At 43.1% G+C, this 57,671-nt stretch carries 53 protein-coding genes and 3 tRNA genes (2 of these 56 only partly in view); 33 read left to right on the top strand and 23 right to left on the bottom strand.

The window, feature by feature from the left end:
* Positions 1-287: the beginning of an aminotransferase class I/II-fold pyridoxal phosphate-dependent enzyme gene (locus DXK30_RS02780; protein WP_114700357.1), read on the bottom strand. It extends 1,366 nt beyond the left edge of the window; the window shows 287 of its 1,653 coding nt (coding positions 1-287); it begins with the start codon at positions 285-287; its stop codon lies off the left edge, out of view.
* Between the two features lie 444 nt (positions 288-731).
* Here DXK30_RS02780 and msrB point away from each other — a divergent pair, with 444 nt between their 5' ends.
* From msrB to DXK30_RS02760, 4 genes are all read left to right on the top strand, one after another.
* A complete protein-coding gene (msrB, locus tag DXK30_RS02775) occupies positions 732-1,157 on the top strand; it encodes a peptide-methionine (R)-S-oxide reductase MsrB (protein WP_057760931.1) in 426 nt (141 codons plus the stop codon).
* A gap of 137 nt (positions 1,158-1,294) precedes the next feature.
* Complete coding sequence (locus DXK30_RS02770; RefSeq protein ID WP_114700356.1) at positions 1,295-1,780, top strand: glutathione peroxidase; 486 nt, start codon at positions 1,295-1,297, stop codon at positions 1,778-1,780.
* 224 nt (positions 1,781-2,004) lie between these two features.
* A tRNA-Val gene (locus DXK30_RS02765) sits at positions 2,005-2,080 on the top strand.
* Positions 2,081-2,117: 37 nt separating this feature from the next.
* Positions 2,118-2,194: transfer RNA gene (locus DXK30_RS02760), tRNA-Asp, on the top strand.
* A 350-nt stretch (positions 2,195-2,544) separates the two neighbouring features.
* On the opposite strand, the gene DXK30_RS02755 is transcribed toward DXK30_RS02760, so the two are convergent.
* Positions 2,545-3,894: an MBL fold metallo-hydrolase gene (locus tag DXK30_RS02755; RefSeq protein WP_114700355.1), complete on the bottom strand. Its 1,350-nt coding sequence runs from the start codon at positions 3,892-3,894 to the stop codon at positions 2,545-2,547.
* A gap of 371 nt (positions 3,895-4,265) precedes the next feature.
* On the opposite strand from DXK30_RS02755, the gene DXK30_RS02750 reads away from it, so the two are divergent.
* The 4 genes from DXK30_RS02750 to DXK30_RS02735 all read left to right on the top strand — a co-directional run bounded on the left by DXK30_RS02750 (position 4,266) and on the right by DXK30_RS02735 (position 7,224).
* Positions 4,266-4,616, top strand: coding sequence for an ArsR/SmtB family transcription factor (locus DXK30_RS02750; protein ID WP_114700354.1), 351 nt, complete (start codon positions 4,266-4,268; stop codon positions 4,614-4,616).
* Positions 4,617-4,672: 56 nt separating this feature from the next.
* A complete protein-coding gene (gene arsC, locus DXK30_RS02745) occupies positions 4,673-5,080 on the top strand; it encodes an arsenate reductase (glutaredoxin) (protein ID WP_114700353.1) in 408 nt (135 codons plus the stop codon).
* Positions 5,067-5,840, top strand: a complete 774-nt coding sequence (arsH, locus tag DXK30_RS02740) for an arsenical resistance protein ArsH (RefSeq protein ID WP_114700352.1) — start codon at positions 5,067-5,069, stop codon at positions 5,838-5,840. The genes arsC and arsH overlap by 14 nt, the downstream gene beginning before the upstream one ends.
* Positions 5,841-5,907: 67 nt before the next feature.
* Positions 5,908-7,224, top strand: a complete 1,317-nt coding sequence (locus DXK30_RS02735) for an arsenic transporter (RefSeq protein ID WP_114700351.1) — start codon at positions 5,908-5,910, stop codon at positions 7,222-7,224.
* Positions 7,225-7,647: 423 nt separating this feature from the next.
* On the opposite strand, the gene DXK30_RS02730 is transcribed toward DXK30_RS02735, so the two are convergent.
* Both DXK30_RS02730 and DXK30_RS02725 read right to left on the bottom strand, forming a co-directional pair.
* Positions 7,648-7,723 (bottom strand) — tRNA-Asn (locus tag DXK30_RS02730).
* Between the two features lie 255 nt (positions 7,724-7,978).
* Positions 7,979-9,181: a pyridoxal phosphate-dependent aminotransferase gene (locus DXK30_RS02725; protein WP_057760918.1), complete on the bottom strand. Its 1,203-nt coding sequence runs from the start codon at positions 9,179-9,181 to the stop codon at positions 7,979-7,981.
* A 526-nt stretch (positions 9,182-9,707) separates the two neighbouring features.
* On the opposite strand from DXK30_RS02725, the gene DXK30_RS02720 reads away from it, so the two are divergent.
* From DXK30_RS02720 to DXK30_RS02705, 4 genes are all read left to right on the top strand, one after another.
* A complete protein-coding gene (locus tag DXK30_RS02720; protein ID WP_114700350.1) occupies positions 9,708-10,445 on the top strand; it encodes an SDR family NAD(P)-dependent oxidoreductase in 738 nt (245 codons plus the stop codon).
* Between the two features lie 78 nt (positions 10,446-10,523).
* Positions 10,524-12,260, top strand: a complete 1,737-nt coding sequence (locus DXK30_RS02715; protein ID WP_114700349.1) for an NAD(P)/FAD-dependent oxidoreductase — start codon at positions 10,524-10,526, stop codon at positions 12,258-12,260.
* An 84-nt stretch (positions 12,261-12,344) separates the two neighbouring features.
* Positions 12,345-13,370 (top strand): DUF1365 domain-containing protein, encoded by a 1,026-nt coding sequence (locus tag DXK30_RS02710; protein ID WP_114700348.1) that lies wholly within the window; start codon positions 12,345-12,347, stop codon positions 13,368-13,370.
* Between the two features lie 116 nt (positions 13,371-13,486).
* On the top strand, positions 13,487-14,938 hold the full coding sequence (locus DXK30_RS02705) for an SAM-dependent methyltransferase (protein ID WP_114700347.1): 1,452 nt from the start codon (positions 13,487-13,489) through the stop codon (positions 14,936-14,938).
* Positions 14,939-15,054: 116 nt separating this feature from the next.
* Here DXK30_RS02705 and DXK30_RS02700 read toward each other — a convergent pair whose 3' ends face one another.
* On the bottom strand, positions 15,055-16,227 hold the full coding sequence (locus DXK30_RS02700) for an MFS transporter (protein ID WP_114700346.1): 1,173 nt from the start codon (positions 16,225-16,227) through the stop codon (positions 15,055-15,057).
* Between the two features lie 108 nt (positions 16,228-16,335).
* On the opposite strand from DXK30_RS02700, the gene DXK30_RS02695 reads away from it, so the two are divergent.
* The 4 genes from DXK30_RS02695 (at position 16,336) to DXK30_RS02680 (ending at position 19,675) form a co-directional block, all read left to right on the top strand.
* Positions 16,336-17,238, top strand: coding sequence for a LysR family transcriptional regulator (locus tag DXK30_RS02695; protein ID WP_114700345.1), 903 nt, complete (start codon positions 16,336-16,338; stop codon positions 17,236-17,238).
* 39 nt (positions 17,239-17,277) lie between these two features.
* Positions 17,278-17,688: a DUF2177 family protein gene (locus DXK30_RS02690; RefSeq protein WP_114700344.1), complete on the top strand. Its 411-nt coding sequence runs from the start codon at positions 17,278-17,280 to the stop codon at positions 17,686-17,688.
* Between the two features lie 151 nt (positions 17,689-17,839).
* Positions 17,840-18,400 carry an acyl-CoA thioesterase gene (locus tag DXK30_RS02685; RefSeq protein WP_114700343.1) on the top strand — a complete coding sequence of 187 codons (561 nt, stop codon included), beginning with the start codon at positions 17,840-17,842 and terminating at the stop codon, positions 18,398-18,400.
* A gap of 186 nt (positions 18,401-18,586) precedes the next feature.
* Complete coding sequence (locus tag DXK30_RS02680; protein ID WP_114700675.1) at positions 18,587-19,675, top strand: cation diffusion facilitator family transporter; 1,089 nt, start codon at positions 18,587-18,589, stop codon at positions 19,673-19,675.
* Between the two features lie 159 nt (positions 19,676-19,834).
* On the opposite strand, the gene dps is transcribed toward DXK30_RS02680, so the two are convergent.
* Positions 19,835-20,317 carry a DNA starvation/stationary phase protection protein Dps gene (dps, locus tag DXK30_RS02675; protein WP_114700342.1) on the bottom strand — a complete coding sequence of 161 codons (483 nt, stop codon included), beginning with the start codon at positions 20,315-20,317 and terminating at the stop codon, positions 19,835-19,837.
* Between the two features lie 482 nt (positions 20,318-20,799).
* Between dps and uvrB the strand changes: the two genes are divergently transcribed.
* From uvrB to DXK30_RS02660, 3 genes are all read left to right on the top strand, one after another.
* Positions 20,800-22,911, top strand: a complete 2,112-nt coding sequence (gene uvrB, locus DXK30_RS02670) for an excinuclease ABC subunit UvrB (protein WP_101206411.1) — start codon at positions 20,800-20,802, stop codon at positions 22,909-22,911.
* A 295-nt stretch (positions 22,912-23,206) separates the two neighbouring features.
* Positions 23,207-24,259: a pyridoxal phosphate-dependent aminotransferase gene (locus DXK30_RS02665; RefSeq protein ID WP_227670649.1), complete on the top strand. Its 1,053-nt coding sequence runs from the start codon at positions 23,207-23,209 to the stop codon at positions 24,257-24,259.
* A 285-nt stretch (positions 24,260-24,544) separates the two neighbouring features.
* On the top strand, positions 24,545-24,922 hold the full coding sequence (locus DXK30_RS02660; RefSeq protein ID WP_114700340.1) for a hypothetical protein: 378 nt from the start codon (positions 24,545-24,547) through the stop codon (positions 24,920-24,922).
* A 90-nt stretch (positions 24,923-25,012) separates the two neighbouring features.
* On the opposite strand, the gene DXK30_RS02655 is transcribed toward DXK30_RS02660, so the two are convergent.
* Positions 25,013-25,402, bottom strand: a complete 390-nt coding sequence (locus tag DXK30_RS02655; protein WP_114700339.1) for a hypothetical protein — start codon at positions 25,400-25,402, stop codon at positions 25,013-25,015.
* Positions 25,403-25,586: 184 nt separating this feature from the next.
* Positions 25,587-26,102, bottom strand: a complete 516-nt coding sequence (locus DXK30_RS02650; protein WP_057760892.1) for a hypothetical protein — start codon at positions 26,100-26,102, stop codon at positions 25,587-25,589.
* Between the two features lie 317 nt (positions 26,103-26,419).
* Between DXK30_RS02650 and recJ the strand changes: the two genes are divergently transcribed.
* Positions 26,420-28,258 (top strand): single-stranded-DNA-specific exonuclease RecJ, encoded by a 1,839-nt coding sequence (recJ, locus tag DXK30_RS02645; protein ID WP_114700338.1) that lies wholly within the window; start codon positions 26,420-26,422, stop codon positions 28,256-28,258.
* Between the two features lie 82 nt (positions 28,259-28,340).
* On the opposite strand, the gene DXK30_RS02640 is transcribed toward recJ, so the two are convergent.
* The 6 genes from DXK30_RS02640 to DXK30_RS02615 all read right to left on the bottom strand — a co-directional run bounded on the left by DXK30_RS02640 (position 28,341) and on the right by DXK30_RS02615 (position 33,990).
* Positions 28,341-29,006, bottom strand: coding sequence for a trimeric intracellular cation channel family protein (locus DXK30_RS02640; RefSeq protein ID WP_201507869.1), 666 nt, complete (start codon positions 29,004-29,006; stop codon positions 28,341-28,343).
* A gap of 71 nt (positions 29,007-29,077) precedes the next feature.
* Positions 29,078-29,713, bottom strand: coding sequence for a trimeric intracellular cation channel family protein (locus tag DXK30_RS02635; protein WP_114700336.1), 636 nt, complete (start codon positions 29,711-29,713; stop codon positions 29,078-29,080).
* A 92-nt stretch (positions 29,714-29,805) separates the two neighbouring features.
* A complete protein-coding gene (locus DXK30_RS02630) occupies positions 29,806-30,969 on the bottom strand; it encodes a multidrug resistance efflux transporter family protein (protein WP_114700335.1) in 1,164 nt (387 codons plus the stop codon).
* A 61-nt stretch (positions 30,970-31,030) separates the two neighbouring features.
* Positions 31,031-31,762: a 7-carboxy-7-deazaguanine synthase QueE gene (gene queE / locus DXK30_RS02625; RefSeq protein WP_114700334.1), complete on the bottom strand. Its 732-nt coding sequence runs from the start codon at positions 31,760-31,762 to the stop codon at positions 31,031-31,033.
* A gap of 225 nt (positions 31,763-31,987) precedes the next feature.
* Positions 31,988-32,809: a 2,3,4,5-tetrahydropyridine-2,6-dicarboxylate N-succinyltransferase gene (dapD, locus tag DXK30_RS02620; RefSeq protein ID WP_057760881.1), complete on the bottom strand. Its 822-nt coding sequence runs from the start codon at positions 32,807-32,809 to the stop codon at positions 31,988-31,990.
* A gap of 224 nt (positions 32,810-33,033) precedes the next feature.
* The gene (locus DXK30_RS02615; RefSeq protein ID WP_114700333.1) at positions 33,034-33,990 is read right to left on the bottom strand and encodes an alpha/beta fold hydrolase; all 957 of its coding nucleotides are present in this window, start codon (positions 33,988-33,990) and stop codon (positions 33,034-33,036) included.
* A 369-nt stretch (positions 33,991-34,359) separates the two neighbouring features.
* Between DXK30_RS02615 and DXK30_RS02610 the strand changes: the two genes are divergently transcribed.
* From DXK30_RS02610 to DXK30_RS02585, 6 genes are all read left to right on the top strand, one after another.
* Entirely contained in the window at positions 34,360-35,541 is a 1,182-nt protein-coding gene (locus DXK30_RS02610) for an FAD-dependent oxidoreductase (protein WP_114700332.1), read from the top strand.
* A 250-nt stretch (positions 35,542-35,791) separates the two neighbouring features.
* Positions 35,792-36,784, top strand: a complete 993-nt coding sequence (arsS, locus tag DXK30_RS02605; protein ID WP_114700331.1) for an arsenosugar biosynthesis radical SAM (seleno)protein ArsS — start codon at positions 35,792-35,794, stop codon at positions 36,782-36,784.
* Between the two features lie 120 nt (positions 36,785-36,904).
* Positions 36,905-37,726 carry a DUF547 domain-containing protein gene (locus DXK30_RS02600; protein ID WP_114700330.1) on the top strand — a complete coding sequence of 274 codons (822 nt, stop codon included), beginning with the start codon at positions 36,905-36,907 and terminating at the stop codon, positions 37,724-37,726.
* A gap of 45 nt (positions 37,727-37,771) precedes the next feature.
* Positions 37,772-38,476: a TIGR04283 family arsenosugar biosynthesis glycosyltransferase gene (locus DXK30_RS02595; RefSeq protein ID WP_227670651.1), complete on the top strand. Its 705-nt coding sequence runs from the start codon at positions 37,772-37,774 to the stop codon at positions 38,474-38,476.
* 84 nt (positions 38,477-38,560) lie between these two features.
* Positions 38,561-39,223, top strand: coding sequence for a TIGR04282 family arsenosugar biosynthesis glycosyltransferase (locus DXK30_RS02590; protein ID WP_114700328.1), 663 nt, complete (start codon positions 38,561-38,563; stop codon positions 39,221-39,223).
* Positions 39,224-39,324: 101 nt separating this feature from the next.
* Entirely contained in the window at positions 39,325-40,368 is a 1,044-nt protein-coding gene (locus DXK30_RS02585) for a methyltransferase domain-containing protein (protein WP_114700327.1), read from the top strand.
* Between the two features lie 218 nt (positions 40,369-40,586).
* Here DXK30_RS02585 and mtnP read toward each other — a convergent pair whose 3' ends face one another.
* Complete coding sequence (mtnP, locus tag DXK30_RS02580) at positions 40,587-41,504, bottom strand: S-methyl-5'-thioadenosine phosphorylase (protein ID WP_114700326.1); 918 nt, start codon at positions 41,502-41,504, stop codon at positions 40,587-40,589.
* Positions 41,505-41,973: 469 nt separating this feature from the next.
* Between mtnP and DXK30_RS02575 the strand changes: the two genes are divergently transcribed.
* Genes DXK30_RS02575 through DXK30_RS02565 form a run of 3 tightly spaced genes read left to right on the top strand, consistent with a single transcriptional unit; the run spans position 41,974 to position 45,548 of the window.
* A complete protein-coding gene (locus tag DXK30_RS02575) occupies positions 41,974-42,993 on the top strand; it encodes a TAXI family TRAP transporter solute-binding subunit (RefSeq protein WP_114700325.1) in 1,020 nt (339 codons plus the stop codon).
* On the top strand, positions 42,971-43,534 hold the full coding sequence (locus DXK30_RS02570) for a DUF1850 domain-containing protein (RefSeq protein WP_114700324.1): 564 nt from the start codon (positions 42,971-42,973) through the stop codon (positions 43,532-43,534). The genes DXK30_RS02575 and DXK30_RS02570 overlap by 23 nt, the downstream gene beginning before the upstream one ends.
* A complete protein-coding gene (locus DXK30_RS02565; protein WP_390178017.1) occupies positions 43,506-45,548 on the top strand; it encodes a TRAP transporter permease in 2,043 nt (680 codons plus the stop codon). The genes DXK30_RS02570 and DXK30_RS02565 overlap by 29 nt, the downstream gene beginning before the upstream one ends.
* 153 nt (positions 45,549-45,701) lie before the next feature.
* Here the strand turns inward: DXK30_RS02565 and lipA are convergent, their stop codons facing one another.
* Together lipA and DXK30_RS02555 are read right to left on the bottom strand one after the other, a co-directional pair.
* On the bottom strand, positions 45,702-46,745 hold the full coding sequence (lipA, locus tag DXK30_RS02560) for a lipoyl synthase (RefSeq protein ID WP_114700323.1): 1,044 nt from the start codon (positions 46,743-46,745) through the stop codon (positions 45,702-45,704).
* A gap of 148 nt (positions 46,746-46,893) precedes the next feature.
* Positions 46,894-47,304 carry a carboxymuconolactone decarboxylase family protein gene (locus tag DXK30_RS02555; protein ID WP_114700322.1) on the bottom strand — a complete coding sequence of 137 codons (411 nt, stop codon included), beginning with the start codon at positions 47,302-47,304 and terminating at the stop codon, positions 46,894-46,896.
* Between the two features lie 420 nt (positions 47,305-47,724).
* On the opposite strand from DXK30_RS02555, the gene acnB reads away from it, so the two are divergent.
* The 3 genes from acnB (at position 47,725) to DXK30_RS02535 (ending at position 51,637) form a co-directional block, all read left to right on the top strand.
* A complete protein-coding gene (gene acnB, locus DXK30_RS02545) occupies positions 47,725-50,328 on the top strand; it encodes a bifunctional aconitate hydratase 2/2-methylisocitrate dehydratase (protein ID WP_114700320.1) in 2,604 nt (867 codons plus the stop codon).
* Positions 50,329-50,544: 216 nt separating this feature from the next.
* Positions 50,545-50,988: a DUF805 domain-containing protein gene (locus DXK30_RS02540; protein WP_227670653.1), complete on the top strand. Its 444-nt coding sequence runs from the start codon at positions 50,545-50,547 to the stop codon at positions 50,986-50,988.
* A gap of 205 nt (positions 50,989-51,193) precedes the next feature.
* On the top strand, positions 51,194-51,637 hold the full coding sequence (locus DXK30_RS02535) for a PACE efflux transporter (protein WP_201507870.1): 444 nt from the start codon (positions 51,194-51,196) through the stop codon (positions 51,635-51,637).
* Between the two features lie 69 nt (positions 51,638-51,706).
* Here DXK30_RS02535 and DXK30_RS02530 read toward each other — a convergent pair whose 3' ends face one another.
* Positions 51,707-52,504 carry an enoyl-CoA hydratase/isomerase family protein gene (locus tag DXK30_RS02530; RefSeq protein ID WP_114700319.1) on the bottom strand — a complete coding sequence of 266 codons (798 nt, stop codon included), beginning with the start codon at positions 52,502-52,504 and terminating at the stop codon, positions 51,707-51,709.
* A gap of 339 nt (positions 52,505-52,843) precedes the next feature.
* Here DXK30_RS02530 and DXK30_RS02525 point away from each other — a divergent pair, with 339 nt between their 5' ends.
* Entirely contained in the window at positions 52,844-53,656 is an 813-nt protein-coding gene (locus DXK30_RS02525) for an alpha/beta fold hydrolase (protein WP_114700318.1), read from the top strand.
* Between the two features lie 130 nt (positions 53,657-53,786).
* On the opposite strand, the gene DXK30_RS02520 is transcribed toward DXK30_RS02525, so the two are convergent.
* The 5 genes from DXK30_RS02520 to DXK30_RS02500 form a co-directional block, all read right to left on the bottom strand.
* Complete coding sequence (locus DXK30_RS02520) at positions 53,787-54,851, bottom strand: HpcH/HpaI aldolase/citrate lyase family protein (protein WP_227670654.1); 1,065 nt, start codon at positions 54,849-54,851, stop codon at positions 53,787-53,789.
* 65 nt (positions 54,852-54,916) lie between these two features.
* Entirely contained in the window at positions 54,917-56,098 is a 1,182-nt protein-coding gene (locus DXK30_RS02515; RefSeq protein ID WP_114700670.1) for a cysteine protease StiP domain-containing protein, read from the bottom strand.
* 52 nt (positions 56,099-56,150) lie between these two features.
* A complete protein-coding gene (locus DXK30_RS02510; protein WP_114700317.1) occupies positions 56,151-56,981 on the bottom strand; it encodes an HAD hydrolase family protein in 831 nt (276 codons plus the stop codon).
* Positions 56,978-57,652, bottom strand: a complete 675-nt coding sequence (locus tag DXK30_RS02505) for a hypothetical protein (RefSeq protein WP_114700316.1) — start codon at positions 57,650-57,652, stop codon at positions 56,978-56,980. Before DXK30_RS02505 ends, DXK30_RS02510 begins: the two co-directional genes overlap by 4 nt.
* Positions 57,639-57,671: the 3' portion of a phosphoribosyltransferase domain-containing protein gene (locus tag DXK30_RS02500; RefSeq protein WP_114700315.1), read on the bottom strand. The gene runs 1,278 nt beyond the window's last position; only the last 33 of its 1,311 coding nucleotides appear in the window; the start codon falls outside the window, past its right edge; it ends in the stop codon at positions 57,639-57,641. The genes DXK30_RS02505 and DXK30_RS02500 overlap by 14 nt, the downstream gene beginning before the upstream one ends.

Genomic DNA, 57,671 nt, shown 5'->3' with positions numbered 1-57,671 from the left:
TCACTGCGCTCTATAGATGATGTCGACTCGTCTGTATCAATAGCTTCGTTATTGAGGTCGCCGCGCAATAGGTAGCCTTCACTACAGCCCAAAATACGTGCAAGTGTAGGCAGCTTGGATGAGACAATGCCATTGGTACCGCGCTCCCAGTTTGAGATAGCGCCACGACTCACTTTTGCACCAGCGGCTGTCATGGCTTGTGCTAGCTGCTCAGCAGTAAATCCTTTGTCACGGCGCAACTGTACCAGTCGTTCCGCTTGCGTACTTTTGCTATTGTCGTCAGACATTGTCGTTTGAGCCTTTGTTAATTAGTAATTATTCAATGTAGAGATATATTAAACATTTTAATTGAACACTAATGCAAGATATTATTGCATTGATAGTTAATTTGCAAATGTTTTTACAATCAGCTCCATTAGTAATTGAAAGTATATCTTGCAATTAACATTTGGCTTATATTTATATAACTCTAAATCCCTTATATAGAGCATAAAATGTATAGGTATCAAAATTACATCTTTACCCACTATTATCTAAAATTAATTTGCTATATTTAACTCAGTTAATCTCTTCAATCATGCTGTCTATCTCACAATATAGAGAGTACTTTTCTTATATATGCCTTGAATAGTGTGCCGATAACCAACAGATAGAGCACGTCGTTCTCATAATCATATGACGATAAAATAGTTACCGAGATTAGATAATAAATACTCGAATAAGGATAAATTATGCAAGACAACCAACTAAGTAAAGAAGAAATCAGCCAGTTGACTGAAGCTGACTGGAAAGAGCGTTTAACCGCTGATGAGTATCATATTATGCGTGAGAAGGGCACTGAGCGTCCATTTACAGGTGTATATAACGATGCGACTGATGATGGCGTTTACCGTTGTAAAGGTTGCGGCGCAAGCTTATTTGACTCAAGTAATAAGTTTGATGCTAGCTGTGGCTGGCCAAGTTTTGACCAAGGTATCGATAACAGCGCGATTGAAGAGCACGTCGATAACTCGCTAGGCATGACTCGCACCGAAGTCACTTGTAGCAACTGCGGCGCACATTTAGGCCATGTATTCCCTGATGGTCCTACTGAGACAACAGGCATGCGCTATTGCATTAACTCAGTATCTATCGATTTAGATAAGTCTGAGAAGTAAGTAGTCTAAGTAGTATTAGAAACGTGAAAGGGAAGTGCACGGTGCTTCCTTTTCAATAGTTTTATTATGTGTATGATAGAAAAAGAAGTAGTGCATAAACACCCAAAACAATAAAAACCTCAATTTAAGGATAAATGATGAGCACAATTTATGATTTTACGGCTGAGCGCATGGATGGTAACTCGCAAGCATTTTCAGATTACCAAGATAAAGTATTATTAATCGTCAATACCGCAAGCAAATGTGGATTTACGCCGCAGTTCGAAGGTTTAGAATCACTATATCAACAGTATAAGGATCAAGGACTGGTTGTCGTCGGTTTTCCTTGTAACCAATTTGGTAGCCAAGATCCAGGTAGCAATGACGAGATTGGTGCGTTTTGCCAAAAGAACTATGGTGTCAGTTTTCCAATGATGGCAAAGACTGATGTCAATGGCGCAAATGCTCATCCTATCTATGAATGGCTAAAAGAACAAAAGGGTGGCGTGCTAACAGATGGTATCAAGTGGAATTTCACCAAGTTCCTAGTCGATAGTAAAGGCCAAGTTGTTGACCGTTATGCACCAACGACCAAGCCAGAAGCCATTAAAAACGACATCGAGCAAGCACTGGCTAACAAATAAGCACTAAACCTAAAAAACACTGGGTTTGTATGAAAATATAAAGCCAATAAAAACAAATGCTTGCTAGATATTCTAATAAAAATAGAAAAAATATCTAAAAAAGTCGTAAATACTGTTTGACACCCAACAGTAAATCTATATAATACACTCCCACAGCAGCAGAGCTTAGTGACAAACTTAAGAGCTCAGTTGATGTTGAATAAATTGCCTAGCAATTGTTCGAAGGGTGATTAGCTCAGTTGGTAGAGCGTCTGCCTTACACGCAGAATGTCGGCGGTTCGAATCCGTCATCACCCACCACTTCTTAGCAAGTGGCTAAACAAGCTAAGAGACCTAAGCAGCGGTAGTTCAGTTGGTTAGAATACCGGCCTGTCACGCCGGGGGTCGCGGGTTCGAGTCCCGTCCGCTGCGCCATATTTAAAACGAATTTAGACCTTTGGGTTTAAGCAAGTTTCGCCTCAAACATTAGATTGTTTGAGGTTTTTTTGTGTCTGTTTTTTATGTATCTATGTTTTATGAGTGATAAGTCAGATAAGGAAATATAGTAAGAGTTAGAACCTAGAGCTATGATTTATCTGTACTTAAGTCATATCACTTAGAAGTCAGCTAAAACGACGACCCTTCTTTTATATCAGTCTTATATTGAATAAAAGTAGGGTTGTCATCGTATTTATCTTTGATACAGCATTTTAAATGAGCTAAACGCATTATCTGGAATTTATAATGCGTTTAGCTCATTGTAGATTTTAGTTAAGGGTAAAGAGTTACTCATGCATTGCTTGCCACGCACCCATTGACCCTAAATAGATATCAATGTGCTCAAAACCTCGACTAGCGAGCCATCCTGCTGCTATCGTTGCCCGAGCACCACTGGCACATATCAATGTATAGTGGCGACTTTGGTCAAGCTCATGCCAACGCTCGTTCAGGTGTCCAACATAGATATGCTGTGAGCCTTCGATCGCATTGGTATTCCTCTCATCGATATCGCGTACATCGAGCAATGTCCAGTTCTGAGAATTATTAAGGCGACTCTCTACCTCGGTTGTATCGATCATAGGGGTTTGCTGCATCTGCTCACCTTTTGCAGCAGCAGGGACGACACCTACATAGCCACCTATAATATTATCAAAAGCAATACGTACCAGATGCTCCATCGCAGTCGCAAGTTGCTCTTCATTAGAGGCAATCAGTGCTAAGCTTTGTCCTTCCTCGATAAACCATCCAGCAAACGCAGGTAGCATATTGACAGGTAAGCTCATAGAACCGGGCAGGTGTCCTGACGCATACGCCATTGGTTCACGAATATCGATGAGATGATCAGCATCGCAGTCATGAAGCTGTTTAAGTGAAAGGTTACGCGGACGCATAACGACTGGAGGCGCTTCACCACCTTCCATATTAAGGCGCTCCATCAATCTGAAATAGGGTGGCTGATAATGGTTTTCGCTCGTCTTGAAGTCAATAAATGTCTCACGATCAGTAATCTGTAAGCGTGGATTGTTCATTCTTTCATGACCGACGGTAGAAAACTCTCGCTCCGCCATACCTGAACCACAGACTGACCCTGCACCATGAGCCGGATAAATAATCGCCTGATCACCGAGCGTTAAAATGTCTTGTAACGAGTCATAAAGTAAACCTGCAACTTCTCTACGACGATTGGGATAGAAGTCAGTACGACCGACATCACCTACAAAAAGCGCATCGCCAGTAAAAATGCCAACCGCCTTATCTGGGTACGCCGTGTCAAACAGCGCATAAGCAAGGTGATCATCGGTATGACCAGGCGTTTCTAAGACACGGATTTCTAATTGGCCAATTGAAAAGCAATCACCATTGCGTGCGGTCTCAGCGTAGACAACAGGTTGTTCTGGGTTGGGGCCATGTAAAACGGTTGCTCCTGTCATTACGGCCAAGATAGGTGCGCCAGAAACTAAATCCTCATTACGATGTGTCTCAAAAATATGAGTAATCTCAAGCCCTGCTGCGCGCGCTTTTTCTACATATATCGCACAGTCACGACGTGGGTCAATTACCGCTGCTTGACCGCCAGAGCCTACCAAGTAGGATAAGTGCGAAAGTCCAGGTGTCTTAATTTTCTCTAGTAGCATGATCATTTCCTTATTGTTGTTTTAATCATAGTTGTTTTAATCATAATAGTTATTTTGATCAGGTTTGTTGGCAGTACAGAGCGAGAGCTACCAGCCAAATATAGTTTTACTGTTGCATAAACTTGTATTCAATCTAGCATGAACTTATAAGTGTCATCAATATACAATAACATATATTAAACTTGTTATTTACATAAGGCTAAACGTAGAGGATTTTAGGTTGAAAAGGTGAAGTGATCATTATTTTCACTATTTGATTAATCGCTTTTACTCGTTGGTATATATAGTTTAATCACACAGATATATCTTTTTTAGAATAAAAATATCTGTAAAACATTGAATTATTTTAATATGTCTGTATTATTGGACATATGGAAATAACTAATGCTATCGCAAGCTTTGCTGCGCTCTCTCAAAATACTCGTTTAAAGGCTTTTAAGCTGCTCGTCAGCCATGAGCCTGAAGGCCTACCTGCGGGCGAAATAGCCCGTCAGCTCTCTGTTCCTCATAACACAATGTCAGCCCATCTATCGGTGCTGGCACGGGCAGGGTGGGTAGTCTCACAGCGTCATAGCCGACAAATTATCTATCGTGCTTCGCTATCTCATATGGATAACGTCATTCAGTTCCTGTTGCAAGATTGCTGTGCAGGACATCCAGAATTATGTGCGTCACTCATGGATAGCCTGAGCGGCTGCAGAGTAAATGAGCCTGCTGAGTAAAGTAATGATTAAACCAATTATCAATTCAATAAATACATAAAATAGGTGTAAACACTATGAAACCATTAATCTTTCATAATCCTAAATGCGGTACATCTCGTAACACGCTTGCCATTATTAAAGCATCAGGTGAAGAGCCAGAAGTGGTGGAATACCTGAAAAATACACCAACGCGCGACCGTTTAGTGGAGCTGTTGGCACAAATGCAGATTTCGCCTAGAGAACTATTAAGAAGCAAAGAAACTATCAATGATGAACTTGGTCTAGATAATCCTGAGTTGTCTGACGATCAAATTATCGATGCTATGATTGCGCATCCTATTTTAATCAACCGTCCTATCGTGGTGACTGATAAAGGCGCTGCTCTATGCCGTCCTTCTGAACGTGTGTTTGAGTTGTTAGCCAATCCAGTAAGTAGCTTCACAAAAGAAGACGGCGAGGTTGTTACTCATGACAAACACTGAGGTTGACCAAACATTAGCAGTTGATCCTACTGCTTCGCCAGAATCTGGCCTCGATGATCTACCCAATATCGATATAGATAATCTTCAGCCTATCGACATTGATTCTTTGGTTGCGCCAAATGACTCACGTCATCCACCGAAAATATTAGTGCTATACGGTTCTGTCCGTGCACGCTCGTTTTCTAGATTGGCCGCTGAAGAGTCTAGCCGATTGCTACGTTGGTATGGTTGTGAAGTAAAAATGTTTGATCCATCTGGGTTACCGTTGCCTGACGATGTAGATTCAGACCATCCTAAAGTACAAGAATTGCGGGAGCTGGCGCAGTGGTCAGAAGGCATGCTGTGGGTCAGTCCAGAGCGTCACGGCAGTATTACCAGTATCATGAAAGCGCAAATCGACTGGATACCGCTGTCCCTAGGTGGCGTACGTCCAACTCAAGGTAAAACCCTAGCACTGATGCAAGTCAGCGGCGGTAGTCAGAGCTTTAATACGGTTAATCAGATGCGTATTCTTGGGCGCTGGATGCGGATGATCACTATCCCCAATCAATCTTCGATACCCAAAGCGTTCTTAGAGTTCAACGACGACAATCGCATGGATATGTCTCCATTATATCTGCGCCTTGTTGATGTCTGTGAGGAGCTAGTGAAGTTTACTTGGCTCACACGTGGACTTTCAGACTATCTCACCGATCGCTATTCAGAACGCGTCGAGAGTGCTGAAGAACTATCGAGCCGCGTCAATCAAAAATCGATCTAACCTCCTAATCGATCTAATTTCCTATATTAAATCGGCTGAATAAAATCAGCTTAAGTAAGGTCGTACAATGCTTGCATTTGCTATTTTTGTGGTCACTTTAGTCTTAGTTATCTGGCAACCTAAAGGATTGGGTATCGGTTGGAGCGCCATGGGTGGTGCTTTAGTCGCGTTAGCGCTTGGCGTCGTGCAGTTATCAGATGTGGGTATTGTCTGGAATATTGTCTGGGATGCGACCTTTACTTTTGTAGCGCTGATTATCATCTCGCTTATCTTAGATCGGGCAGGGTTTTTTGGCTGGGCCGCATTACATGTGGCACGCCTTGGCAATGGACAAGGGCGCTTATTGTTTCCGATGATTGTCGTGCTCGGCGCCTTTATTTCTGCCTTTTTTGCCAATGATGGTGCAGCGCTACTACTGACTCCGATCGTCATCGCTATCTTGCTACGTCTGAAATTTTCGCCACCATCAGCTCTGGCATTTATTATAGCGACAGGTTTTATCGCTGATACGGCAAGCCTGCCATTGGTTACCTCAAATTTAGTCAATATTGTCAGTGCTAATTATTTCGATATTGGTTTCGGTCGTTATGCCGCGGTGATGGTACCAGTCAATATAGTGTCTGTATTAGCGACGCTACTGGTATTGTGGGTTGTCTACGCACGTCATATTCCAAAAACGTACTCGACTAGCGAGCTCAGCGCTCCAGAGTCTGCTATTACCGATCCATTGGTATTCCGAGCTGCTTTTCCACTATTAGGTTTGCTACTGTTCGCCTATTTTGCAACAGAGCCGTTGGGGCTGCCTATTTCACTGGTCACAGGTATCGCTGCTGTTGCACTAATGGCAATCGCTGGTCGCATATGGCAAGGCGGGCGTGGTGCGGTGGTCTCGGTGAGCGATGTAGTACGCAAGGCACCTTGGCAAATCGTACTATTTTCGATCGGCATGTATTTGGTGGTATATGGTTTGGGTAATGCGGGGCTTACGGCCTATGGTGCGCAAGTACTTAACTGGTTGGGACAACAAGGCGAAGTCATTGCTACGGTTGGAACAGGGTTCTTATCCGCCATAGTTGCTTCTGTTATGAATAATATGCCAGCGACCCTAGTCGGCGCACTTGCGATTGATCAAGCACAAGTGCCTGCAGCAACACGAGAGCTAATGATTTATGCCAATGTCATCGGCAATGATTTGGGCCCTAAGTTTACGCCGATTGGCAGTCTTGCTACTTTGCTATGGTTACATGTGTTGGCAGAGAAGGACTACAAAATCAGCTGGGGACAGTACATAAAGATTGGTCTACTGATCACGCCGCCTGTGTTGTTAGTGACACTGTTGGCATTGGTGTTATGGTTGCCAATGCTAACAATGTTGCCAAGCTAAGCTAGCCAATAGAAAACTTACTACAGTAATATTTTATCGTGACAATGATATTTGCTTTTGAATATGATTGTCATAATCGAGTATGAAATAAAGTAGTGATTAGCGCTTATCAAATTGGCAAAATAGATAACCAATATTAGGGTCTGTTGAACATTCAAAATGTGGTATTGGCAAAAAATAGCCCTGCCCTGAAAGGCTGATGCTAAAATCACCTCAAACGTTGTTGCAAGCCTAGTTAAGGTCTCGACATTATCGTCAGTTTACGCCTATTTTGATGCGATTTTAGTGATCAGCAGTCCTAATATTTGAATGTTCAACAGACCCTAAATGATACGCATAAAAAAACCCTCATCAAATTGATGAGGGTTTTGGCAAATGCCATAATTGAATCAAAGTTGACTCAAGAAATTTACTACTAAAATGTGGCTCTCCAACCTGGGCTCGAACCAGGGACACACGGATTAACAGTCCGTTGCTCTACCAACTGAGCTATTGGAGAATAGGCTGTAAGTGTTTAATCGCTTACAACGAGCCTTAGAAGTCTCTAACGAGTTCTTGCTAAGTGGGGCGTATTCTAGCAAAGTTAAAAAATACGTCAAGCCTTTTTTTGCATAATTAGTAAAAATTGTCATTTTAATGATGAGATAGCGTGTTTTTCCTAGTTATGCCCAAGACTCGCATAAAAAAGACGCCCTATAGAATGTATAGGGCGTCTTTTTTATGAACAGCGGTAAGACTCGTTGCTATTTACGTTTTATTCAGCAACGTCTAAGTCAGCCACTGCTTTTTCGATACGTGATAGCGCATCTTTCAATGTTGCCTCATCAGTAGCGTACGAGATACGCATATAGCCGCCAAGACCGAAGGCATCACCAGGTACGACTGCCACGCCAACTTTGTCCAATAACCATGCTGAGAATTCAGTACATGATGATAGGCCAGCCGCTTTGATAAGCGGTACGATATTTGGGTATACATAAAATGCGCCATCAGGACGCAGGCAAGTAATGCCTTTAATGGCATTTAGACCATCTACGACTAGGTCACAGCGTTTCTCAAAAGCGGCTACCATCGGCTCTAGTACGCTCTGATCGCCACTGATAGCAACTTCGGCAGCCACTTGGCTGATTGACGTTGGGCAAGAGGTAGATTGTGACTGCACCTTTTTCATCGCGCCGATTAGCTTAGCAGGGCCACCCGCATAACCGATACGCCAGCCTGTCATCGCATACGCTTTAGAGACACCATTCAAAATGATTGCGCGATCTTTTAGCTCAGGTGCTGCGTTTAAGATATTGTAGAACTTATCGCCTGTCCAGCGGATGTGCTCGTACATATCGTCTGAAGCTACATAAACTTGTGGATGCTTTTTCAATACTTCAGCGATGGCCTTTAGCTCATCTAATGTATAAATCATACCTGTTGGGTTAGATGGGCTGTTTAATACCAACAATTTAGTCTTGTCAGTGATAGCCTCTTCTAGCTGCTCAGGGGTGATTTTGAAGTCTTGCTCAGCTGGGCATTTGACGATGACTGGCACACCTTCCGCGATGATAACCATGTCAGGATAGCTGACCCAGTATGGTGCTGGGATGATGACTTCGTCGCCAGGATTGATAAATGCTTGGGCAAGGTTAAAGAATGACTGCTTACCACCGACCGATACTAGGATTTCGTTTGGCTCATAGCTGATGTCGTTGTCGCGCTTGAATTTCTCGATGATGGCTGTTTTTAGCTCTGGCGTACCATCGACAGCCGTATATTTCGTAAAACCATCATTGATTGCATCGATTGCTGCTTTTTTGATGTGTTCAGGAGTATCAAAATCAGGTTCACCAGCGCCCAAACCGATAATATCTTTACCAGCTGCTTTTAGCTCTTTGGCTTTATTGGTAATCGCTAGCGTAGGTGATGGTTGGATGTTGTTAACGCGGTCAGACAGTTGCAACTCGCTCATGAGAGATCCTTTTTTATATGAGGGTGGGGTTGGTGAAAATCTGATATTAATTATATAACGTTTTCATTGCTATCAGGACAAGATGTCAGACAGTTTAAGAAAAGATAGCATCATTTTACTGTAATACGGCGGTCATTCGACTATAGATGATGCTTCGGCAAACGACGCGATTGCTAGTTTTTGCATTGTAGCATGCTGATATTGAGCTGTCTTATGACGCTAGTAACAGAATATTGTGTCGTTGCTTGTGATAGCAGCATCCTTGTGAAGATGACAAATAACACGCTGAGATTAAGCTTAAGCCCATATGATTGCGAAGACACAACAATAAGCCTGTAGCCAACCACTATAATTATTTAGATTTGTTAAATAAAATGGCTTATAGCTTAATGAAATACGACCAATGATATCTGCGAAGAATAACGATAAAAGGTCTAAGGTTTTATTAGGTAATCAGTTTAAGAGCATTAATTCCATATTATGAAAATACTTAAAAAGATAAGAATACTCAAAAAGGATATTTACGATGACAGATTCTACTGAAAAATTACATATTCTCATTACTGGGGCAACGTCAGGCATTGGTAAGCAGTTGGCAAAAGACTATCTGCTAGCAGATCATCATGTATATGCAGTCGGCCGTGACGACGAAGCGTTGGCTGAACTTCAAGCGTTAGGCGCAGATACGATTGATTTAGACCTCATGGATCGAGAAAAGGTCATCGAAGCTTTTGAAAAAATCGACAATGTTGATTTAGCTATTTGCGGTGCTGGCATGTGCGAGTACTTAGATATGCCGAACTTTGATAGCAGTGTGTTTATGAAAGTGATGTCGGTCAATATGGGAACGTTGTCGCATGCGATCGAAGGAGTGCTGCCAAAGCTAATTGCTTCAAAAGGTCGCTTGGTCGGTATCGGTTCAGCGTCTGCTTATGTGCCTTTTGCGCGCGCTGAAGCCTATGGTAGCTCAAAAGCTGCTATCCATTATCTGATGAAGACCCTACAGATTAGCCTTGCTCCGCATGATGTGTCAGTCAGCTTAGTCGTACCTGGTTTTGTAGAGACACCGATGACCAAACAGAATGACTTTCCGATGCCATTTATCCAGACGCCAGCACAGGCCAGTAAAGCCATACGCGATGGTATCGAGAGTGGGCATGACGTGATTGAATTTCCAAAAAAACTAACTATGCCATTAAAAGCATTGGGCACGTTGCCTGATTTGGTCTGGCAGCAAGTTAGTGAAAAACTTAATAAAAAATAATCTACTATTAATAGAGCTCTTATCTAATAGAACTCTCGGCCATCATATCGACAGAAAAATACAGAAGGGAATGCTTTTATGCCGTTTACTCGTTTCAAGCGTGCAACTAACCAAAAGATTGCTACCGATGCTGCAACAAATTCTGACCATCAGACTGCCCAAAAACGTATTGCTATCATCGGCTCAGGTGTGTCAGGACTGACATGCGCCCATTATCTAGGTACGCAACATGATGTGACGGTATTTGAAGCCAATGATTATATCGGCGGGCATGTAAATACGATCGACGTGGCACTACAAGACGGTAAAAAAGCAAAGAGTAGTAATGTAGAGAGTAGTGCGATAGATACAGGGTTTATTGTTTTCAATGAGCGCACATACCCGAACTTCTTTCGTTTGCTTCATGAGTTGCAGGTGCCGTTTCAGGCAACGGATATGAGCTTTTCTGTTAAAAATACTGCACGTCATTTTGAATACAACGGTCATACGCTCAACACTTTATTATCACAGCGCAAGAATGTACTCAATCCAAAATTCTGGCAGTTTATCAAAGATATTCTGCAGTTTAATAAGCATATCAAACAGCTACGCCAAGATTACGATAGTGCGCGTTCTCAAGGACAAGATGTTAGTAGCTTTGCAGAGCAAACGCTCGGTGGTTATTTGGCACAAAAAAAATACGGTCAGCTATTTACCGATAACTATCTACTGCCAATGGTTTCGGCTATTTGGTCAACCAGTCTAGATGAAGTACAAGAATTTCCTTTGGTGTTTTTTGCACAGTTCTTTGACAACCACGGGTTGCTGGATGTGGTCAATCGTCCGCAGTGGTTTACGATAAAAGGCGGTTCAAAACAGTACGTCAATAAATTGATTCCACGCTTTATCAAAGCGGGTGGCAAGATACGGGTCAATAGTCCAGTACAGTCTGTAGTTCGTGATGGTGAGCAAGTGATTTTGACGGTGAAGAGTGCTTTGACAGTGCAGGATAAAGGTAATGCTAACAACCGTAGCGAAAATCTTGTATTCGATGAAGTTGTTTTTGCTTGTCATGCAGATACTGCGCTAAAGATTTTAAAGGATGCCAGCACCGATGAATCTGAAGTATTAGGTCATTTCCGCTTTACCAAAAACACGGCTGTACTGCACACCGATACCAGTGTTTTACCTAAGAAACCACTGGCATGGGCAAGCTGGAATTACTTAATAGATGAAACAACTTCAGATAATGCTAAGGATGAGCAAGCGGCTGGAAACGCACAGATACCTGCAAAGCCAGTGCTGACTTATCACATGAATATCCTGCAACGCTTGACCAAAAAACACAATTATTTGGTCACATTAAATCCAGCTGTAGACAACAAAAGCGTCGATGATAAGCAGATAATTAAGAGCATCGATTACAGTCATCCAGTGTTCGATCTTGCGATGATTGATGCGCAGACTAAATGGTCGAGTATCTCTGGGAACGGTTCGCACACGCATTTCTGCGGGGCTTATTGGTTTAACGGCTTTCATGAAGATGGCGTACGTAGTGGATTACGCGTCTGTCAGGCGCTTGGTCTTGATATTGATATAAAAAACGAGGTTGATCCAGCTCATTTACCTGACGCTGATAGCGCACATACGCCGTTCCGTTATAAAGATTTGCCTATAAAAGCGGATACCAAATTACGTAGGTTGAATAAACGTGAAGTAACCACAGCGACGACTAATCAGGAACTGGTTGAGTATGCTAATCGTTTACAGAATTCAGCTGCTGATACTAGCCAATATAAGAAACGTGGCTTATTCGGTCGCCGTAAAACCAAATAATGTGACGATTAATGCCGTTATGTATTCTAAGTGTTTTGAAAAATTCGCCATATAAAAAGTACGCCGTTACACAAGAGATTATTTATGACCACGTCCGCTCAAGATACCAATGCTATGCCAAGTCATGAGTCTTCTTATGATACAAATGCATTGCCGCATCAGCTGTTTGAGGGCACGACATGGCACAGTCGGCTGCTACCTAGTATAAATAAATTCGTTTACCCTTATCGCTATTGGGGCATCAATATTAGCGCGCTTGCGAAAGGAAAGGAACTTCCTGAAATTAGTACGGCAGCATTTGATGAGAGTAAGTTTTTAGAAAAATTACCATTACGTAAAATATTGCCGAAAAAGCTGCTAGCGAAAGGTCTGCCTCTATTTTCAGCAAAGAAAAAGGCGCTACAACAATTCTGTCCTGATGACTATTTACAGCATATTAATCTACAGAGTAATAATAGCCTAAGCGATGATAGAAAACCTGATAGTAATGGACAGTCTGTTCAAGCACTAGAAAAACGCCTAAGCCGAGCATTTGAAAAACATGCAGGAAGCGCGCCTGAAGGCGATATGTTGGGACTGCTTGTCTGCCGTAATGCGGGCATGTACTTTAGCCCAGTTAATTTTTACTTGGGGTTTGATGCGCAGCAGACGCCAACTCATCTGCTGGCTGAAGTGTCTAATACGCCTTGGGACAAGCGTCATTATTACGGGTTTCTATTAGAAGGAGAGGATACTGAGTTCTGTCATGACAAGGATTTTCACGTATCACCTTTTAACCCTATCGATCAGCTGTACCGCTGGCAAGTTACGGTAAAACGTACAAAGACAGACGATCAACCTAACGCTGGATTACAAGTTCGTATTGCTATCAATATCAGTGATGAGCGCGGTGAAGTGCTAAAAACTGGTATAAAGATATCAGGCGTACCGATGACAGAAGAGGCTGTTCGTCATAGCTTGCGAAAAAATCCTCTGATGAATATAACGTCCTTAACACGTATTTATTGGCATGCGTTCAAGCTCTATGCGATTAAAAAGGTGCCGTATATCAACTACGATGAAAAGTTGGCCGACAGTCAACAGAAAGGTGGACATCAGAAAAGCAGCTAGCAGTATCGAACGCAAAAGATGTCTTATATTTACAGCAATCTTTAAGTATCAACAATCTAAAAATCTCGTTAATGTACTACTAAAAAATAAAGCATTTAAACAAGGATAAATACACGATGCCAGCACGACCGACCGATCGAGCACCAGTCACAAAACTAGAAAAATTAACTGCTCGTGTGAGCAAAGTAGTTAATGAAAGCGTGGTACTACAGCCAGTCAGCAATAGTGTGAATCACTTAGCTAGAAAACTTATCTTTCGTGCGTTACAGCACATTCAGTTTGGTAGTCTCACGCTGATTGAAACATTTGACGAGCAGGAACCTAAGACAAGTAGTTTTGGTAAAGTAGCTACTAACGACGCTAGTAGCTCGGCAGTTGGTCGCCATTCGCTACATGTGACATTAGAGATTCATGATAGCGCTGTTTATCGTCAGCTATTACTTGGCGGCTCTATCGCGCTAGCAGACAGTTATATCGATGGTGAGTGGGATACAGATGATCTAACAGGTTTGATTCGCATGGCGGCTCGCAATTTAGCAGTGCTCAATAAACTAGAGAATCGTTTTGCAGGTATTAGTAAAGCATTTGAAAAAGCGAAGCATCAGCTACGTAGTAATGACAAATCTGGCTCCAAATCGAATATTCTAGCGCATTATGATCTGGGCAATGACATGTATGAGCGGTTTTTGGACGATACCATGATGTACTCATCAGCAGTCTATCCTACGCCTGACGTGACGCTTAGCGATGCTCAGCAGCACAAACTGTCGCTCATATGCCAACGTTTACAGCTTAATGCTGATGATAATGTGATCGAAATTGGTACAGGGTGGGGCGGTTTTGCTATTTTTGCGGCCAAGCATTACGGCTGCCATGTGACCACCACCACTATCTCTGATGCCCAGTATGATGAAGCACAGCGACGAGTCGAGGCGGCAGGGCTGTCTGACAAAATCACGCTACTCAAGCAAGATTACCGCGAGCTGACAGGTCAATATGACAAGCTAGTCAGTATCGAGATGATTGAAGCGGTGGGGCATGAGTATTTACCGACTTTCTTTGCTAAGTGTAATAGCTTGCTCAAGCCGACAGGTCTTATGGTATTGCAGGCTATCACCTTTAACGATCAAAATTATCAAGACTATATTGACTCGGTTGATTTTATCCAAACGCATATTTTCCCAGGTGGTTGCCTGCTTTCAAACCAAGAGCTGACGACACAGTTCACAGCGCAGACCGATATGGTCGTCAAACAATTGCATGATTATGGCTTTGATTATGCGTATACGCTGCGCGACTGGCGTGCTGCGTTTATGGCGCAGCGTGTAGAGATTCAAGCGCTTGGCTATGACGATGCCTTTATCCGCCTATGGGAGTTTTACTTTTGCTATTGCGAAGGTGGGTTTTTGGAGCGCACGATCGGTGTGGTGCAAGTCACTGCGGTGAAGCCTAACAACATCGATACGCTACATTTTTCTGATCTGCCATCTGCTGTCTTAAATCATAAAACGGTTTTGAATGATGAGACATTTAGTGAAGAAGATATGTCAGACACCGCGTCAGTATAAGTTAGGTGATATAGATAGGGTTTGCTTATAACATTCATAGGGTCTCATACTGCATGAACAGTTTGAGACCCATATGTTGAGAGGTTATACATTGGAAGGTTGTATATTGAAAAGTTCTACGATGCTTGTAGGGCACGCTTATCACGCAGACCTGAATAGCGTGTGACCGCTAATGCCATTAAAGAGATGACAGCACCGATCCAAGCTGTGTCTTGCAACGACATATTTTCAACCACGCTACCACCGATGATTGAGCCCAGTGCAATACCGATATTGAATGCAGCAATGTTCAATCCAGAAGCGACATCGACAGCGTTCGGCGTATATCTTTCAGCTTGCTTAACCACATAGATTTGTAGACCTGGTACATTACCAAAGGCGAAAGCACCCCATACCAAAATAGTCAGTACAGCAGCAATCTTGGACTGCATAGTAAAGGTGAACAATAAAAGAATGACACTTAAGGCGCTAAATATAATGCTAAGCGCACTAATAGGGCCGCGTTTATCTGCAAGTTTTCCGCCCCAGATATTACCGATTGCAACGGACACGCCATATACGAGCATAATAAGACCAATGGCTGAAGGTGCAAATTTGGTTTGCTGCTCTAAGATAGGTGCTAGATAGGTAAATGCCGTAAACGTACCGCCATAACCAAGAATAGTCATGAGATAAACCAGCAGTAATTGTGGTTTTACAATGACTTGTAGTTGCTCTTTGAACGTTGCAGGGATAGATTTTTTTAGGTTTTTTGGTACTAATATTGCGCTACCAATCAAAGCGATTAAACCCAGTACGGAGACGACCAAAAACGTAGCGCGCCAACCGAAATGCTGTCCAATCCATGTGCCAAGGGGTACGCCAGTGACGAGCGCCACGGTAAGCCCAGTAAACATAATGGCAATTGCGCTGGCTTCTTTTTCTTTACTGACAAGGCTGGTAGCAATCATGGAACCAATAGAGAAAAATACACCATGCGCCAGACCGGTCAAGATACGGGCAAGTATTAAGGTTTCATAACTGGGTGCTTGCCAAGCCAGTAAGTTGCCGATGACAAACAGACCCATTAGGCTCATCAGTACGATTTTGCGGTTCCAGCGGCCAGTGAGTGCGGTAAGTATAGGGGCACCGATAGCAACACCGACAGCATATAGGCTGACGAGTAACCCTGCTGAAGGTAAGCTCACGCCCAGATCGGCGGCAATAGTTGGTACCAATCCAACGATGACAAATTCGGTTGTCCCAATTGCAAATGCGCTTAGAGTAAGCGCCCATAAAGCGAGTGGCATAACGACATCCTAATAATTAAATGATGCGCGTAGTTTGACCGATTTATAGTTTGCAAAAAACAGCACAAATGACAAAATACCTTTGTTAATTTTGTAAAGGTAATCACGATGATGGGACATGCTAAAACAGAAGATATAGAGATATTTTTGACGGTAGTTGATACGGGTAGTTTTACTGGCGCTGCTAACGTGCTGAATCAGCAAGTCGCTAAAGTATCTCGTGCGGTGTCCAGACTCGAAGATACGCTGCAATGCACGCTGCTTAATAGAACGACACGGCGCTTGGAGCTGACGGAGGAAGGGCATGTCTTTATTAGATATGCGCGTGAGGGTTTAAATACGTTATATACCGGTGAAGAGGCGATTAAGCTGTTAAAACAAGCGCCGAGTGGGCATCTACGAATTGACGCTGCGAGTCCGTTTGTATTGCATCAGCTGACGCCTTTGGTTGGTGAGTTTGTGCAGCAGTATCCGCATATCACGCTTGATTTGACCTCGCATGACAACATCATCGACTTGCTTGAGCATAAGACGGATCTGGCTATCAGAATTGGCGACTTAAAAGACTCAAATTTGCATGCACGTCTATTAGGTAAAAGTAAGCTGCGGCTAGTAGCCAGTCCTGAATATTTATATCAGCATAATGAGGTAGCTCATTATGCTGATTTGAGTGTTGATGATTTAAGCACTCACAAATTGATTGGCTTTAATGATGCATCAAAACTAAATAGCTGGCCACTAAAAACACCAGTTAAACTGAATTTTCATATGACTGGCAGTAGCGGCGAGACCTTACGTCAGCTATGTTTAAATCATCAGGGTATCGCTTTATTGTCACATTTTATGATTGGTGAAGATTTGGAGTCTGGCAGATTGGTTGAGGTGTTGCCTGAGGCGATAGTCAGACCAAACAATCGTGAAGCCATACAGGCGGTATATTACAAAAACAGTGCCGTATCTTCGCGTATTTTGGCATTTTTAGACTTTATTCAACCAAGACTAACACTATAAATTTTATCCGTTTTTATTCATTTTATAAGAGGTAATATCATGGGTTACGTTTTTATTTATCTCACTGCTGTGGTTATCTTTTTGGGTGTCGATGCTGTATGGCTGACGACCATGAAAGGCGCCTTTTATGAGTCGCGTATTGGGCATCTATTGGCTGATGAGCCAAACATGATGGCCGCTGGCGTATTTTATATGTTTTATATATTGGCACTTTGTATTTTGGTTCTATATCCGCAAATCAAAGCTGGCGCATCGGTGGGTCATATCTTCTTACTCGGCGGGCTGATTGGCTTGATGGCTTATGGCACATACGACTTTACCAATTTGGCACTGTATAAGGGCTTTACGCTAGATACGGCGTTGGTTGACTTTGTATGGGGTGGTATTTTGACTGGTTCAGTGAGCGCGATAGTGGCATGGCTTGCGTATCGCTTCCATTGGTTGAGCTAGCGCTTACATCTTGGCCTATATAACGCTGTTTAAATAGCACCAATTTACATAATTTAGACTGTCTAATGACAGAGGGCCGTTTGTGCTATACGACGACCTGCTGTATAAATGGTAGGCATAATAAATAAGTGTCAAACCATCAAGGAATATTATGCCGCAATACAATACCAGCTCCACTGCTAAAAAAGCCCCTTTAAACCATGAGCTATACATGTCAGTACTTATGACGCCTGATATGGCGAATTTCATTGGCAATGTGCATGGTGGGGATTTGCTCAAGATGCTTGATCAGGTCGCTTATGCCTGTGCCAGTCGCTATAGTGGTAACTATGTGGTGACACTGTCTGTCGATCAAGTGATGTTCCGTGAGCCGATATATGTGGGCGAGTTGGTTACTTTTGCAGCCAGTGTCAATTATGTTGGTAACACCTCAATGGAAGTAGGTATCCGCGTCGAAGCAGAAGATGTGCGTGGTCGTACCGTCCGTCATACCAACAGTTGTTACTTTACGATGGTGGCTATCGATGACAATGGTAAACCGACATCCGCACCGCCACTCGATATCAAAAACAAAATGCAGCAATGTCGAGCTGATGCGGCTAAAGAACGAAAGAAACTGCGTATGGAAAGCTCACATCGTCCTAGTTGCGACTTCGAAGAGATTAACAAGCAGTTTGGCGAACGCGAAGCAGATTCCGAGATAGAAAAATAGCCCAAGTTATTCAAAGCTATCTAAAATTATATAAAGTTATCTAGTTTTATTAAATTAATAATTCATACAACGACTCACTAAAAAGCCACTGATATTGTAGAGCGCTTATTTTAAGCTTAAGTATATTTCAAGCCTTTATCCATGGCAAAAATTCTACTATCAATACGTTATTTCAGTGAGTCTAGCATGAGTCTAAAGCCATCTATTGCTAATCCCCAGCGTCATTTGCCAGCCTCTCCTAAGGCGCAACTACCTCGCGCGCGTGGGGCGGGCAATCCTAAAATTCCAAGTGACCCTGAACTAAAACATACCCTTAATCAAAGCCCTGAAACCAATGATGAGCATTCAGGATCACTCATCACTGTGTTGATTGCGGTCGGAGCCAATCTGGTTATCGCAATCGCGAAAACAGTTGCCGCCTTTATGACAGGCTCAGCCTCTATGATTGCAGAAGCAGCTCACTCATGGGCGGATGCTGGTAATGGTACTTTGCTCATCGTCGCAGAAAAAAAGTCCATCAAACCTGCTGATAAAAGCCATCCGTTAGGCTACGGCAAAGAGTCTTATGTTTGGTCAATGATTGCTGCCTTTGGTGTGTTTACGGCAGGCTCGATTGTCTCTATCTATACGGGTATCAAAGAATGGAACGCTACTGAGTCTGAGGCTAATTATACGATTGGCTTTATCGTATTGGCAGTGGCGTTTGTGCTCGAAGGGATCTCATTGGTTCAGGCATACAGACAGAGTAAAAAACATGGCGAGGCACTTGATATCAGTGCACTTGGCTATGTCGTAGATACTTCTAACCCAACGTTGCGCGGCGTATTCTTTGAAGATTTAGCAGCGGTTATCGGCTTGGTGATTGCCGCTGCTGCTATGGGTATGCACGCTTATACGGGTGAACCATATTGGGATGCGTTAGGGTCTATCATTGTTGGTCTACTATTGGGTGTCGTTGCTATATTCTTGATCAGTCGTAACCGAGATTTCTTAGTCGGGCATAGAGTCACTGACCGGATGCACGAATACGTTTTAAGCGAGCTGCTGAATCATCCAGATATCGACAGTGTGTCCTACCTGCATCTAGAGTGGGTCGGACCAAAAAAGATATTTATGGTGGCAGCAGTAGATATAGCAGGGAATCAAAAAGAAGAACATATCGCTCAGAAGTTTGAAGAGATTGAAAATCTATTTAGAGGTAATCCGGTATTTCAAGAGGCTATCTTGACGCTGTCAGAACCTAACGCTGAGCTTTTAAGTCTAGAGAGTATTTAATTTAAAAGCTTAGTAGATTAAGTATGTGGTAGAGAAATCCTATTTAATGCTTTTAAGTATTCTTTTTAAACTACCAAAACTCAAGACACAAAAAAGCCGTCAATTATGACGGCTTTTTTTATAGTTCTAATATTTAAGAAACTTTCAGCTTAAACAGTACTATTTCTTTGGTGCGTTTGCGCCGATGAACCATGCATCTTTATCGATGATACGACTTGCTTCTGTAAATAGGTCAGCAGTATCTTCATCACCTGCGTCGCCAGCAGTAGCAATCGCTTCACGCAATGTCTCGGCAACTTTCTTATAGCGGCTAGTTAGCTCACGAACATGCTGATCTACTTCAGTGATGTCAGTTGGGTAATCATCTAGGATAGACTCTTTTACTACGCGACTTGCCAAACCGTTTGGTTGGCCACCTAGGATTACAATACGCTCTGCAATAGTATCCGATACTTCAAGGATACGATCTGATGTCTCATCTAGTAACTGATGCACACCGATAAAGCCAGTGCCTTGTAGATTCCAATGGCACTGTTTGCCATCTAAAGTTAAATCGATAACGTTTGCTAGGTTAGCGTTTAACAAATCAATCATTTTTTTCGCAGTTTCGTCTGAAATACCACTTGCGTAACGTTCTCTCATATTTTACTCCGTCATTTATTTAAAATTATTATATTGAATGAAAGTTCAATGTATTTTTATTGGTCTTCTATTCGATGACAATCAAGTTAAAGCTAACAATATGAATTGCTATAAAGTTATTAATTCACTAGTACTGATCACTAGTACTGAAAAGTCATCAACTTGTTAATTCAAGAATGATAATAGCAGCTTAATTCAGTGTTGGAACCCTTGAGTGTTAGGCTTTGTTAGGTGGTCGTGTAACGAGTTTGTTAACCATGAAAATCTTTGTAAATTTATCGAATGCTGTGTGAGTTTTTTATAACGATGTAAATTTTTTCCGCTAATATTAAGCCTTAACTTTTTATAAAAATTACATTTACACACTCATATTTTGGGTAGTGCGATAGCGTTATGAATATAGGATGAGACTCTCTGTTCTCCTTTAAAAACCGCTGATCAGACCCCATATTGTTATAAACCTTAAGAAGAAGAAAGCCATTATGCGAATGCCTGAACCGCGCTCGTCGCGTCAGTTAAATCAATTGGCCACTCAGCTCCAAGGCGAAGCTGAAATTAGTGGTGTTAATGCGTCAGGGACGCAAATATCAAGTCGTGCCTTTGAGATGGTTACTGATTTTGAACCAGCAGGCGACCAGCCACAAGCCATCAAAAAGCTAGTTAACGGCATCAATTCGGACATGGACGAGCAGTTGCTATTGGGTGTGACTGGTTCTGGTAAGACCTATACCATGGCGAAGGTCATCGCTGAAACTCAGCGCCCAACCATTATTATGGCGCACAACAAAACGCTAGCCGCTCAGCTATATGGTGAGTTCAAGTCGTTTTTCCCTAATAATGCGGTCGAATATTTTGTCAGCTATTATGATTATTATCAGCCAGAAGCGTATGTCGCTGCTAGTGATACCTTCATCGAAAAAGACAGCGCCATCAATGATCATATTGATCAGATGCGCCTGTCAGCCACGCGTGCCTTGTTAGAGCGTCGTGATGCGATTATCGTCGCTTCGGTATCCTGTATCTATGGTTTGGGTGATCCAGAGAGCTATCTAAAAATGCTACTGCATGTCGTCGTAGGCGATAACATTGACCGTACAGCGACCATCAAGCGTTTGGTTGAGATGCAGTACACACGTAACGAGCTAGATTTTGGCCGTGGTACGTATCGCTTACGTGGAGAGCTATTAGATATCTATCCTGCTGAGTCTGAGCAGCTAGCGGTACGTGTGCATTTATTTGACAACGAAGTCGAGAAGATTACGTGGTTTGATCCCTTAACGGGTAAGACGGTACGCAGCGTGCCACGTATTACCATTTATCCAAAGTCGCACTATGTGACGCCGCGTAATAAGCTAGAAGCCGCCAGCCATACGATCCGTGCTGAGCTAGAGCCGCGTTTAGAGTACTTCCGTGACAACAACAAACTGATTGAAGCACAGCGTCTCAAAGAGCGTACTCAGTATGACTTGGAGATGATTCAACAGTTAGGCTATTGTAACGGTATCGAAAACTACTCGCAGCATCTCTCTGGGCGTCCATCAGGGGAAGCGCCGCCGACGTTGTTTGATTATATTCCAGAAGATGCATTGTTGTTCCTTGATGAGTCACATGTGACGGTTTCGCAGATTGGCGCGATGTATAAAGGCGATAGATCGCGCAAAGAAAACTTGGTCAATTATGGTTTTAGACTACCCAGTGCGATGAATAACCGCCCGATGAAGTTTGAAGAGTGGGAACGTATTAAGCCCAAAACCATTTATGTCAGTGCCACCCCAGCATTGTATGAGCTTGAACATAGCGAGCAAGTCGTAGAGCAGGTGGTCCGTCCGACGGGTCTGATTGATCCTGAGATTGAGATACGTCCTGTCTTGACGCAAGTTGATGATGTGCTATCAGAGATTACCAAACGCCGCGAAAAGGACGAGCGTGTACTGATTACCACATTGACCAAGCGTATGTCGGAAGATCTGACCAGTTACCTCAAAGAGTATGATGTAAAAGTCGCCTATCTCCATTCGGATATTGATACTGTGGAGCGTATGCAGATTATTCATGAGCTCCGTACTGGCGTGCATGATGTGCTGGTCGGTATCAACTTATTACGTGAAGGCTTGGATATGCCTGAGGTATCATTGGTAGCGATATTTGATGCAGATAAAGAAGGCTTCTTGCGCTCTGAGCGTTCACTGATTCAGACCATTGGTCGTGCAGCGCGTCACTTAAACGGTAAAGCCATTCTCTATGCCGATCGCATTACGCCAAGTATGCAAAAGGCGATAGATGAGACGGATCGCCGCCGTGATAAGCAGATTGCCTTTAACCTTGAGCATAACATCACGCCAAAAGGTGCTCGCCGTAGTATCACGGACAAGATTGATACGGGCGAAAGCTTGGATGCTAATGACAATCAAGCTATCCCAGTTAAGAGTAACTTACCAGATGTGGATATCAATATCTTGCGTAGCCCTGATTTACTTGCCAAAGAAATCAAACGATTAGAGAAGCAAATGCAGCAAATGTCGCGTGATTTGAAGTTTGAAGAAGCAGCAAAAACGCGTGACAAAGTGCTAGAGTTAAAAGCACATTTAATCTGATAGCGTGGGTCGAATATTGAAGCTAAAAAGAGACTAAAAAATAGCGAAGGTGAGGTGCTTTTTAAGTACCTCACTTTTTTATGGTTTATTCAATATCGGAACTTACAGGACACTTGTAATACAACGCATTGCCACTTACCATATCCGCATAAACCTCACCATCCATATAATATTTCAAAAATTTAAGTCCCAAGCGAACAAGCCGAGATTTAGTTAAGCTTGTTATTGTCATAGGTTAAATTGATATTACAGACTAAATTTTTGGAATGGATATAATCTAGGCGTATTATTCACTGTGCTTACCAACAACTTAATAGAATTAAACTCTAACGAAAACTCACTCGGCATGTCAGATGCGGCCAAACAAGCGGTTATCGACTCTCTAGACATCGGCTTTCGTTATCCCGATGACCAACGTGCGGCTCTGATTACCAAAGTCGCTGAGATAAACGATGTGACAGAGAGTCAAATCTCACTGGGTAGTGGCTCTAGTGAAAACATTCGTACCGTCGTCCAAATGCTACAAAATCAAGCTTTGGTAGAAGGCAATAAGTTCCAAGTAATCGTGCCACACCCAACCTTTGCCTATGCTGAGTTATATGCGACGTCTATTGATGTGCCTGTGGTAAAAGTACCGTTGACAGCTGAAAATTACGCCTTTGACTTGCAAAGTATGCAAAAAGTTGCTGATGACTTTGACGGTATTAGCTTGTTTTATCTGTGCAATCCAAACAACCCAACGTCGACTATTACTGACACAGTAAAACTCAAAAAATGGGTAGGGCATGCACCAGATAACCATTACTTTTTATTGGATGAAGCCTATTCAGAATATGTGACTGATTCAAGTTTTGAGAGTGGTGTTGCATGGATACGAGAGGAGCACTCAGAAAATATCGTTGTGGTGCGTACCTTTTCAAAATTATGCGCACTCGCGGGCATGCGTGTCGGCTATGCAGTTGCTAGCCCGCAAACGATAGCCAAACTAGAGGCTTTCATCTCGATTGATAATACCAACTTGGCAGGTGCAGTGGCTGCATTAGCGACTCTTGATGATGAAGATTTTCTAGCATTGAGCTTACGTACGGCCAATCAATCGCGTCAGCTGGTTGAGCAAATATTAGATGAGCTTGGTTTACGCTATTTGCCGTCGCAGGCAAGCTTTATATTCCATGAAATAAAAGGCGATGTGCAAACCTATATCGATAGAATGCACGAACATGGCATTGCGGTCGGGCGTGAGTTTGCGCCAATCACTGGCTTTAATCGTCTAACACTTGGTAGACCTGATGAGATGGCGGTATTTGTACAAGTGCTTAAATCATTTCGTGAAAAGGGTTGGGTTTAATTAAGTTAGTTCATGCAGTTCTATAATATAGAAGGGAAGTTGCTGATTGGTAGCTTCCTTTTTTGTTGGGCCTGTTTTGCTAGACCTATATTGAAGCCATAATGAATCGCACATTTTTACCAACATCAAACGCAGTTTTACATATCGCACCTTAAATAATCTGACACTATCTTATAGGATAATTGAGTAAAGCATGCCCCGTAATTACGCAGATGAATACTGGGTAACAGTCATAGTGCTCGGCATGCTCACGTATCTTATAATTATAAAGTTTGGAATGTACCTATGTTTGATATCAAATCATTTTTTAAACGGGAAGTAGAAAAAAAGCTTATTAATGTAGATGACTATGTTTTTATGCCAGAACGCGTAGAGATGGAAATTGAAGGCGGGCTATTAAACTGTGTGTTGAATAGTGATGGTCGCGTAGATATTTTTTATAGCAAAGACGGCGTGACTGAGGTTGGTTCAGCTTCGCGTAAGCACCCGTTTACAGCATTTGAAAAAGAGTTATATCATGGCATCTATGATGATGTTATTAATGATTTAATTAAAGAGGTAAATAAAATCATTGATAGTACCTCGAAATACTTCCGTCGTAGCCAGTCTTTACCTTTTACTGCTTCTATAACTTCTCAAGCATCTGACACGAATAAATTTTAAGTTAATCAGTTGAGCTAATAAAAAGCAATAAAAAGGGTGCATTATTTATAACGCACCTTTTTTATTCTAATGAATAATGTGACTCATATTCTACTGAACAAAGCTTGTATAGCAGCTTTGTAGAGATTTGGCGACGACTCTTGCTACCAACTGAGTACGATATTGAGAGTCAATAGCGGCATTGCCCAGCTCAACAATCGTCACTTGCTGCGGCGCTTGCTCACTAACACAGCCACATACTTTACTTTGAACTGCTTCTTGTTGGGCTTCAGTCATAGCAACGCTTGCGATACGCCACGCGTTTTGTTTTTCGATCTCGCTACGGCACTGGTTATCGATTGCTGCTTTAAAGACGTTCATGCCGATTTCGTTTGCAGTACCGATTGCCGTTCCTGTACCGTTGTTCATGCCACCAGTCGTAGTGCAGCCTGCTAGGGCAAAAGTAGCCAACATAACTGTCGAAGCCAAAAGTTTTTTCATAAGTTAGTCCTTTAAGGTGTCTGTCATAAATAAAGCTGTATATTATCAGTAAAACTTAGCAATGACATCATTAACCACTGGCGCGTGTTATTTTAGAGATCTTTGAACTATCTGTATAAACCATAAAAAAGCCAGCTAAGTAATCACTTAACTGGCCTAATACAGACTAAGCTATGCGGCTTATCTATACGTTTTTGCCGTGTTCTTTTTGTTGAATGTCTTTTGCCAACTTATAACATTCGTTGATATGGTCATTAGCGATTTTCTTAAAAATCGTATAGCCCATAGTTGCAGCAACCAGTTGACCACCAAGTGGGATAAACTTGGTCACTTGTTTGGCAGCGATACGACCACCGAAACCTTGGATAGTCTTTTTGACGATACCACGTGTTGCCATTAGACCAGCGAAATCTACGGTACGGTCTTTTACTGCGCTCCAATGCACTTCGCGTGATTCTAGATTAATGGCTGATTGACGGTCTTCAATGAGACCAAAACGCTCACTAATCTCTGGAATCAACTGCGTCAACATGCCCGCATCAACTGCAACATCAAAAAATGGTACTGGCACAACCGCTACACCAGCAGAAACTCTAGCGCGTCTTTTTACCATTCCTTGACATTCTTTTTTAACTTTATCAAGGTCTAGGTTAGGGTCGATCGTATTTGGAAGTTTTTCAGCAAGTGGCGTGGTTTTCATAAAGTGTCCTTATAAATAATTAAAATAAAAATGATAAAAAGTTCAATGAATAACAAATCTTTCAGTTGCTTACTATTTTATGGATTTATGCGTGGCTTACAATCATTGCTTTGTAGCAAAATGAGTGAAATTACTCACACTGTGCACCTTTTTTGTAAGTGATTAAATGAGGGTGATTTACATGAGCTATAAAAATGGCAGCCTCAATTATCACTAATGTATGGGCATTATTTATCAGGTTGCACAATGCCTAATGATATACATAGGTAGTATAAATTGTCATTGTGAGCCTCTACTAAAGCCAGTAGAATACCCTCATGCTAAATTTAACCCCCCGTTATACCAGCACTCGCATCGACGAGTTGCCCGCCGCGCTGCAACCATTTGCCGCTCAATCATTCACGCTTGCCCTTCTGTATGCAGGGCGAGGTATCACTGCGCCTGATGAGCTGGAGACTAGCCTATCAGATCTATTGCCTGCTGAGGCATTGCACGGTGTCACTGAAGCCGTGCGCTTATTAGATGTGGCCATTGATGAGCGTCAGCGTATCTTGATCGTTGGTGACTTTGACTGTGATGGTGCTACCAGTACGGCACTAATGATGCGCGCGCTCACAAAGATGGGTGCGGTCGTTGATTTTCTAGTACCAGATCGTTTTAAGTACGGTTATGGCCTGACGCCAGAGATTGTCGAGTTAGGTATTGAGACTTTTCAGCCAGATATGATAGTGACGGTTGATAATGGTATCTCAAGTCATGAAGGGGTGGCACGCGCTCAAGCTGATGGTATCACGGTGATTATCACCGACCACCACCTCACGACCAAAGAGACGCCACCTGCGGAAGCGGTAGTCAATCCCAATCAGCTAGGTTGTGACTTTGCTAGTAAAGCACTGGTCGGAGTTGGAGTCGCGTTTTATGTGCTCGGACGCTTAGCAAAGCTGCGCCGCGAAGCTGGCAAGTCTACGGTACAGGTGAGCCAATATTTAGATTTGGTCGCACTTGGGACGATTGCAGACGTTGGGGTACTGGATAAAAACAACCGTATCTTGGTACATCACGGATTATCAGCTATTCGTCAAGGCCGCTGCTGTATGGGGATATTGGCATTGCTTGAGCAAGCGGGCCGTGATCCTAAGCAGCTTCATGCACAGGATTTCGGTTTTGTATTAGGCCCACGTATCAATGCAGCTGGGCGCATGGACAATATGCGCATCGGTATCGAATGCTTATTAACTGAAGACTGGAGCACCGCACAACGTTTGGCACAAGAGCTTGAGCAGCTGAACCGTACGCGTCGTCATGTAGAGGGCGAGATGCGGGCGCAAGCTGATAGTATCGTACAAGCATTGGCTAATGAAGATAATAGCAATGAGGGTGTGAGCGGTGATGGCAATGATAATACCAGTAACGATGACACAATTACTCAAGCTGTCTCCACTTCTAAGGCCAGCAATGCAGGCGCGCGCAGTATTATTCTATACCAAGACGACTGGCATCAAGGAGTCATTGGCATTGTCGCTGGTCGTCTAAAAGAAAGCCATTATTTACCTAGTATCGTTTTTGCACCAGCAGACACTGAACAAACAGATGAAGATAGCGCCATTAAAGGCTCTGCACGTTCTATCGCTGGCGTACATATTCGTGATGCGATTGAACAAGTCGCTGAGCGTTATCCAGACTTAATCAGTCATTTCGGCGGGCACGCGATGGCGGCAGGTTTAACCCTCAAGCGCTGCAACTTTGAGGCATTTGTCACGGCTTTTAATGAAGTGATGGCTCAGATGGATGATGAGGTATTTGCAGAGCAAAAATTCACCGATGGACCTTTGCAAGCGAGCGATTTTAGCTTATGGTTTGCCGAGCATTTAGCCGATGCCAGTATCTGGGGTCATGGATTTGCGCCACCGATATTTGACGGTGTGTTTGAGGTGCTGAGCTTCAAGATTTTAAAAGACAAACATCTTAAGTTATCACTGCGCTATCCAGACGTTCAATATCCGATAGAGGCAATTTGCTTTAACTTCGATAATGAGGCGTGGGATTACCGTGCTAAGCAAATCCATTTATTATTTCAGCTAGACATCAATGAATGGAATGGCAAACAAAGCTTACAGCTGATGGTCAAAGACTTGGCTGTGCTAGAGCAAGGGTAAAGCGACAATGTCAAACTGATAATACTAAACGCGCTCAAATATGGGCGCGTTGGTATTTTTGAAATGAAGGCACGCCCTAGTATCAGTATTTCCACTCTAGTGTGGGGAATTGCCAATCGTAACGAATAGCAAGCATACGCAAAGTAAAAATCGTACTCATCGTAGAGATGTCAGCCACCCAATCTGTCACGCCTAAATTCTTTAGAGCAAAGTACAGAACCCCACCGGTCAACGCTGCGGTGATATAAATCTCTTGCTGTAGTACCAATGGAATCTCATTGCAAATCATATCGCGAATGATGCCACCAACCACGATAGTAATCACACCTAATAATAGCGCTACAGGCACATTGGCACCCATACTATCAGCGACTTTGATACCGATCAGCGTAAATGCTGACAAGCCAATGGTGTCGGAAAGTTTGAGGAACTTATCCACTCGTCTGGAGTTTGGATGAAAAAATATCTGCATTGATAAGGATGAAATCGTAATAAGGGTCAGATAGCTCATATCTACCATCCAAAATAACGGATGGCGATCCAGAATGACATCACGTACCGTGCCGCCGCCGATAGCAGTGACAATAGACACGAGCAGACAGCCGAAGACGTCGAAGTTTTTGTGCTTGGCAAGTATTGTTCCCGAGACGCTACAGGCGATGATGCCAATCATATCGAAGAAATATATCAAAGAGCGTGGGTCAAAAGTAGTGATCAGTACGGTAGGGTCCAATACGATAGCCAACATGGGCAGTTCTCACTATTTTCAATTATTGTCAGTCAAACAAAGGCTATCTCAGCAGAGTCTTGCTCAATCAATTAGTCCACGAGCCGAATAGAAGGCAGATGCCAGTCGAATCTGAGCGCAAGCATACGTACTGCAAAGATGACAAACAGCATAATAAATTCGTTGAGACTGGCTCCCACCCCAAAATACTGTAAACATAAATAGGTCACAGACCCTGCGATACTGGCAGTAATATAAATCTCACGCTGTAGCACCAGCGGAATCTCATTACAGATGATATCACGGAGCAAACCACCGATAATGGCAGTCCAGACTCCCATCATAATAGCAATGAGGGGAGACATGTCTAGGGTTAAGGCTACCTTAAAACCAATGACACTAAAAGCTGCTAGCCCAATGGCGTCAAAAAGCTTTAGCGCATTATCGATCTTATGATAAAGATGAAAAAATACTTGTAAGATAAGGGAGGTCACGGTGATAACAATCACGTAATTAAGGTCGGTCATCCAAAATAGAGGATGGCGGTCTAGAGCCATATCACGTAATGTACCACCGCCGATGGCATTGACCATCGCTACCAGAATACACCCAGCGATATCAAAACCTTTATGCTGGGCAAGCAAAGTCCCTGCGATTGCGCACGCAATAATGCCAACCATGTCCAATAAATATAATAGAATATCAGGAAAAATCAAAGCATTACCCATGGTTATATTGCCAAATCGTGATCATCAAAGTGATAGGTGTTTTTTAGGCAGCTATTCAGTGCATGACTTTGACGAAATGGGCTTAGTGCCATTTAGCCATCTTTTGCAAAGAATATCAGCCCTACAATAATAAGCCCTATACCGACCAGTCCCATCGCCGAAGGTATGGCGTTATCTAATAGTAATATACCCCCAATCAAAGCAAAGATAACTTCACTGGCTTGGGTTGAGTCAACGCCTGCAACCTCGCTTGAAGTAACAGCTTGCTCGCGCGCATACAAAAATATAGTGGTCGCTGCCACGCCTGCTAATAGAGCAACGAGCAACGTATTGATTATTTGTGAGGGGTGGGGCTGGTCAGGGCGCACTATAATGCCCAAAAACAGCCAAAATGGCAAACACCCGAGAGTCATTAGCCACACTTTGTTAAAGGCATTTTGCAGTAGCGTGGTTTCGATAGAAGGAATACGAGCAATTAGATTTTGTAGGGATGAGGTTGCTGCAGTGTTGTTACTTTGAAGTACGCTATCGAGGTCGGTAGCATCATATGTCGTAGCTGGCAAATCATAAGCTTCGGATATGAGCGGTTCACTCTGATCGTTAATATCAATACCAATACCAACACTAGTGCTAGCTCGTTGAGCGTTCAACTCTGCTGCCTTCTGTAATTCAGTATTGCGCTGGCGAGCATTGTGAGAAGCCTGCCAAACCAGCTGGTTACCAATTGGGTAGCTAAAAGCAGCGATAAGAGCAGGTAGCGCACCGTAGAGCAGCATGTCAGACATGGGGACGGTGTCAGTTATAGAGGCAGCATGCAGACCTTCACTGATATTGACGAGTGCTACACCGATAAAGACGATGACAGCATATACGATGAATTTTTTATCAAAACGTTGACCAAATGCCAATAGCACAAGCAAACTGGTGACGACGGTAAACATAAAGGTAGCCGCTACTACCCATCCCGAAACATGATCTGCGGCATAGCAAATACCGGTGTAAAACAGTCCAAACCCGATACTGCCAGTAATACACCAAAAGCCCCAATGCTGAAGAAAAATTCTCATTAGTGCTTTAATACGACCAAAACCATGTTGCATCGCAATAATGGCAGTAATAATCAACAGCATAAAGACATAGCGCAGACTCGCTGACCAAAACCAATGTCCACCTGCGCTACTCATAAGCTCATTTAAGATAAATGTCGAGCTAAAAAACGCACCTGCTAGCAAGCCCAATAAAATGAGTTTAACCATACCGCTACCTTATCTATGGCACTCTACGTGTTCACACTTTCTGTTTGTTACTTGCTGATAGTTACTTGCCTTTGGCATCTGCCCAAATGATCTTATGCAATTGCAGCTGAAAGCGAACTGGCAAGGCATCAGCCAACATCCATTCTGCCAGCTCGCGCGCCAATACAGGTACTTCAGGGCTAAGCTGTTCATCGACATCATCTGCGACATTAAACATCGGAGAGAACCACACCGTACCGACCAGTTCGTTTAGCTTATACTCGGTCAATTTAGCTTTTGCCCAGTCGTAATCTGTACGATTCATAATGACAAACTTGATTTGATCGTGCTGAGTGAGATAGTCGAGGTTTGACCATAGATTTTTATCGACTTCGCCTGAGCTTGGCGTTTTGAGATCCATCACCTTACTGACTGCTGCTGGCACGTTTTCTACCGTGAGCGCGCCTGCAGTCTCAAGGGATATCTCATACCCGTCGCTCAGCAAACGTTTCATCAATTCAATGGCATTTGGCTGTGCTAATGGCTCACCGCCCGTCAGACAGATACGCTTACACGGATAATCTTTGATGGTTTCTATGATGGTTTCTAATGATTGACGTTCGCCGCCAGTAAAAGCATATTCGGTATCACAATAGACGCAGCGCAGCGGACAGCCCGTTAGACGCACAAATATCGTCGGCAAGCCTGAAGTGATCGCTTCACCTTGTAGGGAATAAAAAATCTCAGTCAGACGTAACCCTGCTTCAGGGTCAGTGACAGGGATAGCGGCGGTGCGTAATGATGATTCACTCATAATATTTCAAATACAGTTAAAGGTCGATAAGGCGATGAAGCGCTTATCAATCGTAATAAAAAGGCAGGGGATGGTACGAATGATTTTGTGTTTGTATAAAGCCAAACTAAAAGAGGATTATAACGTAACGCGTTATATTAAGCTGCAAAAAAGATGCTGGAGTCATCCTCCAGCATCTTCATATAAAACAATATTATTCAATAAACAACGGTACTTGCCAAATATTTAGGCTAAGCGTAATAGCTCGTTTACTGATGTTTTTGCACGAGTTTGCGCATCAACTTTTTTCACGATGATAGCAGCATACAAGCTGTGCGTGCCGTCTTCTGACGGTAAGCTACCTGGTACGACAACAGAACCTGCTGGTACACGGCCACGATGAATCTCGCCAGTCTCGCGATCATAGATGCGCGTCGATTGACCGATGTAGACACCCATAGAGATGACCGCGCCTTCTTCAACGATAACGCCTTCAACAATTTCAGAGCGTGCACCGATGAAGCAGTTGTCTTCGATGATAGTAGGGTTGGCTTGCAATGGCTCTAATACACCGCCGATGCCAACGCCGCCTGACAGATGCACGTTTTTACCGATTTGAGCACATGAACCAACAGTCGCCCATGTATCAACCATCGCGCCTTGATCGACATAGGCACCGATGTTGACGTATGACGGCATCAATACTGCGCCTGCTGCGATGAATGAACCTCTACGCGCGACAGCTGGTGGTACAACGCGTACGCCTGCTTCTTTAAACTGTGCTTCGGTCCAGTTAGCAAATTTAGTTGGAACTTTGTCATAGAACTGTACGTGTTCGCCAGCGGCTTGGACGTAGTTATCGTTTAGACGGAAAGACAATAGTACGGCTTTTTTGGCCCACTGATTGACGACCCATTCGCCATCTTTCTTTTCTGCTACGCGCAGGCTACCGTTATCTAGTTGCTCAAGTACTTGATTGATAGCATCACGCACGTCTTGTGGCATATTGGCTGGGCTGTATTCGTTGCGGTTTTCAAATGCTTGTTCGATGGTTTGTTGTAATGACATAAAGGTTCCTAAAATGAATGAAAGGGAGGGTGATCTTAATGTTATGGTTAAAGACTTATATGACCCAGCCTAAAGAAAATTCAAGGTATGGCTTGGTCCAAAAACTTGCTTGCCGTATTGTCGCTAATTTGACCACTTTTAGCAAACGCGTTGAGGGTCTTATTATGACAATATTGAATGAGTTGTTTTCAGGTATCCTCTCAAAACAACTCATTTATCATGATTTAATCGTCTGTCGTGTTGGTCTCTATCCACTCTAAAATGTCTTGATAAACGGTCTGTTTATCCTTTTCGTGCAATACTTCATGGCGCATATTAGGATACAGCTGAATATCGACATGACTGAAATGACGCTTGTCCAGACGCGTGACCACCCTACGTATACCGCGACCCATTTCGCCAATCGGATCATTTTCACCGCTGATAAACAGCATTGGGAAGTTTTTGGCAATGGTGGTAGCCCAATTTTTATTCAGTCCAGTGTCCATGAGCGTAAACAATGTCATAAAACCGTTATTGGTAAAGTCAAAACCAGTCTTAGGATCGGCTTCATAGGCTTCAATATTTGCTTTGTTTGCACTGAGCCAAGCAAACCGTGAAGATGAGTCACGATCTGATAATTGACTGTTGAGAACTTTATTCATCACATTGGCAAAAACTGTATTCGGTTGTCTTGGTGCGACTCTGGTCAGTAGCTTATTAATGGGTAATAAAACCTTGGCCAGTGGGTTGGCGTCTGCGGAACCCATTAGAATGGCGCCGGTGAAATTATGCGCATGATGCTTGAGTACATTACGCACGATAAATGAGCCCATCGAGTGACCCATCACAAAATGCGGGACGTCTGGATGACGGTCTTTTAGGCTATCGGCCATCACAATCACGTCTTTCAAAAGCGACTGTACCGGATGCTCTTCACCGAAAAACCCAAGATCAGCCTCAGTCTTGATAGTCTGTCCGTGACCCAAATGATCATAAGTGGCCACAGCGATACCATTGTCTGCCAAAAACTGTGCAAAATCGCTATAGCGACCGCTGTGCTCTGCCATGCCGTGCACAATCAGCAAAGTCGCGCTAATGCCGACGTCTTTACTACTTGGTTCAAAAAAGTCATGATGCAAGTAGTGAATATTGTCAGAAGACAAAATGTGATCGTTACTGGTATCGATGTTGGTACTCATGTAATGTTCCTTGATTACTTATAATTTTCATTAACGTTTTTGATGATGTTTCTCAAATAATGGGTCAAGCAGCGCAATTTATCATGCGGCTCTTATACTGTTCTATTGTACTGGGCGATGATAAATAATTTCACCTTATTTTATGATTTTAATTCAATTATAAAAATATCGTTCTAACAATAATGGTTAAAGCAGTGAATATCACTGAATCCGTATAAACCACATATAAGCCATTTACGCTCTTACTGTTCGCCCGCAACAGACTGGTCTTATTTATATGATACTTTTAAATGAGTTTTTAAAGTCATTTATATCAATCAACATTTCATCAAACACTAACAGCAACCAACCGCCTTGATAAAATCATCTATGACGAAATTTTTACCGAAAAAGACACTACTATTGGCAGGCGCAGGTCATGCTCACATTGGTATGTTACGCCGACTTAGCGCAGCGCGTATAAAGGATACCAATACTATAGATGCGGACATTCACTTAATTAGTGAGCAACCGCAAACTATTTATTCTGGCATGTTACCGGGATGGATGGCAGGGCATTATCAGCTGCATGATATCAGTATCGATATCAAATCGCTTTGTGTGCGGGCAGGCGTGCGCTTTATTCAGCAGTCGCTTGTACAAGTAAACGCAGCGTCAAACAAGGTGGTTACGACAGGCGATGAGCTAAAGAATTTTGACTACGATGTCTTGTCTCTAAATACGGGTGCAGATACAGATATGCGTTGGTTACGTGATCGCAATGGCTACAACGAGCACAGAAGCGACAGTGATGATAGAGATGCTAATACTAACGTGATTGCCATACGACCGTTATCAACATTTATCATTCAATGGCAGCGGATTTTGAAGGATGCCCAGTCATCTGAAAAGTACCAATTGGCTATTATTGGGGCAGGCGCTGCGGCAATAGAATTGGTCATGGCAGCCCAAGTTGCGCTACGGAACATCAACCGTAGTCACCAAGTGACATTAGTATGCGGTGAGAATCTCTTGTCAGGGTTTAATTTAGGCTTTCGACAACGGGTCATTAAGCAGCTAGATCGCCATGGCATTACGATAATTCGAGAACGAGCGACCGATTATCGCGACGGTAAATTATCGACTACGCATAAATTATTGCCCATAAGTGCTGTCATTGCGGCGACTGGCGTCATAGGCTCGGCATGGACGGCTTCTACGGATTTGGATATAGAAGGTGATGGGTTTGTCGCGGTAAACAATAAGCAACAGAGCGTCTCTCATCCTAATGTCTTTGCGGTTGGTGATGTGGCGACACGAGTCGATAAATATGTGGCGCACTCAGGGGTTCACTCGGTGCATGGTGGTGCTGTCGAAGCCGATAACTTATTGGCCTATTTGAAAGATAGCGTAATGAAGAGCTATCAGCCAAAGTCGCGTACGCTATATCTGCTGTCTTGCGGCGATAAATATGCCATTGGTAGTTGGGGTAATGTAAATCTACAAGGTCGCTGGGTATGGCATCTCAAGAAGTATATCGATAAGCGTTTTATCGAAGTTGATAAGAATTGACGAAGCTGATAAGGACTAACGAAAGTTAATGCTCATTTGGAATAAACCATAAAATCCATATGATTAGTTGTCAATGCTTATTGATAATCAGGTATGATTGATTAGATAAACCGTAAGGTGAGCAATCAGGTTTTATGTTGTAAATCTTAAAAATAAACAGTAAAAGCAATGCGCTATCTGTGTTTGCTAATCTTTAATGTCACGTTGCTATCCTTTTTTAGTTGTACTGCTAACAGGATTTTAGACCACCATGAAATCAACTATCGAGTTACTTGAGCATACTGATTTTCCAGCGATAAAACGACGTCAATTGACGATATTACAAGTCAATATGGGCTACTTATGCAATATGTCCTGCGTGCACTGTCATGTGGCTGCTAGCCCCTATCGTACCGAGATGATGTCACGTGAGTTGGTTGAGCTGATACCAGGGGTATTACAAGCACAAAACATCGATACGCTTGATTTGACCGGCGGTGCGCCTGAAATGCATGAGGATTTTAAGTATTTGGTCAAGGCCGCTCGGGCATTAGGTGTCAAAGTAATAGACCGCTGTAACCTGACCATTCTGATGGAAGAGGGTTATGGGGATATGGCGCAGTTTTTAGCAGACAATCAAGTTGAGGTAGTGGCATCTTTGCCTTGTTACTCCTTAGAAAACGTAGATAAACAGCGCGGCAAAGGTGCGTTTGACGACAGTATATTGGGGTTGCAAAAACTCAACAGCTTGGGCTATGGCAAACCTGACTCAAATTTAACATTAAACTTGGTCTACAACCCGCAAGGCGCGACGCTGCCGCCTAATCAACAGCAGCTTGAAGCAGATTATAAGCGTGAGTTAAAAGCGCACTTTGATATCGAGTTTAACCATCTATTTGCCCTAACAAATATGCCGATTCAGCGTTTTGGTGCGGTGCTGTTGGCGAAAGACCAGTTCCACCCGTATATGGATTTGCTTAAAGCTAATTATATGACTGCCAATTTGGCCGAGGTCATGTGCCGTTCGACCATTAGTGTCAATTGGTTGGGTGAGCTGTTTGATTGTGATTTCAATCAGCAGTTAGAGATACCTGTCCCAAATAAAACACGGCGACACCTAAGTGATTTGTTAACGCAGAACCCGTCTGGTGATGACATTGCCATTGCTGACCACTGCTATGGCTGTACAGCAGGACAGGGCAGTAGTTGTGGCGGCGCGTTAGAAGAAGAGACGGTAGAGCCAGTGTTAGTAGACACGCCTTAGCCATTCTAATGTAAGTGCTTTTAATATAAGCACTTTAAACATAGGTGCTTTAAGCCTAAGTGCTTTTAGCATACATAAAAATTTAGGTAAAAAACAATCAGTGTAAACGGAGTAAGTTCTATGTCAGTATTTAACTTTTCAGCGAAGACGTTTTTCGCCCAACCAGTGATTGCTACGACTATTTTATTAGCAAGCGTGGCTGCTCATGCTGACTTTAACCATCAGAGCTGGGATAGCTTACTAAATAAGCATGTAACTATGACCAACGGTGGCAAAGCTTCAGTGGTCAATTATGCTGGCATGAAAGTAGATCAAAGTAAGCTAACAAGCTATCTAGAAGCGACGAGCAAGGTATCTCAATCAGAGTTCAATCGTTGGAGTAAAAACGAGCAGTTGGCATTTTTAATCAACGTTTATAACGCTGGTACGGTTGATTTGGTATTGACGAAATATCCAAACGTCAAATCTATCAAAGATATCGGCGGACTGTTTGGGTCACCATGGAAGCAAGAGTTTGTTTCGCTACTCGGTAAAACGCGCTCACTTGATGATATCGAGCACAACCTGATTCGTGGTTCTAAACGCTACAACGACCCTCGCATTCACTTTGCGGTCAATTGTGCCAGTATCGGTTGCCCTGCATTGCAAGATGATGCCTTTACCGGCAAGCGTTTAGACAGTCAATTAGAGCAGGCAACGTCTAAGTTTTTAGCAGACAGTAGCCGCAACAGTCTCAAAGGCGATACGCTAAGAGTGTCACCAATTTTTAAATGGTATAAAGAGGATTTTGCAACCAACTGGCGCGGCACAAAAGATTTAGCAGGGTTTCTAGGTCGTTATAGCTCGTCACTAGGATTGAGTAAAGCTCAGACAGCGGATCTCAAACAAGGCAAGATAAAAATAAGCTATACCGATTACAACTGGAATTTGAATAAAAAATAAGCCAGTTTTTAACCTTACTTGCTGATTCATGTGACGGTATATCCATTGAACCTATCAATTATTGTTCCATTATTAAATGAAGCGGATAACTTGCCTGAGCTTATGGCTCATATTGTCCGTCTCGCCCCAGCACCGCAGCAAGTGATATTGGTCGATGGTGGTTCAGTGGATGGTTCAGTTACTGTCGCCAAAGAGATGCTCACAAGTACAGAGATTGCTCAATCAGTTATTGATTGGCATGTTATCGAATCTACCGTAGGACGTGCTCAGCAAATGAATGCGGGTGCTATGTTGGCAACAGGTGATGTGCTGCTATTTTTACATGCTGATACCGAGCTGCCAGCTGACGCGATAGATAACGTTCAGCAGGCAGTAGCTCATTACGATTGGGGACGTTTTGATGTCCGTTTAGACAGCCGTGAGCCATTGTTAAGCATGGTCGGGTTAATGATAAACCAGCGCTCACGTCTAGTCAGTATAGCCACTGGTGATCAAGCAATATTTATCAAAAAGTCCGTGTTTGAGCAGATTGGTGGCTATCCTGATCAACCACTGATGGAAGATATCGAACTATGTAAACGGCTAAAGAAAATTGCTCGACCAGCTTGTTTAAAGAGTAAAGTCAAGACCTCAGCGCGGCGTTGGCAGCAGCATGGTACATGGCGGACTATTTTCTTGATGTGGCATTTACGCTTTGATTATTGGCGCGGTGTATCGTCTAAAGTTTTAAAGCAACGCTACCATAAGTAGTGAGATTGTTTGATTTATCAACATGATAGACAACAGAAGAAAGAATTCGTCCTCGTACATTTGACCAATTGAGAGACCGTTACAGTGACAGCTGATTTATCTGCAAGACAGCAAGACACCTGCATCCTTCTTTTTGCAAAATATCCAGCGCGTAACAAGGCAAAAACCCGTTTGCAGCCAGCGTTAGGGGTAGATGGTGCTGCACGTATGGCAAGGCAGCTATTACTGCATAGTATTGAGCAGATCATTGATACGGGCTTTTCCGTTGAGTTATGTGTGAGTCCAGCACCAACAGATCCATGCTGGCAAGCATTTGATTTGCCCAACTCGTTGCGCTGGTCTGCTCAGGCCGATGGTGATTTGGGTTTGCGTATGTTGATAGCCAGTCAGCGCGCATTGCAACGTTTTGACAAGGTTGTGTTAGTTGGTACGGACTGTCCTAGTCTTACGACAGCACGTATTCAGACAGCGGTACAGCAGCTAAATCAACACGATGCGGTTATGATTCCAGCGACTGATGGTGGTTATGTGCTATTAGGGTTTAGACAAGTTAATGAAAGCCTGTTTTCGGACATTGTTTGGAGTACGCCTAGTGTTGCTGCTGTCACTAAGCAGCGCATGGCAGCACTAGGTTGGACACTTGCACTATTTGATCCTTTGAATGATATTGATGAGCCTAAAGATCTAGTGCATTTGCCATTAGGCTGGCCAGACTCTCAACTCAATATCAAAGTGGATAATGACTGATAATTGATAACTGGGTTAATAAACTCACTAACATAGCTTTATATTCTAAAATGATTTACTAAGACTTTCAACTGGATGGCACATTCAATAAGGATATTGTTATGCATGACGTCGTGCAAAATTACTATGGCAAAGAGTTACAGAGTACCGATGATTTAAAGACCTCGGCTTGTTGTGATATCAGCAATATGCCGGAATGGCTCAAGCCATTACTCGCAAACATTCACGATGAGGTATTGAGTCGGTATTACGGCTGTGGTTTGGTATGTCCAGCGCTGCTTGAAGGCTGCCGAATTTTAGATTTGGGCAGTGGCTCAGGCCGAGATGTCTATGCATTGGCACAATTGGTTGGCGAGAGTGGGCAAGTAGTCGGTGTTGATATGACCGATGAGCAACTAGCCGTTGCCAAACAGCATCAAGCCTATCATGTCGATAAGTTTGGCTATGATAATGTGACATTTTTGCAAGGTTATATTGAAAAGCTAGATGAACTAGACCTTGAGGCTAATAGCTTTGATATTATCGTCTCAAACTGCGTTATCAATCTATCACCAGATAAAGCCGCGGTCATGGCCAGTGTGCAGCGTTTGCTGAAACCTGGTGGGGAGTTTTATTTTTCTGACGTCTATGCCGATCGCCGTATCCCGCAACACTTGACTGATGACCCAATCTTATATGGCGAATGTTTGAGCGGCGCGTTGTATTGGAAGGATTTTACCCGTTTGTCACGAGATGCAGGATTCTTAGACGTACGTTTGGTTGAAGATCGCCCACTTGAGATTACAGATCCTGTATTGGCAGTCAAAATTGGTGATATTCAGTTTTTCTCTGCAACTTACCGCTTATTTAAAATCGAATCACTTGAGGATGCTTGCGAAGATCACGGACAAGCGGTGATATATAAAGGAACTATCGAGCAGTCCCCGCATCGGTTTGATTTAGATAAACATCATGCTATCGAAGCTGGTCGGGTATTCCCAGTATGTGGCAATACGTTTCGCATGCTGCAAGAGTCACGCTTTGCGCCGCATTTTGAATTTATCGGTGATGACAGTCGCCATTACGGTATTTTTGCAGGTTGCGGTGAGTTAATGCCATTTAATCAACCTATGATAATAGAAACTGGCTTGGGCGGTTGTTGCTGATATCAAAGTGATGTATTTAGTATAAATTTCGAATATACATGCTTAATTATAAGAAAGGCCATTATTTCAGATAATGGCTTTTTTTGATTCGATTGAAGTCAGGCCGATTAAACTTAGTCAGTTTAAAATGGAAAAGACGCATTAAGATAACGTTCTAATGATATAAACTCTCCTCGCACACTATCGTTATTTTAAACAAATATTTATTCAGATTTTGGTTAGTATCTTAATTTGTTAGCCTCTCCAGCCAGCAAGGCGGCCAGTCTGATTTTGGTATGATCGTCCATCGCATCTATAGGTGTGACCAATGCTTGTGCGAGGGCATTGTGGGCGATTGACTCAGGTAGTTCGGCAGCAATCAAAGCCACGGCTTTCTGTATCACTTTTTGAGCATTATTCGCATTTTTCATTAGGTTCTTTATAGCATAGTCGGCACTGACGGCTTCTTCAGTCGGATGCCAACAGTCGAAGTCTGTCACCAGTGCTAACGTGGCGTAAGCAATACTGGCTTCACGAGCCAATTTGGCTTCTGGCATATTGGTCATGCCAATAATATCTGCCTGCATGTGGCGATACCACTCTGATTCTGCTCGAGTCGAGAACTGAGGCCCTTCGATACAGACATAAGTTGCTTTAGAGTGACTTGCGCCTTCTACAATACCTGCTTGGTCATAAGCGCGCGTCAAGAGTTCTGCTAGGGCAGGGCATAGTGGATCTGCCATCGACACATGAGCGACGGCACCCTCACCGAAGAAGGTACTCACTCGCTGCTTGGTCATATCAATCATTTGATCAGGAACGACCATATCCAACGGCTTAATATGCGTTTGTAACGAACCGACCGCTGATACGGAAACGATATAGCGTACCCCTAATGTCTTTAGTGCATAAATATTGGCACGATAAGGCACTTCGGATGGGGCCAGTCTATGACCCTGACCATGCCGTGTCAGAAATGCGACCCTCACTCCCTCAAGCTCACCCAAAACAATATCATCAGATGGACAGCCATAAGGCGTCTGTATCGTCACCCTGCGTTTGTTGGTGAGTGATGATATTTGATAGAGACCACTGCCACCGATGATAGCAATATCAGTAGATAGCGTTTCCAGTACTTCCGTGTTAGGTATTGTCATAAGGACTATCCGAATATTTTGATAAAAATAGAGACACAGACTAGTGTCATGTAATATCCATGAACCAAAAAATAGGTTAGACAAAATATAGCAGAACTTTTGCCTTTATAGTTATAAATCGAAAATTCTTACTAAATTGCCGCCGATAAGACTTTTTTAGAAAGTACTGTGATACGGCGATCCTTTCTGGATATCGATAAAGGTTTACAATAGCGATAATTTTTGTTTTAATGTTTATTAAATGAAACATTGTTTCGCATAGCAAAACTTTATATATGTTAGTTCAATTAATGAATGGCCTATATTTTCTCAGGTAGCTTTAAATATAAGGTATTGAAAGAAAAAGAGAAAGTAAGCTAAGGTTTATTTGTTGGTGGAATTACTATATTATTACTCGTCTGTAACGTATTTATGTATAAATACGGATATTGTTAAACGTATAAAAACGATCACTTCAAGGATGAATTCAATGCTTAATTCTTTAAAATCCCCATTACTTTTGTCAGCTATGTTGAGTGCTGCCTTAGGTCTAACTGCATGCTCATCTCCAAGTTCAGAGGGCGGTGATACCGCATCTGCAGATAGCGCGGCAACAGATACTGCAGCAGATAAGCTTGATACTAAGTTTTTGACCATCGCTACTGGCGGTGCATCTGGCCCTTACAACATCATTGGTACTTCATTGTCTGAAGTCTATGTCAAAACCTTTGGCGTAAACTCAAAAACTCAAACCACTGGCGCATCAGTTGAAAACGTCAATCTATTGACTCAAGGCAAGGTCGACATGGTCTTGGCACTGAGTGACGTGGTGACGGATGCTGTCGAAGGTAAAAACAACTTTGAGCAGCCAATTACTAACATTCAGCAGATTGCTGTTTTGTACCCTAATGTGGTGCAAATCGTAACTTCAAAAAAATCTGGTATCAAAAATATTGAAGATTTGCGAGGCAAGCGCATTGCTGTAGGCGATCAAGGTTCTGGTACAGAAGTAAATGCTCGTACTTTACTTGAAGGGTTTGGTATCACTTATGATGATGTCACCGTTGATTATCTAGGCTTTGCTGAAGCCGCTGATGGTATGAAAGCAGGTAAGATTGAAGCGGCATTCTTTAGTAGTGGTCTACCAAACTCATCTTTGATGGAGTTAGAGCAAGGCTTAGATTTACAGATTGTCACTATCAACCAAGACAAGCTAAAAGAAATCATTGCGACCAAGCCTTACTTTAAAACCTTTGAGATTCCTGCTGGCACTTATGGCAATGAAACAGCCGTACCAACTGCAGCAATCATGAATGCATTATTGGTTAGCTCTGATCTATCTGAAGCGGATGGCTATAAACTAACCAAAGCATTGTTTGAAAACTTGGACGGCCTAAAAACAGCTCACCAAGCGGCCAACGATATCAGCTTAGAAACTGCTCGTGATGGCATGGTAGCCCCAATCCATCCTGGAGCTAAAAAGTACTATGACGAACAAGCAGCCAAGTAATTCATTATGGTTATCAACTGGCGCGGCATTTATTGCAGCGCTGGTTTTTTTTACGCTATGGTCAGGCTTTACGCTTCAGTCTGTCGTTGAAGTGCGAGTCGCAAGCGTAAACGGTGCTGATGATAAAGTTTGTTACTTCACTGAGCCTGATTTTCAGCTACGTTGGATACATTCTGTAGAAAAACAGTGGTGGGAAGAGCAATACCAACGCATAGACGGCAGCAGTACAGAAGGTGCTGAGCTGTTATTGACCACCACGTACTTTGAAGCATTTGGAGCTGGTACGCCTTCAACCGAACCCCTTGCGCCCATACAAAAACCTGGCTATCTGGGTTATCAAATCAACGAAAAACTGCCTCGCCTTAATTGGGTCGTATCTAGACTGACCAAAGGTGAAATGGATTATGGTGGTCATCGTTTCTTGATTCACCAGTGGGTGCCAGACTATTCTGAAGTGGTGATCATGCCTAAGACGTATGATTTAATTGATAGATTTAAAAAGGACTTTTGTCATGAACTCCCAAGTGACGGATCAAGGTAGGGTGACTACCATGCCAGATGCTCAAGTTGATAACGATGCTGAGGTGGATACGGTCAACCGAGCAGTATTGGAAAAATATGACCGAGAGTCAATCACGCGTCATATCACTCAAGGGCCAGTAAAATATTTTATCGCTGGCATTTGTATACTCTATTCACTGTTTCATTTATATATCACTTTTAATCCAATGCCAGCACTGTTACAGCGCTCTGTGCATGTAGGTGTTGGTTTTGCATTGATATTTCTAATTTTTCCAGCCAGCAAAAAAAGCAGTCGTAAGCGAGTGGCATGGTATGACTGGATTTGGTTTGCCTTGTCTCTATCTGGTATGGGCTATCTCATCTATGAATATCAAGATATCGTGACCTCGCGTGGCGGCATGGCCAATCAGGTCGATGTGATATTTTCCTTGATTACGGTAGTCTGCGTACTAGAAGGCAGTCGCCGTATCACTGGTTGGATTTTGCCAATCTTGGCTGGCATATTTTTGGCCTATCCATTTGTCAGTCATCTAGACTTTATGCCTGACAGACTTTTGACTCGCCCTTATGATATGGGTGATATCTTTGGTCAGTTGTTCTTAAAAACAGAAGGCCTATATTCTGTTGCGATTGGTGCATCGGTCACCTTTATCTTCTTGTTCATTCTGTTCGGTGCATTCTTAGCACGTTCGGGAATGGGGCAGTTGTTTAATGATTTGGCATTGGCTATCGCTGGTCACAAAAAGGGCGGACCTGCAAAAGTAGCAGTCATCTCGAGTGGCTTTATGGGCAGTATCAACGGCTCAGCTTTATCAAACGTGGTGAGTACGGGTGCCTTTACCATTCCGTTGATGAAAAAAGTCGGCTATCACAAAGATTTTGCGGGTGCCGTTGAGGCAAGTGCCTCTGTTGGCGGGCAGATATTACCACCGATTATGGGTGCCAGTGCCTTCATTATGGCTGAGACAACAGGCTTGCCGTATAGTACGATTGCCTTAGCAGCATTATTACCAGCGATCTTGTACTATTTAGGCGTCATTGCGCAGGTGCATTTCCGCGCTGGACGTCGCGATCTAAAAGGCATTGCGAAAGAAAATTTACCAGCGGTCAAAGAAGTACTAAAAGCCCGCGGTCACATGCTATTGCCGATTGTCTTCTTGATTTTCTTATTAATCAGAAACGTACCTGTGGGATATGCAGCAGCTTATACCATTGGTTTTACCGTTGTGATCAGTATGCTACGTGCCGAAACGCGCATGAGCTTTTCTGATATTTTGGGGGCATTAGAAGATGGTGCGCGTCAGTCGTTAGCGGTTATGGCTGCTTGTGCGGTCGTCGGTATTATCATTGGGGTTGTGAGTCTGACCAGTTTTGGTACGGTAATGACATCCTCTATCGTTACGCTAGGCGCAGGATCGCTATTCTTTACGCTTATCTTAACGATGTTGGCATCAATGGTTTTGGGCATGGGATTACCCTCTATTCCTGCCTATATCATTACGGCGACGATGGCTGCACCAGCATTAGCCGGTTTTGATATTCCAATCTTGTCAGCGCACATGTTTGTTTTCTATTTTGGTATCTTTGCCAATATTACACCGCCTGTGTGTCTTGCAGCCTTTGCGGGTGCAGGTATATCCGGTGGTGATCCGATGAAAACAGGGTTCTTGTCTCTCAAACTTGCTCTAGCTGGATTCATTGTGCCGTTTATGTTTATCTATAATCCAACGATGTTGATGATAGATCCAACTGGCCTGGCAGTCACGGCAAAAGATTTCCCGCTGCCACCTATTGTAGATATCATTACAGTGGTAGTGACTTCGGTGACGGGTGTCATTGCGCTGAGCTCGGCACTTGAAGGGTACTTCAGAGGCGGTATGAATACGGTGACTCGTGTTATTTTAGCTATTGGCGCTTTATTATTGATTTATCCTGAGATTACGACTGGTATCGCAGGTGGTATTATTGTCCTCGGTATTGCTGTATTCAATATAAAAACAGCTGGAAAGCCAACGCCAACTTTAACCGTGTAAAGCGTTAGGTTTAATCCTTCGTAAGTCTAATAAAGCTAAAAAAAGGGTGAATAACAAATCTGTTATTCACCCTTTTTAATATTCTCGAGATGTCGTAATAATTGTCTTAGCTACTGTTGCGCGCAACTACTTTCACATCACTCTATTGCTAACTTAGCAGCCAAGTTTGCCTTCAGCTTCTAATGCTTTTTTGCTACGGATAGGTGCTGGGCAGTCTTCGCCGTAGTACTGACGATCTGCAAAGTAGCTTGAGCGTACCATTGGACCTGCCCAAATGCTAAAGAAGCCAATCTTTTTGCCGTAGTCCATATAGCGTTGGAACTCGTCTGGATGGACATAACGATCGACAGGAGCATGGTTTTTACTAGGCTGTAGATACTGACCAATAGTAATCATATCCACATCATGTGCTTTTAGATCATCGAGTAGCGCATAGATCTCTTCTTCTGTCTCGCCAAGACCAACCATAAAGCCGCACTTGGTCGCGATATCAGGACGACGTTCTTTATAAATCTTAAGCAAATCTAGCGAATGCTGATAGTCAGAACCTGGGCGGAAAGCTTTGTATAGACGTGGCACTGTTTCGATATTGTGGTTAAACACATCTGGCGCAGTCTCCGTCAGTAAATCTAATGCAATATCCATACGTCCACGGAAATCTGGTACTAAGATTTCGATTAAACAGTTTGGGCTAAGCGCTCTTGACTCGTTTAGTACTTCTACAAAATGCCCAGCACCGCCATCTTTGAGATCGTCACGGTCTACAGAAGTGATTACGGCATACTTGAGTTTTAGACCTTCAATCGTTTCAGCGGTATGACGTGGCTCATCCTTGTCTAGCTCATTAGGACGACCATGACCTACATCACAGAACGGGCAGCGACGCGTACAGATATCACCCATAATCATAAAGGTGGCTGTACCATCAGCGAAGCACTGTGGTAGGTTGGGGCAGGCCGCTTCCTCACAAACGGTATAAAGCTTTTGCTCACGTAAGGTTGCTTTGATACGAGCGACTTCAGCAGGCGATGACATTTTCACCCGAATCCAATCAGGCTTTTTCTTTGCCTCGACAGTCGGGATCACCTTAATTGGGATACGGGCAACTTTGTCATAGCCACGTAGCTTTTCGCCTTGGATGGCTTTTTTGGGTTTGGCCTTAGCAGCAGGTACATGTGTTTGTACGGCAGTTGTCATAATGGAGTTATCTCTTAACCCTTTATATTATAAGGGTTTATGGAATTATCAGAATGTTTTATGAGTGCAGATATTATAGCAGAAATTTGGTCGTCAATTTTTAAACAATATTGTTAAGATTACTATGATTGTTCGGACGACCATAGTTTTAAATATCTATATCGATTTCTAACTCATTCAGTATATCTATGGCGGCGCGAAACGCTTCTTGAGTAGCAGGTGCACCGCAGTACGGCAAGCTGTGCATAAGCACTTCTCTAATCTCGGCGACACTGACCCCGTTGTTAATGGCACCGCGTATATGACCTTTCAACTCGTTTGGGCTTTTTTGGGCAATTAAAAAGGCAATAGTGATTAATGAGCGATACTTACGCGGTAATACTGAGTCATCTTGCCAAGTGCTGCCCCAAGCGTGTTCAATAATCCAGTCTTGCAGCGGTTGGGTAAATCCTGTGGCAGCATCAAGCGAGCGTTTGACATGCTGCTCACCCATGACCTCAGTGCGTACCTTGAGACCATTGTCATAGTTAGGATTGTTGTCCGTATTGCCATCAGTCATGTCGTCGTCCTTAATATTTTTACCAAAATGTTTTTACCAAATCGACTGCTAATCAATCGACCGTTAATAAATCGATGCTGCTACATTTCTTTAAGCGAGATTTTATCGAAGTTGTTTCTTACAAAATTGTATATCAGTCATATGGTGTCTGCTCAGTCATAAAGCAAGCGCTGATTGATAAGCGTAATCAGGCAAATGCCAGTTATAATGAGCGCTACAATCATATTATTGATGGCACTATTTTTATAATAAATGTTCAATATGGCCTTACTATGCGCCTTTTCAGGGCTGAGCCATTAACATTTAAAGCGTTTTAAGCTATGATTGCACGGATAATTATTTCATATAGTATATAGACGCAGGCAGTCATGCTGACTACCCACGTAATGTGCTACACCCCAACTGACGAGGACGACTATTGTGTTAGAAGCTTATCGTAAACATGTCGAAGAACGTGCTGAGCTAGGAACTGTACCCCTACCACTAAATGAAAAACAAGTAGTAGAGTTGGTTGAATTATTAAAGAACCCGCCTGCAGGCGAAGATGCGTTCTTAATGAACCTATTAGAAAACCGTATCCCTGCTGGTGTTGACCAAGCAGCATACGTTAAAGCGGCATTTTTGGCTGCTATCTTAAAGGGTGAAACATCATCACCACTTATCAGCAAGCAAAAAGCTGTTGAAATTCTAGGTACTATGCAAGGTGGCTACAACGTTCAGCCACTAGTTGCTGCACTAGATGATAGCGAAGTTGCACAAGACGCTGCTGAAGCACTAAAGAAAACCTTGCTAGTATTTGACGCGTTCAATGACGTGACTGAAAAAGCAGAAGCTGGTAACACTATTGCTAAAGAAGTGATTCAGTCTTGGGCTGACGCAGAATGGTTCTTGAACCGTGCTGAAGTACCAAAGAAAACCACTTACACGACGTTCAAAGTAACTGGCGAGACCAACACGGATGACTTGTCACCTGCGCAAGACGCATGGAGCCGTCCTGATATCCCATTGCATTCACTAGCCATGCACAAAAACTCTCGCGACGGCATCAATGCTGACGAAGAGGGCGTTGTTGGCCCAATGAAGCAAATCGAAGCACTGAAAGAAAAAGGCCATCCGCTAGCCTATGTTGGTGATGTTGTTGGTACTGGTTCTAGCCGTAAGTCTGCAACCAACTCAGTATTGTGGTTGATGGGTGAAGATATCCCTAACGTGCCAAACAAACGTGGCGGCGGTCTCGTACTTGGTAACAATATCGCTCCTATCTTCTTCAACACAATGGAAGATTCTGGCGCATTGCCAATCGAAAAAGTGGCAGTCGATAACCTAAACATGGGCGATGTATTTGACATCTATCCGTACGAAGGCAAAATCACTAAGCATGACTCTGACGAAGTACTATCAACGTTCTCACTAAACTCACCAACATTGCTTGATGAAGTTCGTGCTGGCGGCCGTATTCCATTAATCGTTGGTCGTGGTTTGACTAACCGTGCTCGTGAATACATGGGTCTTGGTCATTCAGACATCTTTGCTAAGCCAGAAGAGCCAGCCGATACTGGTAAAGGCTTTACGCTTGCCCAGAAAATGGTTGGTAAAGCTTGTGGTCTAGAAGGCGTACGTCCAGGTATGTACTGTGAGCCTAAGATGACTACGGTTGGCTCTCAAGATACGACTGGTCCGATGACGCGTGATGAGCTAAAAGACTTGGCATGTTTGGGCTTCCAAGCAGACCTAGTAATGCAGTCATTCTGTCATACTGCCGCTTATCCAAAGCCAGTTGACGTTGAGACTCAGCACACACTACCTGACTTTATCATGAACCGTGGCGGCGTAAGCTTACGTCCAGGTGATGGTATCATTCACTCGTGGTTGAACCGTATGCTACTTCCAGATACCGTTGGTACTGGTGGTGACTCGCATACTCGTTTCCCAATGGGTATTTCGTTCCCAGCGGGTTCTGGTCTAGTTGCTTTCGCAGCTGCAACTGGTGTAATGCCACTTGATATGCCTGAATCTGTCCGTGTTCGTTTTGTTGGTGAGCGTCAAGCTGGTATCACCCTACGTGACCTAGTACATGCAATCCCTTATCAAGCGATCAAAGAAGGTTACTTGACGGTTGATAAGAAAGGTAAAATCAACGAGTTTAACGGCCGTATTCTTGAAATCGAAGGTCTAGAAGATTTGACTGCTGAGCAAGCGTTTGAATTGTCTGATGCCTCAGCTGAGCGTAGTGCTGCTGGTTGTACCATCACTTTATCTGAAGCGTCAGTGACTGAGTACCTAAACTCAAACATCACGCTGCTTAAGTGGATGATTTCAGAAGGCTATGGCGATGCACGTACCATCAGCCGCCGTGTTGAGCAAATGCAAGAGTGGTTGGCTAACCCAAGCCTCATGCGTGCTGATGATGATGCTGAATATGCTATCGACATCACTATCGATATGAGCGAAATCAAAGAGCCTATCCTTTGCTGCCCGAACGATCCAGATGATGCAAAAACGCTAGCAGACGTGGCTGGTGATACGATTGATGAAGTATTCATTGGTTCATGTATGACTAACATCGGTCACTTCCGTGCCGCTGGTAAATTGCTACAAGACGTACCAGCAGGAAGCCTGAAAACTCGTCTATGGATTGCACCACCTACTAAGATGGATGCACGTCAGTTGATGGAAGAAGGTTACTACAACATCTATGCACAAGCCGGTGCTCGTACTGAAATGCCAGGGTGTTCACTATGTATGGGTAACCAAGCACGTATCGCACCGAAATCTACTGCGGTATCGACCTCAACTCGTAACTTCCCGAACCGTCTAGGTCAAGGCGCTAACGTATACCTAGCTTCTGCAGAGCTTGCAGCAGTCGCAGCGGTACTTGGTAAACTGCCGACTAACGATGAGTATCAGCAGTATGCTGGCATGCTAAACAGCATGGGTGATGAAGTCTATCAATACATGAACTTTGACCGTATGGAAGACTATACTGAAGAAGCAGACAAGATTAACGTTGCTCAGTTGACCTAATCTTGAGTATATAAGCTTTTAACATTAGAAGCTTTATACTAAAAACTTTATACGTAAAAAATAACCCCGTATCGTTATGATGCGGGGTTTTTTATTGATGGCTTCAAGACAAGTAGTATTCATTTACAAACTTTTATTGAGCATCTATAATCAAAACCAATGGTTGATAATTTTCACTGACGATTTCTACTTTTCACGACTGAGATAAAAAGCCCTATGGAAAATAATATCAAGCTCCATAAATCGACTCCGCCGCCACTGCCCAGATCTACGATGGCTAACAATCATAGCGCTGAAGAAAATTACGGCATCATTGACTGGTTTAAAAAGGGCATGAGAAATTACACGAATTTTTCTGGGCGTGCTCGCCGTAAAGAGTATTGGTATTTTTTTCTAGTGCAAATGGGAGTGATGATCGTTGCAATGCTGCTGGATGCGATAATATTTAGCTCAGAGACAGGTTTATTTTACATAGTAGCGGCACTTGGTTTATTTCTGCCTGGTCTTGCCGTGACTATCCGTCGCTTACATGATACTAGCCGCTCAGGATGGTGGTTTTTGATAGGGATAGTGCCACTGATAGGTTCTATTATATTGCTAGTATTTCTAGCGAGTGATACCAAGCCTGAAACCAATAAATGGGGTCTACCGGCAAAATAGTCCGGTTAAAACAGGCGATAATCGTTAATAAAACGGCTTATGCCTGTTTACAAATGTCCTCACTGATTTTAGTGTTTGGTTTCTGTATAATATAGGGGCAGGCGGAAACCGTGGCTCTGCATTTTATTTATCTTTTCTATCTCGGGACGGACCGATACTTTGATATGCACCTTGCTGTTTAAATACAGGTGCTTTGGAGTCTTGGTTGATTACCTTATCCCCAGTTAAACGCCGAATTGTCTATGTGATTGTTTTCGAGATTCTGGCAATCATCTCCTCTACCTTTGTACTAATGAAGCTTAGCAATAGTAATGCATCAGAATCACTGCCCGCTGCTATGATGATATCGCTCGCTGCGATTATTTGGAACTTCGTCTACAACACCGCTTTTGAGACTTGGGAGCAACGCAGGCATATAGCTGAGCGTACGCTGCTTATTCGTAGTGCGCATGCGCTGATCTTTGAAATCGGTCTGGTATTAATCTGCTTGCCAATATATATCGTCTGGTACGATGTTGGCTTGATCGAAGCATTTATGATGGAAGCGGCTTTGATGGTTTTCTTCTTAATATACAACTTCGTTTTTACCTTTATTTTCGATAAGATATTTACTTTGCCTTATCATTATAACTCCGCGACTGCCTCTTGATTAAAAGTACAGATAGAAAAGGGCTACCATATTGGTAGCCCTTTTTTGATGGTATCATTGTTTAAATTGCTATTTACCTTGATATACAGGCTTACGTTTTTCGATAAAGGCGCTAACCCCTTCGATAAAGTCATCGGTTTTTGCCATTACTGTCTGTTGCTCTACTTCCGTATCTAAAGCCGCGCTCAAACCAGCGAAGGCGTGTACATTGAAGCTCTCTTTCATAGCGGCCAACGCTTTGCCTGGCAGCTGGCTCAATCGTAGCGCTAAGGCGTGTACGGTGGCTTCTAGCTCGTCAATACTTACCACTTTGTTCACTAGGTTTAAGCGCGCCATGTCTTCGGCTTTTAATTTATCACCTAGCATTACAAGCTCAGTCGCTTTTGCTGCACCAACCAATTGGTTTAATAAGTAAATACCACCTGCATCTGGAACTAGGCCGATATTAACGAACGCTTGTACAAACTTTGCATTGTCTGCGGCAATTCGGAAGTCACAAGTAAGCGCCAAGTTCATGCCAGCACCTGCCACAGCACCTTCTAGTTTGGCAATAATCGGCTTATGGATACGACGTAACTTTAAGCTGACTTCGCCTGCACCTTCTACCATGCCTCTTAACTTGTTTGAAACAATATCCTTGTCTAATCCTTCAGACAACATCTCTTTTATATCGCCGCCGCTTGAGAAGTTACCACCAGCCCCTTGCAAAATAATCACACGTACTTGATCATCTGCAGCCGCTTTATCTAGCGCTATCAAGACTTGGTTTTTTAAGGGCGTGCCAAAAGCATTTAAGCTTTTTGGATCGTTAAAGGTAATGGTAGCAATGTGCTCTTCAACTTGATAATCGACGAGAGACTGTGACATTTGAGATTTCCTTATTTTAAATGACTGTTTTAATATTTTGTATCAATGACAATGGTACGAAATAAAGGTAAAAATGGTTCAATGCTGATTACTATAGCAGCTTGCTATGATTATAAAAGCGTGTTTTGTGGGCGCTTAAGACACATCTATATACTGGTAAACTTTACTATTCTATCGTAAAAGCTGATGCTAGCTAATGGGACAAAACGACTGGCTCGTAAAAAGGCTATGACCTAAGGGGCTAATGGATTATGCTAATATGCCAGGTTGAGTGTAAAAGAGTCGTAAAAGACACAAGGGTACGCTCGAACTTTTCATTGATCAAACAAGGATGTGGTTATGCCAATTATCACTGTAAATAATGCTGATATTTATTACGAAGACAGTGCACCGAACGACACGCAAAAGCCCGTTATCGTATTTGCTCATGGTCTACTGTGGAGCTCACAGATGTATGACAAGCAAGTGGAGCACTTTCAAACAGACTATCGTTGTATTGCTTTTGATTTTCGCGGGCAAGGTCAGTCGCAGGTTACCAAATCTGGCTATGATATGGAGACGCTGACTGAAGATACGCTTGACTTGCTTGCGGTACTTGGTATTGATAAATGTCACTTTGTTGGGCTATCTATGGGCGGGTTCGTGGCTCAACGTATCGCGCTCAAACGCCCTGAGTTGCTATTGTCGTTAACGCTGTTAGAAACCTCTGCTGACCCTGAAGATCCAAAAAACATACCTCAGTATCGTAAGCTGGTCAAAGCCATTCGCTGGTTAGGTATGAAGCGTGTGAGTAATAAGGTGATGCCAATTATGTTTGGCAGTACGTTTTTGGCAGACAAACTGCGCAAATCTGACCGTAAGCAGTGGCTAACGATGCTACAAAGCAATCGCAAAGGCGGCGTGGTCAAAGCAACAATGGGTGTGATTGAGCGTACAGGTACTTATGAGCAGTTGGGTGAGATTACAACGCCGACACTGATTGTGGTTGGGGATGAAGATGCCGCCACGCCTTATGTCAAATCTGAACGCATGCATTTTGCTATCGCTGGGTCCAAGCTTGCTATTATCAAAGGTGCCGGTCATACATCGACAGTAGAAGAGCCTGATCAAGTGAACCAAGTACTTCGTCAGTTTTTGGAAAGCTGTGTTTAATGTAGATACTGTTCGAGAGCTTTAGAGCGTCATATCTATATAAAAAAGCCGCTACCTGTTATTTGATAGCGGCTTTTTGTATGGTGTAAGTTGTTAAATGGCAGACAGCCATCTATATCAGCGATGACAGTTACATTCGTGAGCTGTACTGGCTATGTCCATCATCAATAGTTCCAAAGGCTTCTGCACGATTGACAATCTCAGTCGCCCAAGCACGGTGCGTCGCAGGCTCTAGCATCGTATTATTGTACTTAAATACTGCTTTGGCCTCAGTGTGAAGGATCGCTTGTGCTTCATCCAATGTACTCAATGGCACACAGTAAGCTTGCTGTACTAGGGCGATTTGGCTTGGATGAATGACAGTTTTGCCCACCATCCCTAAGCTGACATCTCGGTTCAGCTCTTGCATAAACAGTGTCGGCTGATCCAAATATTCAAATACTGGCGCGGTAAGATAAAAACCATGCGGCACAAAACAGCCAAGCATTTGATAAGCCAACGTACCGATAGGCGAGTCATAGACAATACTGTTTTTTGGGCGACGTAAGCGCAATGCTGCGAACAAGTCATTTCCACCGATACGCAATGCAAAAACTGGCTGGCTAAACGCTTCTTTAAAAGCGATGGCAAGCTCCTGATTGTGATGCGGATTAAACAGCGCTGCGGTTTCGAGCGTCGGCATAAGTAGTTGATCTACTTTTAGGTTCTGACAAGCCATGCGCCAGTTAGATAGGCTATACATATCAACTTTTGGCATAACAAAACCATCGATGAGATCGATATGAGTATAGTCAGCCAGTTGCTGTAGCATCATTGGGCTACGTGGACGTATAAAGACCAGTGGGCGTGTCGGGTGTTGAGCATGAATCTTTGCCGATTTAGATGGCGCATTAATGCTATTCACATGCTCAGCCCAAGTATTCAGGAGGGTTCGCAAACGCTCAAGCGCTAACTCTACATCCTGCTGACTGACTGCATCCTCTAGACAGATAATAATACTATTGATCGTCGGTAGTTTATCTCGCTTGATGACTTGCCAAATATCTTGGCGAGTCGCAGGCATGTATAAGCTAGCACCGAGCTGATATGGATGGTGCGTGTGCGGTTTGACCATCGCATGACGCTCAGTGATCAGATGCGCATAAGATTGGGTATCATTGTAAAGGTCTGACTCGGTTTTTAGCATATCTGACATAATTGGCATCATAAGTAGAGGATATAAGAGAGCGAAAAAGAATACATTTAATACTATTAAATGTATTAAGTGTCTTGGGAGCGCTGCTTGATAAGCGTGATGGCTTGATAAGGCAGTATTTTATCACCTAATACACTGATAGTGATGTTTCGTTGTGCACATAAATGGCGTAGCAGTACGGTATCAGGGTGCTCAGCAGTGGCGAGCAATATACGCTCGGGATCACGGCGTAATATGGCACGTGTTGCCTCAGCAATTGTTGGTTTAATACGGTTGCGATTGATAATCTTATAGTCTGCTGCCAACGTCTCTATCAACGCCGCAGTCTGGTAGCGTGGCTGCTGGTAAATCGGTAAACGTGCTGGAGTAGTAGCCAATGATCGTCTCACGGCATCGATACGATCGACGAATGTCAGGCTGTGATCTACCTCAATTAAATCATCATAAAAAACACTGCGATGCAGGCCTGATGACGGCTCTGTATATAAGCTACGTGAAATTAATCCCGATACGGTGCTATTCAACAAACCAGATGGTATTAACCAGTCTTCTTCACTTGCCGCCAGCCAAGCAACGCCAGCCGGATCGGCAAGAGTCAGTAGCGGAATGACGTCAGCACCTTGATGAAAAATGTTGGCAAAATTAACATGAGTAGAATCGCTAAATTTTTCTAAACTGCTAGCCAACTCTTGATATATGGCACCTTTACCTGTCCAGCCATCGACGAAGACAATCGGACTGTTTGGATAAGCCTTTAGTAGCATTTGCAGGGCAACTGGATCAAGACCACGATCCCGAATGATACTGATGCCATAATGTACACTTGGCAGGTGATAGCTACTGTCTGTATCCGATAGCGCACGCTGCAATAAGACCCCGATCGGCAGACCAGCTCGCACCAAACTGACCAAAACCAGTGGATACTCATCACTCACATTCTGCTGAAAAACATGATGTAGCGTATGAGACAAATGAGCGATATCAGTCGCTGTCCTTGTTGACCCTTGCTCTAATGCCTGTATGTATAGCTGCTCATGCATGGCAGTAGGTGCTTGCTCTAAAGTCAGCATGTCAGAGTAATGGCGTTGGCCGCTTTGGATAAGCGCTTCTTTTTGACTGACGGGCACATCGGCAACCGCGTCCTTATCCACCATATCGAGTAGGACAGTCACATCGCTTGCAAGATAGCTACCTGAGCCATAGTTTTTTAAATCGGCTCGTTTGGTCTGTATATTAGGAAAAGTCATAGTATGAATAATAGCACTCGGAATGATAACAGTGGATTTGCGTGGCTGCAGTTTAGCCTGACGATTTAGACGGGTATTGCTCATGCAATTGGCCATGATTGGGCATACCGTACCAGTCCAATAACTGTAAGAAAGGCAGGTCAGCTAAGCTATCACCAAAACCAAAACTGGGACGCTGATGGTCTAAATGATGCTCTAATAAAAACTGTACCGCATGACGCTTATGAACGACATGAGGCAATATCGCTAGGTTATTGGCATTCACATGCACATAGAAATCTTGATCAAAATCACGTATCAAAGTGGGTAGTTTCTCAGCTAAATCTACGAGCGCTTGATGGTCTTTCTGTGCATGTTTGATAGCCAGATAAATGGTTAGCTCTTCATCAACAGAACCATTATTAAAGCTATCGATATGCGGTGTAAATACTAAATGACTTTGCTCGCTTTTACTATGACTGGCAAACAATTGACTTAACTTATTAAGCTTATCTTGCAATGGCGCAAGTTTGCTATACATATGCTGCTGCCATTCGCTTAGTAGTTGCCCATCAGATGTCAAAATAATCGCTCCATGGGTTAATACTTGCCAACTATCAAAGGGCAGTTTAACGCGTTTTATTTCACTACGATCCCGCGCCGTCACTACAATTAATTCAGTGCTGGCAAGTAGCCAGTTAAAAAAGATTACTTGGCGCTGGCTCATAAAGCTTAGCAGCTCGTCTTGTTTATTAACCGTCGCACAAATCAAAGTTTCAGGTTCAGTAGTGGGCAAATCCCATGCATCAATTTTGCGCTGGGTTTGGAATAGCGTGTCGTCCAAATCCATCAAGGCATAAGGCTTAGTAATATTAGAGTTGGTTTTGAAGAATGGGATGGTCATGTGTTCCTATTGCCTTGGTTGTCTTTGAATAATTGACTTTGATGTACAAATTCGTCTATGACGTCTTTTGTTCTTAAATAAGTTCTTACAGCATCAATTTTAAATAGTAGATATGCTTCTAGTATGTAGAGAGGTATCATTGCAATATAAAATAGTGTTTGATTTTGAAAGAGAACGAGAGATAAAAAACCTACTATCAGTATCCAGATCAAGAAAAAAATAATAATGAAAATATTGAATCGATGATAGTTATTGCTCCAATAGCTACTTAAACCTCTAACCTTCTTGATGTACTGTCCATCTTCGAATCTTATTATAGAACCTGATTTTAAAACGCTAAGTTCATGTAGGCTAATTTTCAAAACCTTCTGAGACATCAGAAACTCTATCTCTTCAATTTTATAGTTTTTGAGTATGTAGAAACGTTTATAAAAAAGTTGCTTGATTAAAAACGGTTGGTTGCTCAGTCGTTCAAGAAAATTTGCGTCATCAATTATTTTATAAAGTGTCTCAAATTGCTTATCGTCTTTAGTATCGACACGATTAATTATGTAAATAAAAATTTTTACTAGTACAAAAATACCGGAAAATACAAGCGCTATGATCGCTAGTAAGGTTTCACTAAACCTTGTAATGGTTTTGAGATAGTTCAGGATCTCAGCTATTTCCATAACCTGCACCTACTACTAG

This window comes from Psychrobacter proteolyticus, from assembly GCF_003350005.1.
GTDB lineage: Bacteria > Pseudomonadota > Gammaproteobacteria > Pseudomonadales > Moraxellaceae > Psychrobacter > Psychrobacter proteolyticus.
This window is presented reverse-complemented; position numbering and strand designations above follow the sequence as displayed.

Bases quoted from the DNA above. Each gene is read 5' to 3' on its own strand.
- DXK30_RS02770 (WP_114700356.1), top strand. From the start codon at position 1,295: ATGAGCACAATTTATGATTTTACGGCTGAGCGCATGGATGGTAACTCG.
- mtnP (WP_114700326.1), bottom strand. From the start codon at position 41,504: ATGACAATACCTAACACGGAAGTACTGGAAACGCTATCTACTGATATT.
- arsH (WP_114700352.1), top strand. From the start codon at position 5,067: ATGACAAACACTGAGGTTGACCAAACATTAGCAGTTGATCCTACTGCT.
- DXK30_RS02575 (WP_114700325.1), top strand. From the start codon at position 41,974: ATGCTTAATTCTTTAAAATCCCCATTACTTTTGTCAGCTATGTTGAGT.
- lipA (WP_114700323.1), bottom strand. From the start codon at position 46,745: ATGACAACTGCCGTACAAACACATGTACCTGCTGCTAAGGCCAAACCC.
- DXK30_RS02640 (WP_201507869.1), bottom strand. From the start codon at position 29,006: ATGTTGGCTATCGTATTGGACCCTACCGTACTGATCACTACTTTTGAC.
- DXK30_RS02555 (WP_114700322.1), bottom strand. From the start codon at position 47,304: ATGACTGATGGCAATACGGACAACAATCCTAACTATGACAATGGTCTC.
- DXK30_RS02570 (WP_114700324.1), top strand. From the start codon at position 42,971: ATGACGAACAAGCAGCCAAGTAATTCATTATGGTTATCAACTGGCGCG.
- DXK30_RS02515 (WP_114700670.1), bottom strand. From the start codon at position 56,098: ATGACTTTTCCTAATATACAGACCAAACGAGCCGATTTAAAAAACTAT.
- DXK30_RS02565 (WP_390178017.1), top strand. From the start codon at position 43,506: ATGAACTCCCAAGTGACGGATCAAGGTAGGGTGACTACCATGCCAGAT.
- dps (WP_114700342.1), bottom strand. From the start codon at position 20,317: ATGAGAGAACGTTACGCAAGTGGTATTTCAGACGAAACTGCGAAAAAA.
- DXK30_RS02710 (WP_114700348.1), top strand. From the start codon at position 12,345: ATGACCACGTCCGCTCAAGATACCAATGCTATGCCAAGTCATGAGTCT.
- DXK30_RS02600 (WP_114700330.1), top strand. From the start codon at position 36,905: ATGTCAGTATTTAACTTTTCAGCGAAGACGTTTTTCGCCCAACCAGTG.
- DXK30_RS02735 (WP_114700351.1), top strand. From the start codon at position 5,908: ATGCTTGCATTTGCTATTTTTGTGGTCACTTTAGTCTTAGTTATCTGG.
- DXK30_RS02700 (WP_114700346.1), bottom strand. From the start codon at position 16,227: ATGCCACTCGCTTTATGGGCGCTTACTCTAAGCGCATTTGCAATTGGG.
- msrB (WP_057760931.1), top strand. From the start codon at position 732: ATGCAAGACAACCAACTAAGTAAAGAAGAAATCAGCCAGTTGACTGAA.
- DXK30_RS02610 (WP_114700332.1), top strand. From the start codon at position 34,360: ATGACGAAATTTTTACCGAAAAAGACACTACTATTGGCAGGCGCAGGT.
- DXK30_RS02525 (WP_114700318.1), top strand. From the start codon at position 52,844: ATGCCAATTATCACTGTAAATAATGCTGATATTTATTACGAAGACAGT.
- DXK30_RS02630 (WP_114700335.1), bottom strand. From the start codon at position 30,969: ATGGTTAAACTCATTTTATTGGGCTTGCTAGCAGGTGCGTTTTTTAGC.
- DXK30_RS02755 (WP_114700355.1), bottom strand. From the start codon at position 3,894: ATGCTACTAGAGAAAATTAAGACACCTGGACTTTCGCACTTATCCTAC.
- DXK30_RS02690 (WP_114700344.1), top strand. From the start codon at position 17,278: ATGGGTTACGTTTTTATTTATCTCACTGCTGTGGTTATCTTTTTGGGT.
- DXK30_RS02695 (WP_114700345.1), top strand. From the start codon at position 16,336: ATGATGGGACATGCTAAAACAGAAGATATAGAGATATTTTTGACGGTA.
- dapD (WP_057760881.1), bottom strand. From the start codon at position 32,809: ATGTCATTACAACAAACCATCGAACAAGCATTTGAAAACCGCAACGAA.
- uvrB (WP_101206411.1), top strand. From the start codon at position 20,800: ATGCGAATGCCTGAACCGCGCTCGTCGCGTCAGTTAAATCAATTGGCC.
- DXK30_RS02635 (WP_114700336.1), bottom strand. From the start codon at position 29,713: ATGGGTAATGCTTTGATTTTTCCTGATATTCTATTATATTTATTGGAC.
- DXK30_RS02720 (WP_114700350.1), top strand. From the start codon at position 9,708: ATGACAGATTCTACTGAAAAATTACATATTCTCATTACTGGGGCAACG.
- DXK30_RS02660 (WP_114700340.1), top strand. From the start codon at position 24,545: ATGTTTGATATCAAATCATTTTTTAAACGGGAAGTAGAAAAAAAGCTT.
- DXK30_RS02585 (WP_114700327.1), top strand. From the start codon at position 39,325: ATGCATGACGTCGTGCAAAATTACTATGGCAAAGAGTTACAGAGTACC.
- DXK30_RS02540 (WP_227670653.1), top strand. From the start codon at position 50,545: ATGGAAAATAATATCAAGCTCCATAAATCGACTCCGCCGCCACTGCCC.
- recJ (WP_114700338.1), top strand. From the start codon at position 26,420: ATGCTAAATTTAACCCCCCGTTATACCAGCACTCGCATCGACGAGTTG.
- queE (WP_114700334.1), bottom strand. From the start codon at position 31,762: ATGAGTGAATCATCATTACGCACCGCCGCTATCCCTGTCACTGACCCT.
- DXK30_RS02705 (WP_114700347.1), top strand. From the start codon at position 13,487: ATGCCAGCACGACCGACCGATCGAGCACCAGTCACAAAACTAGAAAAA.
- DXK30_RS02655 (WP_114700339.1), bottom strand. From the start codon at position 25,402: ATGAAAAAACTTTTGGCTTCGACAGTTATGTTGGCTACTTTTGCCCTA.
- DXK30_RS02680 (WP_114700675.1), top strand. From the start codon at position 18,587: ATGAGTCTAAAGCCATCTATTGCTAATCCCCAGCGTCATTTGCCAGCC.
- DXK30_RS02520 (WP_227670654.1), bottom strand. From the start codon at position 54,851: ATGTCAGATATGCTAAAAACCGAGTCAGACCTTTACAATGATACCCAA.
- DXK30_RS02530 (WP_114700319.1), bottom strand. From the start codon at position 52,504: ATGTCACAGTCTCTCGTCGATTATCAAGTTGAAGAGCACATTGCTACC.
- DXK30_RS02725 (WP_057760918.1), bottom strand. From the start codon at position 9,181: ATGAGCGAGTTGCAACTGTCTGACCGCGTTAACAACATCCAACCATCA.
- DXK30_RS02650 (WP_057760892.1), bottom strand. From the start codon at position 26,102: ATGAAAACCACGCCACTTGCTGAAAAACTTCCAAATACGATCGACCCT.
- DXK30_RS02510 (WP_114700317.1), bottom strand. From the start codon at position 56,981: ATGACCATCCCATTCTTCAAAACCAACTCTAATATTACTAAGCCTTAT.
- DXK30_RS02615 (WP_114700333.1), bottom strand. From the start codon at position 33,990: ATGAGTACCAACATCGATACCAGTAACGATCACATTTTGTCTTCTGAC.
- arsS (WP_114700331.1), top strand. From the start codon at position 35,792: ATGAAATCAACTATCGAGTTACTTGAGCATACTGATTTTCCAGCGATA.
- arsC (WP_114700353.1), top strand. From the start codon at position 4,673: ATGAAACCATTAATCTTTCATAATCCTAAATGCGGTACATCTCGTAAC.
- DXK30_RS02750 (WP_114700354.1), top strand. From the start codon at position 4,266: ATGGAAATAACTAATGCTATCGCAAGCTTTGCTGCGCTCTCTCAAAAT.
- DXK30_RS02685 (WP_114700343.1), top strand. From the start codon at position 17,840: ATGCCGCAATACAATACCAGCTCCACTGCTAAAAAAGCCCCTTTAAAC.
- DXK30_RS02505 (WP_114700316.1), bottom strand. From the start codon at position 57,652: ATGGAAATAGCTGAGATCCTGAACTATCTCAAAACCATTACAAGGTTT.
- DXK30_RS02715 (WP_114700349.1), top strand. From the start codon at position 10,524: ATGCCGTTTACTCGTTTCAAGCGTGCAACTAACCAAAAGATTGCTACC.